Genomic DNA, 57033 nt, shown 5'->3' with positions numbered 1-57033 from the left:
TTGCAGGATTTGCTCATTTTCTTCAGGGTGAAGGTTTTGCCGCAATGGTACCCGATTGGGTTCCGTTCAAACTCGGCCTCATTTATTTAACTGGAATCATAGAGATCGTATTAGCGATTCTTCTGCTTGTTCCTTCCACACGTAAACAGGCTAGATTGTGGACGGTCATATATTTAATCGCTATTTTTCCAGCAAATATTTATGCAGCAATTGCTGGCGTACCTGCTCCAGGGCAAGATGAAGCAAATCAAGTATTATTATGGGTGAGATTACTTTTTCAACCATTATTGATCTGGTGGGTATTCTGGGCCGCAGCTCAAAAAGACAGTTAGGGAATTTCCCCTGCTGTCTTTTGCTATAATTGAAAGTTCTAGCTTTAAATTCTATGACATAGTACTTTAACAAGAATAGGGGAAGAATAGAGTCAACTTAACAACTGGAGGGGTGAACAAGAAGTGGAAAAAACAACTTTGAAGATTAAAGGAATGACTGGAGAAAATTGTATGGTGATCGTTCGGACTGCTTTACTAGAATTGAATGGAGTTTTAGCTGTAGAAGTTCATCTCAAGGAAGGAAGTGCTAAAGTAACTTATGATAAAAATGAAGTGTCTTCCTCAGATATACAGAAAGTAGTGGAAAAGCAGGGGTATGATGTGAAGGTATAAAAAACCAGCTGAAATTAGTTCTTCAGCTGGTTTTCGTAAATAAATATCGAGATTAGAATGTATGGGCAGTGTCTTTTGCACGAGCAATAGCATCCTGTTTAATTTCTTCTGCTTTATCTGGCATAGCATTATGACCTTCTACAAAGAGTCCTTCGTATTCTGGAACACCGTAGAATTGCATCATCGTTGTGAAGTAACGATGGCCCATTTCCATTTCAGCAGCGGGACCATCAGAATACACGCCACCACGTGCCTGGATATGAATGGCTTTTTTATCTGTTAAAAGACCTACAGGGCCATTTTCAGTATATTTAAAGGCTTTACCAGCCACAGATACAGAGTCAAAATAGGCTTTCATTACTGGAGGGAAAGAGAAATTCCAGAGTGGAGTAACGAATACATATTTATCTGCTTCAATAAATTCTTCACTTAATTCATTAAGACGCTTTACTTTTTCTTGCTCACTTGCTGATAGTTCTTCAAATCCTTTTCCTGACTGCAATTTCCCCCAGCCGCTGAACACATCAGCATCGATTTGAGGAATATGCTCACTATAAAGATCTATATGAACAACCTCATCGGTTTCATTTTCTTGCTTATACGTCTCTATAAATGCTTTACCTACTGCCATACTATAAGATTGAGTATCATCGTGTGGATGAGCAGTGATGTATAAAACTTTTGCCATTACAGATTCATTCCTTTCCTATTCGTTCCAAGTATCTTGAATTGAGTTATTTTTAATTCAAGACAAATTATAAAGCAGTCGTAAGATTGATTCAAGGAATTTGCCTCATAGTAATTAAATCAAGTCAAAGTCCTAAAAGCCTTGCTAGATGAGCAAGGCTTTTAGCAAGAATTATTTAGTTGGTGGCAGTTGAAATGGATTGCAGCTGATACATTTTCGAACGTCATCAGTGATTTTAAGAGGTTGATTCTTAGCTGAAGTTACAGAGGGAACAGAGCTTCCATCGAAATGAATTGGTTTACCATTCATTTAAACTCCTCCTTGTATGTGTTGCTTCTATTTTACTTTGAAAAAAGATGAAGTGGAATAGCTTTCATGTAATATAATTCAATATTTCTTGTTTCAACTAACAAGAGAAAATGGGTAAAATCATTTAATAACGAGATAAAATATGGAAAGGATTCACTTGTTTCACAATTAATCTTAATAACAGTTTAGAAATAAGGTAAACTTAAGGGATTAGAGAGTAAAATTTGTCATTGTGGTTAATAAAGGAGTTATGATTTATGCCCATTATATCAATTTTATTAGGAATATTATTCGTTCTAAATCTTGGTTTTGCTGCGCTCGTTATTTTCCTAGAACGAAAGGATGCTGGGGCCACGTGGGCCTGGCTAATGGTCCTTCTTTTTATTCCTCTGCTTGGTTTTGTGATGTATTTAGTTTTTGGACAAAACCTTAGTCGAAGAAGATTATTTGATTGGGATAATATTAAAAAAGTAGGAATTGAGGATTTAATTGAGGAACAAGTTAGTGAGATCAAAAGCGGGATTTATCCATTTAGACATGAAGAAATTGCCAGACATAAAGATCTTATTTATATGCATCTTGTAAATGATGACGCAGTACTTACTCAGGATAATGCAATAAGCGTTTTTACAGATGGAGAAGAAAAATTTAACGCACTAATTGAGGATATTGGCCGTGCGAGTGATCATATTCACTTTCAATACTATATTTTTCAAAAAGATGATCTTGGTAGGAAGCTGGTAGAAAAGTTGACTCAAAAGGCACAAGAAGGTGTGAAGGTACGTGTTCTTTATGATGAAATGGGTTCAAGAAAAACAAGGAAGCGATTCTTTCGAGATTTAATTGCAGCGGGAGGAGAAGTGGAGGTGTTTTTCCCTTCTCGAATTCCATATGTTAATACTCGCTTGAATTACCGAAATCATCGCAAGCTCGTTATTATTGATGGGAAACTTGGCTATGTTGGTGGGTTTAATGTTGGTGATGAGTACTTAGGTTTAAATCCGAAGTTTGGGTATTGGCGTGATACACATCTACGAATAGAAGGAAGTGCAACGCTCGCTATGCAAACAAGGTTCCTCTTAGATTGGAATCATGCTGCTCGGAACAAAGTAGGTTATGAATCTTGTTACTTTCCTATTATCGAATCGATTGGAAAAGCAGGTGTGCAGGTCGTCAGTAGTGGACCAGATTCAGAATGGGAACAAATTAAAAATGGTTACATTAAGCTTATTACATCAGCAAAACGCACCATATTCATACAAACCCCTTACTTTATACCAGATGCAAGTCTGTTAGATGCTTTACGTATAGCGGCTCTTAGCGGGGTTGATGTGAGGTTAATGATTCCCAACAAACCTGACCATTTGTTTGTATACTGGGCAACCTATTCTTATGTAGGAGAATTACTGAAAGCGGGAGCTAGAATTTACATTTACCAGAACGGTTTTATTCACGCTAAAACCATTGCGGTTGATAGCGAAATATCTTCAGTAGGAACAGCAAATATTGATGTTCGTAGCTTTCGACTTAATTTCGAAGTAAATGCCTTTATCTATGATGAGGAAATCTCAAAGAAACTGGAGAATATTTTCATAAACGATATGAAGAAGAGTCAGGAACTAACAGAAGTGGGATATCTTGACCGCTCGCTTTGGATACGATTTAAAGAATCAATTTCACGCTTGCTTTCTCCAATACTATAAATTAGACATTAATAGAAATACGTAAAGGAGTGTGTTAACTAAACACGCTCCTTTTGTTATGTCTTTATGGGGTAAAAAACGAAAAAAGGACTGAATTGATTACATATAGCTACTTTTACCATTTGAATTGAACCATTCAAACGAATTGAATCGTCTAACTTATAGATAAAGTAAGCGTATATTTATGTGTTATGAAATTGTATTTATTTTCTAATAAGGAAAAAAGTCCTAATAAACCTATGTTATGATAGTTGGGAAGATAAGGAAATGTCGTGGGGGGCCTTTATGATTAAAGAAAAAATGAAGAAAACACATGTGCCATTTCGGCTGAATATCTTATTTCTTTTTGTTTTTTTATTGTTTTCTGTTTTAATCTTACGACTTGGTGTGATCCAAATTGTGCAAGGAGAAGATTTTGAGCGAATTTCAGAGCAAACAGAAAATGTGACAGCGAAATCATCAGCACCAAGAGGGAAGATGTATGATCGATATGGAAGAGTACTTGTTGATAACGAACCAACGTTTACATTAACGTATATCCGAAATCAGAACACGAAACAGCAGGAAAGAATTGATGTAGCTCGTAAGTTAGCAGCATACATAGAAATGGATACAGATAAAGTGACTGAACGAGATTTAAAGGATTTTTGGATTATCACGAGACCAGAAAAGGCAAAGGAGAAGTTATCGGAAGGAGAACGGAATGATCTTGATTCTAAAAAAGCATATCAATTGCAACTTGATCGGATTAAAGAAGAAGATCTTAAAGAAATAACGAGTGATCATGAGGAACTAAAAATAGCCGCGATTAAAAGACAAATGGATACTGGGTATGCGCTTTCTTCTCAGGCTATTAAAAAAGGATTAACGAGAGAAGAAATCGCAAAAGTGAGCGAGAACCTAGAAGAGCTTCCTGGAGTTGATATCTCACCAGATGCCGAACGTGTCTATCCATACGATGAAACGATGGAGACGATGTTTGGTAATCTAGGACAAATCCCTAAAGAATCTTTAGATGCCTATACAATGAAAGGCTACGACAATAATGATCTTGTGGGCATCAGCTATCTTGAGAAGCAGTATGAGGATTTATTAAGAGGGCAGAAAGCGATGAAGAAGTACGTAACGGATAAATCGGGCAAACCAATAGGTGAACCTGAGGTGACTCCAGGAAAAAGAGGGAATGATCTCGTTCTTACAGTAGATATAGATCTTCAGCAGAAGCTTGAATCGATTCTTGAAGAGGAATTAAGAAAAGCTAGAGCTCGTGGGAACCCATACGCTGATCGTGCGTATGCGATTGGAATGGATCCAGAAACGGGTGAGGTATTAGCATTTGGTGGAACAAAATATAGCTCGAAAGAAAATGAGTATATCGAGTATTCCTATGGGACCCTTTCAGAATCATATGAAATGGGATCAGCGGTGAAAGGTGCGTCCGTCCTAACGGGTTATGAAACGGGTGTGATTAGCCATGGAACAACTCTGTTCGATACTCCAATATCTATTCCTTCTACTCCAAAGAAAGCTTCATATGCAAACTTAGGGTGGGTAAATGATGTGGAAGCATTAGAAAGATCCTCCAACGTGTATATGTACCGAATCGCTATGATGATAGCAGGGTTTGATTATGTTCCAGACACAAGCGGGATTCCCTGGAATCGAGATGGCTATAATGCTGTTCGTTATCACTTTAATCAATTTGGATTAGGTAATAAGACGGGAATTGATATGCCAATTGAAACAACAGGAATCAATGGAGGCATTCAGCAAATTGGTAACTTAATGGATTTAATGATTGGGCAGTTTGATACGTATACCCCCTTGCAGATGGCTCAGTATATTTCAACGATTGCGAACGACGGGAAAAGAATTCAACCACACTTTTTAAAAGAAGTTCATGAAGCTTCAAATGTCGATGGATTATCGAATATTATCGTGGATCAGTTCGATACAAACGTAATGAATCGTATTCAAATGAGTCAAAGTGATATAAATCGAGTGCAAAATGGTTTATGGCGAGTAACAAATGCTACCAATGGTACAGCGACAAAGTATTTTAAGGGAGTAGATTTCACTCATGCGGGTAAAACAGGGACTGCTCAGGTGTCATTTGGTAGTGATAATCAGGTTAAGGGTTTTAATTTAACCTTTGTTGGCTATGCTCCTTATGAGGACCCTGAAATTGCCTTAGCTGTTGTAGTCCCTAGCTTAAGTAGTGATCGAAATGAATCAGTAAATAAAGACATAGCTAGACGATTATTTGAAGCTTATTTTGATCTTAAAGACGAACCAAAACCCGCTTCTCCTGGTGAAGAGGAAGATGCTGAATAACAGATTATGATATAACAAGAAAGCCTCACCAGATTGGTGAGGCTTTTACTCATACTACCAGATACCAAGGACATCTAACATGACGAACAAAATAAGAAGAGGTGCAACGAAGCGAATAAGAAAATACCACGTTTCAAACAATCCTTTTTTCAAGCCACTTCCACGTTTTAATTCCTCATAGAGTGCAGACTTCTTCATTTTTAATGGAACAAATAGTGAAATTAATAATGCTCCAATTGGTAACAAAACGTTACTTACTGCATAATCAGCTAAATCAAAAATCGTTTTATTAAATAATGTCGCGTCGCTTAAAACGCCGTATGATAGGGCAGATGGAATTCCAATAACAAAAATCGCAAGTCCGATAATCCATGCCCATTTTTTTCGTTTCTTAAGATCGCCTTTTGATATCACCGATACAATGATTTCAAGCATAGAGAAGGCGGAAGTTAATGCCGCAAATAAGAAAAGAACTAAGAATGCAATGAAAAAGAGCATGCCGAACGGTAATTGTCCAAAGACTGTCGGAAGGACATTGAACAATAGAACGGGACCAGCGCCTGCTTCAAGATCGAAAGCAAATACAGCAGGAAAGATCGCAAGACCAGCAAGCAATACAATGAAAATGTTCATGGCGACAATCGAGATCGCTGAGCGTGGTAAGCTCTGCGTCTTTGGTAAGTAAGAACTGTAAGTAACCATAACGGATACACCAACACTTAATGTAAAGAAAGATTGACCCATTGCTTCAAGTATGGTTTGTGATGTGACTTTTGAGAAATCGGGTTGAAGCAAGAATAAGATCCCGTCCATCGAACCTTCTAATGTTACCGCACGAATGACAAGAATAATAAAGAGAAGAAATAATGCAGGCATCATAATTTTACTTGCTTGTTCAATTCCTTTTTCAACACCTCTTGCTACAACAAGGATCGTTAAAATAATGAAAATAAATTGTGCGAATATGCTAATAAATGAATTCGAAATGGTCGTTCCAAAAACCTGAGCGTATTCGTCTGAAGATAGTCCATTTAACTCTCCTGACACAGCTTTATACAGGTAGGCAATAATCCAGCCCCCAATAACACTGTAAAAGGATAACAAGATGAATGAAGTAATCATGCCCATAATCCCTACGCGATACCATTTTGATTCAGGAGAAATGGTTTTATAAGAATCTACCGCATTACTTTGAGCTGTTCGTCCAATAGAGAACTCTGCAAGCAAAAGAGGGAGACCGAGAATTAAGGTGAATAGGATGAAGATCAGAAAGAAAGCCCCGCCTCCGTTCTGTCCTGCTGTATAAGGGAATTTCCAAATTGCGCCAAGACCGATGGCAGAACCTGCTGCAGCTAGGATAAATCCAAGTCTTGATGACCATTGTTCGTTTTGACTCATGCTGTTTTCTCCTTTCAATTTGTATTGAATGCTGATGACGCTATGCCACAAAAAAATCGTCCCTACGTTATCCGTAGGGACGATTGTTATCGCGGTACCACCCTGGTTGTGAGATGAACTCACCACTTCATAGTATAACGATCTTCACCGTCTTTTGCGATTGCAAAAGAAGCTCCAGAAATGAATTTCACGTCCTTTTATATACCGATTCTCACCAACCATCGGCTCTCTTCAATAGGGAAAAGGTAGCTACTTAGTTTCCTTCAAAGCAGTTCAATTATTTTAGAGTTATTCAATTTTTATCATGACCAACTGAAAGTGTCAACAAGAATTTAAATATGGAAAAATAATCAATATCATGTTTTGTGTTTGAATCGGGTGCCGAAAAGTTAGTCGTCTTTTTTATCGTCTTCAAAATGCGCGTCAATCGGCCCTTTTTGCGGCTTATTTTTCTTGCGGCGAATTGTTTGTAAAATCTTTTTGTAGTTTAATGAAAAAGTCTTGGGCTCATAGTGTTCAGAAGCTTTAATATCGGCTGTTGAAGCACGCATAAACGACCAACCTAGCATAATCATGATAAATAGAAGAGGAAACCCACCGACAATACTTGCGGTTTGGAGAGTTCCAAGTCCCCCAACAAACATCAGCACTAGTGGCATTAAGCAAAGAGCAAATGCCCAGAAGAGCCGATTCCAACGGAGGGGTTCATCTTTAACCTCTTTTTGGACAACGGAAGCGAGAATATAGGAGCTAGAATCAAACGTAGTCGCAAGAAAGATGATCGCTAACACAACAAAAACGAGAATCATAAACCATGATAGGGGAAGCTGAGCAATCGTTTCAATTATCGCTCTTGGTGCACCCTGGTCATTGAGTACGTTAATGACGTCGAATTCACCTGTTAACTGCATATGAAGTCCATAATTTCCAAGGATACCAAAGAATAATAAGCTGCCCAGGGTTCCGTAACTAATGGTTCCAAGGATCATTTGTTTAATAGAACGACCTCTTGAAATCTTGGCAACGAATAGCCCGACAAAAGGTGCGTAAACAAGCCACCATGCCCAGTAGAAGACGGTCCAACTCTCGGGGAATCCAGTTTTATCATATGGACCAAGAGCATTGAATGGCTCTGTCCATGTACTCATATGAAAGAAGTTATCTAACAATAAGCCGACACTGTTCGTTGCCGTTTCAACGAGAAACCGCGTCGGACCTACTATTAAAACAAAGAGAAGCAGAAAAATCGAGAGAACTAAGTTGATATCTGATAGCATCTTAATTCCTTTCTTTAATCCTGAGTAGGCACTAATAGCAAAAATAGCTGTGACCAGAATAAGAATCATCGTCTTTAAGCCCATTGTTACTCCAATACCTGTCAGAGCATCGATTCCTTCAGCGATCATAGGAGTTCCAAGGGCAAGCGTGGTACCTGCTCCCCCAAGGAGTCCAAACATGAATAGAACATCAATAATAGTCCCTAAAGGTCCATCAACAAGGTTTCCGATTAAGGGTCTTGTCGCTTCACTTATTTTGAGAACGGGTTTTTTACGAACATAGTAGAAATAAGCCATAGGAAGAGCGGGAAGGGTGTAGATCGCCCATGCGATTGGTCCCCAGTGGAAGATTCCGTATGTACTTGCCCATAGGATAGCTTCTTCTGTTCCAGGCTCCAATCCAAACGGTGGTCCTTGATAATAATAGGCCCATTCGATCGTTCCCCAATATAAAATACTTGATCCTATTCCTGCACAGAATAGCATTCCTGCCCAAGAAAAATTATTGAATTCAGGACGTTCTCCTTCTTCACCTAATCGCACGCGTCCATTATCACTGAACGCGACATAGATCAAAAAGAAAAAAATACCGAGACCGACAATTAAATAAAGGACACCAAATTGGGTTGTAACAAACTCATTTGCTTTATCGACAAATTCCTTTCCACTCTCGGGAAAAAGCGTAAGTGGGACGGTAACGAGCAGTAATAAACTTAAAGCACCTAGAAAGGTAGGCCAATCAATTATTCGCTTATCCATTACATTTAAACTCCTTTGCAATAGCGGACTAAACTTAGTTTCTAGCACGAACATTTTTTTATACAACGCTTTTTATTTTTTGGAATTACGTCGGTTTTGTTATAATAAGTGGATAGAAAGTTACATTAGAGGGTGAAGTATTTGGAGCCATTTACTGAGAAAGTCGTTTCGATTATTAGTAAAATCCCATCTGGTAAAGTGATGACATATGGACAAATCGCAAAGTGTGCGGGAAGTCGAAGAGGAGCAAGACAAGTGGTTAGAATTCTCCATTCAATGAGTCAGAAGTATAAACTCCCATGGCATCGTGTGATCAACGCAAAAGGGGAAATTGGTATCAAAACGGAAGAAGGCTCTATTGATCAGAAAATGTTGCTCGAAGGAGAAGGGATTGTCTTTCTTCCTAATTCAAAAGTTGATTTAACTGTCTATCGCTATGAGCCAGCTCTGCGAGACAATGGTTAATAAAACAAGAAGGTGTATCTCGTTAGAGATACACCTTCTTGTTCAGTAATTCTATTTGCTTTTATCAATACATGAAACAAGGCGCTTTTCAATGTCAGAGCCAATATCGCTTAAGTTGTCATCACCCGTTAAATTTAATAATGTTGTTGGGTTGGGCATCCCGATTTTAGTTTGACCACCTTCTTCATATACAACAATTTTACATGGGAGAAAGTATCCAACTAATTTGTCTTCATTTAGAACGCGCTCAGCCTCTTTAGGATTGCAAACTTCTAGAACACGATAAGGTGTATGAAAGTCCATTCCTTTTTCTTGTAACTTAGCAGATAGATCGAAATCCCATAATACACCGAATTTTTCTGTCTGAAGTTCCGTACTTAAATCAGAGACTGCCTGGTCGACTGTTTTGGATGTTTCAACTGTGTAATGAAAACTCATTTAGAACAACCCCTTATAATAAATATCGTTATGCTTTATTGGTATACCCGGCATCGTATATTTTAAACGAGTCCATATGAAAAAACAGGCGTTTGTCGCCTGTTTTGTTTATTTCGTCATTTTGAAAGCGGCATTTAGTTGACCACGAATCATTTCGTCTCTGATTTTATCTTTGTCTTTCTGCTTTTCTTTCTTATATAGCTTTTTGATTTCAAATGTTTGCATACCATCTTCAATTTGATTGGCGATATCCATTAATTTCTCTACATCCGTAAATGAAAATTTTCGAGTTCCGCCACCAGATCGTTCTGGCAAGATTAGTCCTCTTTCTTCGTAGTAGCGGATTTTTCGTAAAGATAGTCCCGTTAGTTCACTAACTGAACCGATTGGCAGAACTTTTTTATCTTTGTATGACATCTCCAGTCACTCCCTGTGGATATATTCATAATGCAGCTACCGCTACATATACTATTGAAGTCTTCTAAACTGGCAATCTACTATGATTATAGCATAGGCTCTAAAAGAAAATGCATCATATGTTAGAATACCTAACGTATGATATGTGTTATTCGCAAAGAGTGTGTGAGGAAAGGTGCCATAAGACTTGCGGTTAGCCAAAGAGGGTGTCAATATAGAAATGTGCAAACGGTTGTATATATTACTAAGGAGGATGTTGCAATGGTATATAAAGAAACCGTTTTGATCACAGGTAAAGTGACAATGACCTTTTTAATGGATTTTGTCAAAAGTGCGAACGAGTTTAGTAGTTATATTATTGTTGAAGTTGAAGGAAGACGATTAAATGCTAAAAGTATATTAAGTATGGGACGGTTAACAACTCATTTTGGGCCAATGAAAATTATTGCAAATGGACTCGACGGTGAAGAGGCTTTATATCACTTGAAAAAGAGGTGTGAAGTTGTTCAGAAGAAGAGTGTTTAAATAGATAAAGAGGGCTTTTAAAGTAATTAAAATGGCGCTCTATTTTTGTTTGCCCGGACATTGTACGAATGTCCGGGTTAGTTTAGCTAGTTATTTTTGTTTCTCAAACGCTTTTCCTAACTCTTCTGCTTTTTTAGTTGCGTCTGTAATACAAGACAATATTGCTCTTTCGAATTGATATTCCTTTAAAGAAGTTATGCCAGCTTGAGTTGTTCCTCCTGAACTTGTAATTTTTTCTCTTAATAAAGTTGGAGATTGATTAGTGCGACGGAGCATGTTTGCGGCTCCATTCATTGTTTGAAGCAGCAGCTCGCGTGCTGTATCCTTGTCTAGGCCATTTTGAATCGCAGCTTTTTCCATGCATTCAACCATATAGTAAAAATAAGCTGGCCCACTACCAGATAACCCCGTTACAGCGTTCATTTTATCTTCTGTAATCTGTACAACACTCCCGATTGTAAGGAATAAGTTTTCTGCAAATAACAGGTCCTCTTTCTTAGCGAAATGACCTGGAGAAATCGCTGTTGCGGATAATCCAATCATAGCTGATGTGTTAGGCATAGCTCGAACGATAGGTGTGCACGTTCCAATAGCCTCCTCAACATAAGAGGTTGTGATTCCGGCAAGTACAGAGATAATAAGATGGCGCTCATTAATATATGGTTGAATATTTTTTAAGGCAGTTTCTGCGTCAGCAGGCTTCATGGCGAGGATAATTACTTTATTGTTCTTTAATAACTGCTCTATGTTCTGTGTAGTTTGCACATTGTATTTGTCTTTAAGTTCTTCAAGGCGATCCAAGTTTGAGCGGTTCATCACAACAATTTGATTTGCATGAATAAATTTTTCTTTGATCATACCTTCGATGATGGCTTCTGTGATCGATCCGGCACCTATGAATGCGATGGTGTGTTTCTTCATCTTGCTCATCCTTCCATATAAAAACGCCCATTCGTCTTTATTTAAAGGACGAATGGGCGTTATCCGTGGTACCACCTTCATTTGATATCATAGCGATATCCTCAAGTACCCTGTAACGTGGGAAGCGGCTGTGTTTTCACAGCAGGCTCCGGGGCAGGTTCAAAGTAGGTGAAGTGAAGGAATTTTTCAGCCGGTGAATTCCTCTCTCTGACGCTTACCTAGTCTTTTACTAGTCCCGTTCAAAGCCAATACGTTCAATCTAATTTTACATAGTATGCAACGAACAGGGAGAATTGTCAATACCCATTGTCGGAAAATTCAAATTTAATTATCTTGCTATAATGACAAATAGAGGGAAGAGCGGTAGAATAGAATTAGTTCATGCAACGAAAGAAAAGTAGAGGTGGCGGGTAATTTGAATATAACGAAAGCTGACGTTCTTTCAATGACGGTACCAACACCATTTGCAGTTGGCCCTGTTAATTGTTTTTTAATAAAAGGAGATGTGCTGACGCTTGTAGATACAGGTCCGCGAACACCTGAGGCACAGCGAGAACTTAATGAGCAGTTGAAAAATTATGGTTATACGTTGGAGGATATTGAACAAGTAGTACTAACTCATCATCATCCAGATCACATTGGACTGGTGGGGGGTATGATGGAAAGAGGAGTACGTGTGCTTGGACATTGGAAAAATGATCGCTGGCTTCAAATGAGCGATTCTTTTTTGAAAGAAAATGATACATTTATGACAAGTATCTATCGAGAAGCGGGGGTGGCTGATCAGTATTTTGATCATGCTCGCGACACGCGTGATTATCTTGCTTTTACAGATCGAGCGAAGTGCGATATCCATCTATCTGAAGGGGATGCCGTGCCTGGATGTTCAGAATGGACGGTCATGGAAACTCCTGGTCATGCACAAAGTCATATTTCTCTATGGCATAAAGAAACAGGAACGATGATCGCTGGCGATCATCTTATTAAGAAAATCTCATCTAATCCGCTTCTCGAACCGCCCTATGTAAAAGGAACAGAGCGTCCAAAACCACTCATTCAGCAGCGTGATTCTTATCGGAAAACGTTAGATGCTCATTTGCAATATGTATATACGGGACATGGAGAGCCTATTTTAAATCCGGATGATTTAATAAAGGAGCGCCTAAGGAAGCAAGAAGAACGCTCTAATAAAGTAGCGTTGCTCTTGCAAAAACAGCCGCTAACTGCTTTCGAAGTATGTAGGGAATTATTTCCAGGTGTTTATAAGAAGCAAGTGGGCCTTACACTCTCAGAGACAATTGGTCACTTAGATTATTTAGAATCGGAAAATGTCATCGTGAAAATAAAGGATAAAGAACAAACTTATTATCGGTATAAGCTGTAAGAGGAGGAACTAATGAAAAAATTAAAAAACAAAGTAATCCTGATCACCGGAGCGTCAAGCGGTATAGGACGACAGCTAGCTGTTGACTTAGCTAGAAAAGGCGCTAAACTCATCCTCGTTGCTCGTTCCGAAGATAAATTAATGGACGTTAAGAAGCAAATCGAAGAAAGTGGAGCATACCCTCCAGCTGTATGGAGCCTGGATGTAGGTGACCGTAAGCGGGTTGATCAACTATTGCCTTCTTTGCTGAAGGAAATGCCACCTATAGACGTATTAATTAATAATGCGGGATTTGGGAAATTCGATGCTTTTGTAGATGCAGATATGAAAGATATTGAAGCAATGTTTGATGTGAACGTATTGGGACTGATGCGCTTTACATCTCATGTGCTGCCTCGGATGATTGCAAAAAGACAGGGACACATTGTTAACGTAGCATCACAGGCAGGAAAACTTGCTACTCCAAAATCCTCCGGTTATTCTGCTTCCAAGCACGCTGTGCTTGGCTTTTCGAATAGTTTAAGAATGGAAATGAAGGAACATAACATCTTTGTTACTACAGTTAACCCAGGTCCAATTAATACAAGCTTTTTTGAGACAGCAGATAGTAGTGGGACTTATATTAAGAATGTTAAAAAAATGATGTTATCTTCAGAGAAGGTATCAAAGGAAATCATAGCAGCTATTGAAAAGGGTCGACGAGAAGTCAATCTCCCAGGCTGGATGAACGTAGGGACAAAACTTTATCATACTGCCCCAGGCGTGGTTGAAAAAGTGGCGGGGAAGTTTTTTGATCAAAAATAATGAGTTGTTTGAAGAGCGCTTTTAAAGTGCTCTTCTTTTTTAGGTTTCCTTTTCTAGGAGCCGTTCGTTCATTTGCCCCTGCCTAAGGTTAAGTGGATCGAGGATGATGGGAATATAGGCACTAGTGGTGTTTTCATTAGAAAGAGCCACTCTTTCTTTCGTAGAGAGAAACAATATGCCCGCTACAGTGATGATTATTTGGATTATAGCTGACTATCGTGATTTCCCTTTCTTTACTTCCTATTGGCTAAGTAGCTGCTCCGGCTGCACTAATATTTTTTTGAAAGGCGTTCACGCCTATAATAATTGAAATCAACTCTTCTGCTAAAAGGTTACTTGACATATTCTTAAGTTCATAATTCGCTGATTCAAAATAGCTATTCGTTCTTTGAAAAGTAGCTACCTCACGATTTGAGTCATCGGTTATGCTGTATGCTTTTGAAAATGCAGGTGATGTTATAGTGAATTTCTTACCGTCTTTGAAATAATGGAATTTCTTTGATAGAAAAGTAAATGACATTTTCACGTAACCGAGTTCATCGCCGTTTTTTCTTCTAACTATCCATTTGTTAGCGAAAAACGTAAAGGCTCCCTCCATAGTAACGTCTCCATTGACGTCTTCTATTTCGACTTTAGAAGAGAACGCGCTTCTAAGGTTAAGTGCCCCTACCGTCTCGCGATCGCTATTGTAGATGTCTGTTCTTCCTGCCGAAAAAAAGTTATCCGAAAAAAATAATTGATTCATACTAATCATCACTCCCTCCTCCATTTATACGATTAATACAGTAGAGAAGTTTCGGAATAATCTAGCTTATTAGATATGTGAATGGAAACGTTGATGAAAAAATAATTGTAGTCAATAGTAAGAATGCTAAAATAAGGAAGAGGATTTTGCTGAAATAGAAGTTTATCTATCCAGCTAAAGATAAGTCTCTTTTTTCAGAGATTGTTGTTTTTGAAAGAATTTTTGTATAAAGAAGCACACTTAGCTGATTGGAGCGGAAATCCCTCTCAGCAACAATGTTTACAAAAACAGCTAAAGATAAAAAGCGAGGGTGTAAAATGGAAAGTGAACAAGTAAGGATATTTAATGAGAATAGAGAAGCGATCGGCATCGCATCTCGAGAAGAGGTACATAGAGAAGGTTACTGGCATGAGGTTTTTCAATGCTGGTTTGTGCGGATCGAAAATGGTGTTAGAAAGATTTACTTTCAGCTTCGAAGTGATCGGAAAAAGGATTTTCCAGGGCTGTATGACATCACAGCGGCTGGTCACTTAATGGCTGATGAGTCTGTTGAAGACGGAGTGAGGGAAGTCGAGGAAGAGCTCGGAATTGGTGTTTCCTATAATGAATTGACCCCGCTAAAGGTCATAAAAGCTTCGATTAAAAAAGACCACTTTTTTGATAATGAAATCGCCAATATCTTCCTCTATGAGTGTAATCAGCCATTGGAGAAGTTTAAACTTCAAAAAGAAGAAGTTTCTGGAATCGTACAAGCTGATTTTGATCAATTTTATGACCTTTGGTTGGGAGGGCGGGATGAAGTGGATGTAAAAGGATTTTGCTTGAATGACGATGAAGAGAGAATAAACGTGAATGAAAAAATCAATAAACTTCATTTTGTGCCACATGAAGTCTCTTATTATCAATCGGTTGTGAAGGAGATAGAAAAAAACTTCACACAGAGTGAAGATCATCTGAGGAGGTAAAAGGGGTCTCTAAAAAGAATCGGGTAATGCTGTCTTATTACTTCATTCTTTGGTTCTTCATAAAGTATGGTCCAGCCGAGCCAATGGTAACTTGTTTTCCCTACCTTCAGGCTTGTTATTGGGAGTAAAGATTAAAGTTTCTGCAACGGGAGAAATGCACCACTAAAATCGATCAAGTAGGAGAGCAGAATATGAAAACAAAAACCTTACCTTTTGTTACGATTAGAGAACTATCTCTATTAGATGTTGAAGATCGCTATCAATGGTGCCTGGATCGAGACGTAACGAAGCATCTGAATATGCCGGCGAAATATCCTCCTTTTACACGAGAAGAAACAATGAACTGGATTCAAATGTGCATCACTCGAAAGAACGGGTATGAGCAAAGAGCTATTGTAACTGGTGAAGGTCAACATATTGGCTGGGTAGACTTAAAGAATATTGATCAGTTAAACGGTCATGCAGAGCTAGGTATTGCCATAGGTGATAAACGCTATTGGGGGAAAGGCTATGGGATGAGTGCCATAAAAGCTATGCTTCATTTAGGGTTTACGGAACTTAGTTTAAATAAGATCTGGCTAAGAGTAGAAGTAGATAATGGTAAGGCAATCAAGTCTTACAAGCAGTGTGGCTTTGTTGAAGAAGGGATATTGCGCGAGGATCGGTATAGAGAAGGAAAGTATGTGGACCGGGTTAGAATGAGTATTTTGAGAAGAGAAGTGAATTAGCAGATTTTATATCCAATTATTGATTTGTTTACCTAATATTGTTAGCCTTTATGTTATACTGTTTTGTATGAAAAAGGTACTAATCTACTAAACTTATTCGCTAAAGGAGAAGCAGTATGAACTGGTATTTGAAAGTATTAAAGAATTATGTGAATTTCCAAGGAAGAGCAAGGCGTAAAGAATATTGGATGTTTACTCTTTTTAATGTTATTTTTTCTATTGTCTTAACGATAGTAGAGTCTCTAGCTGATATTTCCCCATTTTTGACAAGTATTTATTCATTGTTCATTATTTTACCATCGCTTGCTGTAACTGTGCGTAGATTGCATGACACTGGAAGAAGCGGTTGGTGGGTGCTCATTGGACTTATTCCTCTAATTGGTAGTATTGTCATTCTGGTCTTCACTTGCTTAGATAGCGATGTAGAAGAAAACCGTTTTGGGATAAATCCTAAAGTAGTATAGTTAGCTCAATTTCAATTATTCTGATCTCATTTGAACCGCTAATCTCCTTGATTGGCGGTTCAAATTCTAGTTGAAGGTGAAAAGTTAATCGCTTGTTCCATCTTATTTGTAAATCTCCTTCTTTTTGAGGGAATGTCTTTACTTACGTCGGAGGGATAGAAATGAATCCAATCTTAATGGAAATTGAAACAGTACTTGAAACAGAACGATTAATGTTAAGAATGCCTGAATACGGGGATGGTAAAATAGTTAATCAAGCCATTCAATCTTCTATAAGTGAACTGAGGCCCTGGCTTGGCTTTGCTAGAGAAACGCCGACTCCGGAGGATACAGAGATTAATACACGAGAGGCACATATTAAATTCCTAAAGCGTGAAAGTTTAAGATTCCTGGTGTTTTTGAAAGAGACAAATGAATTTGTTGGATCCACTGGGTTTCATAACATTGAATGGGATGTTCCAAAGCTTGAAATTGGGTATTGGGTGGCTACGAAGCAAAGTGGTCATGGCTATATGACTGAGGCCGTTCAGAAACTTACTGAATATGCACATCAGGACTTGAAGTGCAGAAGGGTCGAGATTAGATGCGATCGAGAAAATGAGCGAAGTCGTGCAATTCCAGAACGATTGGACTATGATTTCGAAGGAACTCTCAAAAACGAAGATATGTCGATCGACGGAACACAGATAACAGATACTTGTATCTACGCTAGTATTATTTAATGGCTTCGTGAAGGCTCAAATAAAAGATGACTCATGCTTTCTTCAAGCATGAGTCATCTTTTATTTGTAGATAATTTCTCCAAAGCACCTAGCGCATAACGCTTCCACCTGAAATTTTGAGCGATTCGCCAATAATGTTTTCTGACGCATTTGAAAGAAGGTAAATGATGCTATTGGCGACTTCTTCAGGCTGCGTAATTCTTCCAGATGGCATTGCTGCTTCTACAGCTTTTAATTCTTCCTCAAAGCTTTTATTCTCTCTCGCCCCTTTTGAAGCAATACTGTTTCGCCCCATTTCTGTATCAACGAAGCCGGGACATACTGCGTTAACTCTAATTCCATCACGGATAGCCTCGTGAGCAAACGACTGCGTGAACCCAGTTATAGCAAACTTTGAAGCGCTATAGGCCGTGTTACCAAAAGTTCCTCTAAGACCTGAGAGAGAAGAGAGGTTTACAATCGCCCCTTTCTTCTTATCCGCACGCATTCGCTTATACACAAGTTGAGTCAGTAAAACAGTCGAGGTATAATTTAGCTCCATTACTTTGCGAAGATCTTCTTCTTGTAATTGATCAAGCGTATTGCCGCCGCCAATTCCTGCTGAGTTAACTAACCCCGTTATGCTTCCGTTATATTTAATCGCACTTTCGATAAGGGTATAACGATCTTTCTCATTGTTTAAATCAGCGGGAAGAACAGCAACCTTTGCTTCCGCGACTAACTCTTCGCACTCCTGTTTCAGCTGAGTTAATTTATCCTTATTTCTTCCAGTTATCGTAATCGTAGCACCGGCTTGTACGGCGGCTTTTGCTGTTTCATATCCAATACCACCCGTGGCTCCGGTAATAAGAATGTGCTCGTATTTTAATGTATTTTCCTTATAAATGCTCATTCTATTCCCTCCTTTAATCTTCTAAGGAACTTTCCCGAATAAGAAGCATTAAAACCTCAGATTAGCCGTTTTCAAGGGAAGAAATATTACAAGGGAAGAGTATAATGAAGCAACTACAATTGAATAAAATTAAGATGTGATAGAGGAATAAACAAAATCGTGAATGATCACATGAAATAAAATGTTCAGTTTTTTTACGTGTGACTAGACATTGATGTCCCGGTATTACTCCTTCTTCATCGGTAAGTGCTTTTATGATTGGAAGAAAGTACTTATTGTGAAGAGAACGTATATTCGGTTAAAATACGGGTATATATAAAGGGAACAAACGTTCTTTCATTTAGGAGAAGGGGGATACAAATGGATTATTCTAAATTTCCAAAGAAAACAATCCTATGTATTGATATGAAAAGTTTTTATGCAAGTTGTTCAGCAGTAGAGATGGGGCTTGATCCACTTACGTGCTATCTCGCGGTTGTTGGTGATACCGAGCGACTGGGAAGTGTTGTGCTGGCGGCGTCTCCGGCATTAAAAAAGGAATTTGGAATACGAACAGGGAGCAGACTATTTGAAATTCCAAATAACAAAAACATTCATATCGTTAATGCGAGAATGTCTTCATATTTAAAACAGTCAATGGAAATAACGAGGCTTTTTCATCGTTATGTACCATCAGAATGTATCCATACGTATAGCGTTGATGAATCGTTTTTGCAGGTTGATGGGACAGAACGACTTTGGGGGAACAAATTTGAAGTAGCTCACAAGATCAAAAATGAAATAAGAGAGACATTCGGATTACCATGCGCCATAGGGATCGGGCCAAATCTTTTAATGGCAAAGCTTTGTCTTGATCTGGAAGCGAAAGAAAAAGGGATTGCAGAATGGACTTATGAAGATATTCCTAAAAAACTCTGGCCGCTTTCCCCGCTAAGCCAAATGTGGGGTATTGGGTCGCGTGTGGAGCGAACGTTAAATCGCATGGGGATTATGAATGTAAAGCAGCTTGCGCATTATCCGCTACATCTACTAGAAGAAAAATTTGGTATTATGGGAAATCAGCTCTATCATCATGCGTGGGGCATCGATCTTTCTGAAATGGGTGCGCCGATTATGCAGGGACAGATTAGCTATGGGAAAAGCCAAATTTTGTTACGAGATTACCATGACGAAAAAGACATTCAACACGTCATTCTTGAGATGAGTGAAGAAGTTGCAAGACGTGCGAGAAAAGCCCGGAAGGCAGGGCGTACGATTAGCCTTGGGATTGGTTATAGCAAAGAAGAAGGCGGGGGTGGCTTTCACCGTTCAAGGAGTATCCACAGCCCGACTGCTATTACGCTCGAAATATACAATGTATGTCTTCAGTTATTTGAGGAGTTTTTTGAAAGAAAAACGGTTCGTAAGATTTCCATTACCCTTTCAAATATTTGCAATGATGAAGAAGTGCAGTTGGACTTATTTAATGCGTCACGCCCAAAGCAGCGGGATCTCGGATATGTGATGGATTCGATCCGGGAGAAATATGGCTCAGATGCGCTGCTTCGTGCCGTTTCATACACAAAGGCCGGTACGGCACTGCATAGAAGTAAACTTGTGGGTGGTCATAAAGCATAGAAGGGGGAAGAAGCGTGATACGTGATCGCGGAAATATAAAATGGACGTCAATGATGTTACCTGAGCATGTGAAAGAGCTAAGAGATTGGAAAACCGAAGAAAAAAGAAGTGGAAAGCCGGTACTTGATGAACAAAAAATGGCGGAAATGAATGAAACGATATGTGAAGCAATGGCCGTTCACAACTCGCTTTGTTTTCAATATTTTAGCGGAGGTGAAACGAAAACTCTCTTTGGATATGTGCACTATGTAGATCCACTTACGAAAGAACTGCGTATTATTGACCATAATGAAAAAAGGACAACGATAAAGCTGCTGGACCTTGTGCACGTAGAGTTAGAATGAAAAAATGGAATATCCTCTCGGTTGTAAAAAAGTTTTTCATTTCAGGATTGGGGTAAAATAAGTATAAAGTCAAACCTGAATAAGTGAGACCATCCTTTCTGGTTAGAAACGAAGAGTAAATCAGATCAGGTGAATTTAAAATCCGGAGTGAGATGAAAGATGCTATTAGCTCAAAATCTTAAACAAAATACGGAAAAGATCAAAGGAATTGATATTCACTATGAATACTATAGAAATGACACAGCCGTCGATCGGCCAGTATTAACGCTTCTTCACGGTTTTCTATCGTCGAGCTTCAGCTTCAGAAGATTGATACCATTATTAACAAAGGCATATACTGTTGTTGCCATTGATCTTCCCCCGTTCGGAAAAAGTGAAAAGTCTAATCGTTTTGTCCACTCTTATCATAATTATGCGGAAGTGGTGGTTGAACTTTTAGAAAGGCTTTCAATTGATCATACTGTTATGATCGGCCATTCTATGGGTGGGCAAGTAGCAATGAGAGCCTCGGCTATGAAAGATGATCTCGTTAGTAAGAATATTTTACTGTGCAGTTCAGGATATCTTGAAAAGGCTAAACAGAGTCTAGTGTATACATCGTATTTACCTTTTTTCTCGGTATACTTGAAAAGGTGGCTTTATCGAAAAGGTGTCAGAGGAAATTTGCTTAATTGTGTTTATGATCCTTCCCTTATCGATGAAGAAATGATGGATGGATATATCCAACCTTTCTTCAATGAGGGTATCTTTCGGTCATTAGTTAGGATGATTCGAGATCGCGAAGGAGATTTGTCAGAAGCTGAACTAAATCAAATTCATACACCTAGCCTACTAATATGGGGAGAGAACGACAGAGTTGTGCCTTTGAAAATTGGGAAGCGTCTCAGTAACGATCTCCCAAATGCTAAACTGATCATCTATGAAAAAACTGGTCACCTTCTACCAGAAGAAAAACCGGCATCGATTATGAAGGATATTGAGTGGTTTTTGGGAAAATAAAGATTGATCTAATGCAAAAATTGGTAGTCATACAAAGCTTGAACCAGACTAGTTAATCAGGTAAACTCCTTTAAGGATGAGGAGTTTATTTTGATGCAGTTAATCAAAGTTGACTCATCAGAATAATGCGTGATAAAGTAAAGCTCGTTATGAAAAAGTAAAATGAAGCATGCGCTCATTGATAATTGTATATTTCTTATTAAGAGAAGTGGAGGGACCTGGCCCAAAGAAGCTTCAGCAACCTCTGATCATCAGAAAGGTGCTGCTTCCAGCAAGAGAAATCTTGAGAGATAAGTGCAAAAGCCTTCTTCTCTTGAAGTGGGCTTTTTTTATTGAGACAGAATAAAAGATGAAGGAGACATGAATAATGGAGAAAGAAATAAAGGGGAACGGCCTGGCTTTACTTCCTCTTGGAATATTTATTGTGCTTTTTATTGGTACAGCTATCATAACAAAGGACTTTTATAGTATGCCTGTTATTCTCGCTTCTCTAATTGCGGCGGGCGTAGCTCTTTCGATGAATCGAAAAGAAAGCTTTATGAAAAAAGTGGAAGTGTTTTGTCGTGGAGCAGGTAATACGAATATCATATTAATGATTTTAGTCTTTTTACTGGCTGGGGCGTTTGCCGGAACAGCTGAAAAAATTGGAGCAGTAGATTCGATTGTTAATTTAGGTATATCGATTCTACCAGCTAATCTTTTAATCGTAGGTTTATTTGTTATTGGCTGTTTTATTTCTATTTCGATGGGTACATCGATGGGAACAATTGTAGCGCTTGCTCCCATTGGAATTGGAATTGCAGAGCAAACCGGAGTTGCCCCGGCGCTGGCTTTATCAGCAGTCATAGGTGGGGCAATGTTTGGTGACAATCTTTCTATGATTTCAGATACTACAATTGCGGCAGTACGCACACAAAATACGCAAATGAAAGATAAATTCAAAGTAAACTTTTTTATAGTCTTGCCAGCTGCTATCGTAACAGCCATTATATATGGTGCTTTAACGATGGGAGAGCAAGCAAAGGTTGGAGGAGAACACGCATTTAATTTCGTTACAATTATTCCTTATTTAGGTGTACTGATCGCAGCGATCGCTGGTGTTAATGTTCTTATTGTACTTGTAAGTGGTACCTTATTTGCTGGGATTGTAGGTTTATATAACGGAACATTTGGAATGAGTGGACTGATCTCCACGGTTACAGAGGGCATAAAAGGGATGGAAGACCTTGCCATGATTGCTCTTGTCATCGGAGGGATGATTGAAGTCATTAAGCATAACGGAGGAATACAATACGTATTGGACAAAATCCTGAGCAAAGTAACTTCTCGTAGAGGAGCAGAGTTTGGTATCGCCGGTCTCGCAAGCGTGCTTGATTTATCAACAGCTAACAACACCATTTCGATCATAATGGGGGGGCCACTTGCGAAAAACATTTCCGAAGAATATGGGGTAGACCCACGAAAGTCTGCTAGTATTCTTGATATTTTCTCAGGTAGTATACAGGGCATGCTCCCATATGGGGCACAGGTGCTTGCAGTAGCAGGTCTTGCGTCGATTTCGCCACTCGCTCTACTACCGTATTCAATTTATCCAATCCTCATTGCTATTGCAGGAATTATTGCGATTTTCATCAACTATCCCTCTTTTTCGAAAAAGGGCTAAAGTGATAGTGAACAGAATCTTGAATTAAAATTTGATATGAGCATTTAAAAAGCAGGTAGCTCAAATTTGGGCTACCTGCTTTTTTTTATTATCCTTCGATTTGTTTTTGAAGATGCACAATTCGTTGAGGAAGAATGTACAAGTATTCAATAAGTGAATCTAGTAAGTCGATAATTAAGTTGGCCGTTTCTTCACTTGTAGCTTTCTCAAGACAAAGGAGGTGATTTAAATTACTACCTTTGCCTAGTAGGTGTCCTAGTTTTACAATTGGTTCTTCTAAATCAATCTGCTTAGCAAGTGTTTCTAGCTGTTTAGAAAGTGGCTGTCCTAGCTCATTTTCAGAAAGAAAACTACCTGTAATGCTCTCAAGAACACGATTAGCCATTACAGCCGTTGCAGTCCAATCCTTCATGTTATGTACATTCACTGCTGAGCGATAAACACGCTCAAGGTCATCGGGTAATCTAGCTGTGCTAGTCAGTCTGCCGAGCGGCTCTCGTGTAAAAGAGGTTTGATGCACGAAAAGCTCAACTTCTTCTCCGCGATCATTATGGGACGTTTTAATGAGTATGAAAAGCACAGCTTCTTTACAAATAGAGCAGCGAGAAAGCGTGGAGAACACAGCCTGATTAATTTGGTAATCGAACTTCAGTTGAAATGAAGCGTCGTTTCCACATTCTGGACATTCTGTATTAGCTGATTTTGGAAGCTTTGTTTGTCCGTATTTCACAACCGAATTAATAGTAGTCTGTTGTATCTTTCTCATCATATACCCCCTGGATCGATTTTGAGCAACTTGTTGTGGATTGTGTATCTATTCTTACATTTAATCATTGAGTTTATTTATTTTGAATTATAAAAACATATCATCAACTTATAATTTTCGCCCCTAATGGAAATTTAAGGGGGTTTGAAATGAATTACTTGTATGGAAATGGAAAAACGAATCAAAAGTCCTTTCTTGAAAGAGAGTAATAAAGTACCAAAATTGTGAATTTATTGACAGATGTGGCGAGCGAATTCTACACTATAGTTTAATGAACGATAGGAGGTATGACTATGGAACAACACCTTTGGAACCAATTATGGAAAGAACATGATCGAGCAAAAGATCTCTTAACATTCGCTTCTTCACACACGCCGGAAATCCCTTCAAAAAGTTCTCAAAAAAATCCAGGTTATGCATCTGGACCAGATCCTGCTTATGATAAAAGGAAACTGACGGGGTTGATCCTCGGACCGGTCCTTTTTCTTAGCATAATGTTGTTTTTTAATCCAAATGGTCTTTCAGAAGCAGGCTTGGCCATCTTAGCAAGTACGGCGTGGATTGCAACGTGGTGGATTACAGAAGCCATTCCGATACCAGCAACGTCTCTTTTACCATTAATTTTATTTCCACTAACGGGCGGACTTAAAGGTGATTTAACAGCATCAGCGTATGGCGATAACACCATTTTTCTCTTTATGGGTGGTTTTTTGATCGCGCTTACAATGCAGAAATGGCATTTACATAAACGGATTGCTCTTTTCATTATATCAGCAATAGGAACAAGTACAGAGAGAATTGTACTTGGCTTTATGATTGCAACAGGCTTTTTATCAATGTGGATCTCAAACACGGCAACGGCTATGATGATGGTGCCAATTGGGCTGGCCGTGATTTATCAAGTATCCGAGCAGCTTGATATGAAACAAGAAGAAGGTGCGCCGCAATTTAATTTTGGGAAAGCCATTATGCTTGGTATCGCGTACAGTGCCTCAATTGGTGGTCTAGCAACATTGATTGGAACACCTCCTAATACCATCTTTGCAGCCGTGGTCAATGAGCTATATGGCATCGAGATTTCATTTGCCCGCTGGATGATGTTTGGCGTACCTCTAACTGTTCTTCTTTTATTCGGCTGCTGGTATTACCTTGTGAAAATGGCATTTCCGATGAATGTTAAAGAGCTGCCAGGCGGGAAAGAGGTGATTAATAAGGAGAAAGCGGATCTTGGGAAAATGTCTATGGAAGAAAAGGTCATTATGGTGGTTTTTTCTTTCACTGCGGTTGCCTGGATTAGCCGTTCCTTTGTTTTAAGTGAGCTTAATCCGAATATAAATGACACTGTCATCGCGATGACTGCAGCGCTATTACTTTTTCTTATACCTGCCCCTTCGAAAAAAGGTGCCTTTCTTTTAGATTGGGATACAGCAAAAGGATTACCATGGGGAATCCTTCTATTATTTGGAGCCGGACTCGCCATAGCTTCTGGCTTTCAGGAGTCAGGACTTGCAAACTGGATTGGGGAGCAATTAACGGTTCTTGAAGGCATTCATCTGTTCGTCATTTTACTACTTGTCACATCGCTTGTTATTTTCTTAACGGAGATTACATCAAATACGGCGACGGCGACAATGATGTTTCCAATCATGGCGTCTCTATCATCCGCGATCGGAGTTCATCCTTATGCTCTAATGATTGGGGCAGGAATTGCGTCAAGCTGTGCTTTTATGCTTCCGGTTGCAACCCCTCCGAACGCCGTTGTATTCGGGTCAGGCTATTTAAAAATCCCAGATATGGCGAGAGCAGGTTTCTGGCTAAATCTAACATCTGTCGTCATCATTACTCTGGCGATTTATTTTTATATGCCAGTGGTGTGGGGGATTGATCTCACTCAAATTCCCAATCAGTTAAAATAAAAGTAAGATAGAAAATTGAAGGTGATGATCAAGTGTCAGTTGTTCTAAATAACAATCAGCCATATACATCAAAAGATGCGGGTTTCTGGCGGGCGACGGTTAGTCTTGGATGTGGAGCATTATTAGTCTTTTCGGCACTTTATGCTTTTCAACCATTGCTTCCAATATTTGCGAGTGAATTTCATTTAACGGCAACAACGTCAAGCTTACTTATGTCTATGCCCGTCATCACGATGATACCGGGGCTTCTTATACTTGGCTTTGTTTCAGACCGCTATGGGCGAACAGTAGTGATGAAAATATCGCTCCTTTTTGTCCTTAGTTCATTACTAATAATGCCCTTTATGAATTCATTCCTTCTTCTGCTCATTATTCGATGTATTGAGGGATTCTTTCTTGCAGGTATACCGGCATCGGCGATGGCTTATCTTGCAGATGAAGTAGCTCCAAGTAACGTAGGACTTGCTACGAGCATTTTTATTGCGAGCAATGCAATGGGGGGGCTTAGTGGACGAGTCGCAACAGGATATTTGACTGACTTATATAGTTGGCAAGTAAGTTTTATCATCCTTGCAGGGTTTGCTATTATAGCAATCATTTGCTTTTATTGGCTCCTGCCACCCTCTCGCTTTTTTAAGGGGGGAAATAGCAGTGTTATAAAGGATATGAAAGGAATGTTTGTACATTTAAGAGATCGTCGACTCTTATCGCTATTTACGCTTGGCTTTCTTATTCAAGTGATCTTTACGGGCGTGTGGACATATTTGCCTTTCTTCCTTAAACAAGATCCATTTTCTCTTTCGTTAAAATGGATCTCCCTTGCTTATTTTGCGTATATTCTCGGAGTAGTTTCACCACCAATTGCAGGACGAATTTCATCTCGCATTGGCTTACGGCGCACGATGGTAACGGGCCTATTATTATTAACGTTAGGAGTTGGCATTACACTATATCAAGAACTAACTGTGGTAATGATTGGGCTTTGCGTTATTTGTGCAGGGTTTTTCATTTCTCATTCGATGGCATCAGCTTCTGTTGCAAAGACGGCAGAGCATCATAAGAGTGGGGCATCTAGTTTTTATTTGATTAGTTACTATGCCGGGGTAGCAGCAGGTAGTTCGGGCGTTGGTATCCTATGGGACGGTTTGGGATGGATAGGGGTAGTGAGCTTACTTATTTTTATTTTGCCGCTTTTATTATTATTTTCACAAAAACAGGTTTCAAAAAGATATCATTATGAAGACTTACGAGGAGAGAAAGCACGATGAACATTAGAAGGGCTAGAAAAGGTGATGAGGAATGGATTACTTATTTGCTTTCAGAAATGGGGTATGAGACGTCTGTATGCGAAGTGACGGAGCGTCTAAAACCAATTTTGTCAGATCCTTTGTACGTCACGCTTGTTAGTGAAAAACAGGAGTCTTTGATTGGACTGCTGGGAATGCATTATGAACGATCTTATGTTGCTAATATTCTTGTTGCAAGAATTATTACAATGGTAACGGCAAAAGATTATCGGCAGCAGGGAGTTGGGAAGACTCTGCTTTTGGAAGCAGAAAATCTGGCTCGTGAAAAGGGTGCCTCAACCATCGTTTTAAATAGTGGGAATCGGGATGAAAGGAAGTCTGCCCACCTTTTTTATGAAGCGTGTGGGTTTACGGGGAAATCCACGGGGTTTTATAAATCGATAGATTGATAATAGGAAAAGCCTGCCATCTTTAAAAGGTGGCAGGCGCTTAAAGTTTACTTTCTAGTAAATCCTTCTTCATCAAGATATTGGATCGCTTCGTTACGAGAAGGGAATGTACCATCAAGGATATCTCCAGCATAAACATTCCATAGTTCGAGCTCAGGCTCATACATTAATTCCAGAGTTTGATCTTCATCGTTTACCCAAACTTGGATCTCAATATCTGAACCAGGAAGAACAGAAAGCGATTGAATGGATTCGCCTATGATTTTACGAAGCTCGTTGCTTGAGAAATCACGGATATTAACCATTCCTCTTTCATCTAATGGATACCCTTCAATAAGGTCACCAAATACATAGCCGTTGCCATTAGGGTGAAGATGATAAACAACATTTTTCTTATCAATAACCGCTTCTTCATAGTGAAAATTCACACGTCCAAGAGAAACGTCTTTTCGTGTCAGTTCAGGAAAGGATGATTCAATAATTTCTAATTTTTCTTCAAAAGTTAGCATAATGCCTCCATGTGCTTCAATAGTCTTTCTATATTCATTTTGAACAGGAAACTTCCAATTCAAACATACTGCACTTTATCTTATCATGGCTTATGACAAAATTGTATGCTTTGAATGAAGTTCATGAAGAAAATTAGCGATATCTGCTTTGTTTTTTAAATGTATTATGGTTTTATCGGGGGAAGTTTGTTCTAACTGTTCGAATCTACTTCTCATTTTTTCTTTACGAGGATAATAGGTCGTCCAAATGAAAGTTAAAAAAGACCAATCCGCTTTCTCTTTACACCCTTTGCCCATATCAGGACGAGTTTGACCGATATGAGTGACCCATCGTTTTAGCACCCTGTAAATGCAAAGCCATCTCGGAACATCTAAGTAAATAATCGTATCAGCTCGTGCAACCCGAATATCGTAAGAATTGCTATAATTCCCTTCCATGATCCATTTTTCAGTCATAGCAATCTTTTGCTGGGTATCACGGAATTCGACAAAACTTGTTTCCACCCAATTGGGCTTCCAGAAAAGGGTATCAAGATGATAAACTTTCAAATCTAGAATTTCACCAAGGCGACGGGCGAAAGTGGATTTACCCGCCCCGCCGGAAGAGCCCATTACCATAATTCGGTTCATATCCTTGCTCCTTCCAGTATTATACACTACTAAAGTTTACCAAAAATTAACGTAAGCAAACAGGCCTAACGAATGATGAAGAGCAGAAGAGGACAGTTGTTTATCGAATGGATCGAAAACCCAAAAAAATGTGAATAAGGCAAAAGATGAGCAGCTTACAAACCATTATTTCTTTAGGAAAACAGCTTGTTTAAAAAAATCTTCCTTGTGACGCAGGTATTACAGACAAGTAGCTTAATGAAGCGAACGTCCGTATTAATCTATATCAGATTGCTATGTTATGATCAAATGACTAGATTAGTAATGTGGGAGGTTTTGTTATGAAACGTCGATCGAAAAATCTTATAACCTTCCTTTTTATAATAGGAGTCGGTATCTTTTGTATCTATATAAGTGATGATCTTGAAAAACAATTCATAAAGAAGGATGTGCCCTTACCAACTGATCTTCACCCAAAGGTTAATAAAGCAAGAAAGGCGTTGATGAATCGAGCTGCCGAAGCTGGAATAGAAATTGTGATAACCGCTGGGCATCGAACGAAAGAAGAACAGGATGTTCTTTATGAAAAGGGACGTTCTACTGGGGGCCAGGTGGTGACGAACGTAGCGGGCGGCGGTTCCTATCATAACTACGGACTAGCAATTGATTTTGCATTAAAGTTAGATGATGGTGACGTCGTTTGGGATATGAAGCGAGACGATAATGGCAACGGGAAGTCAGATTGGATGGAGGTTGTTGACATGGCGAAAGACCTTGGTTTTGAATGGGGAGGCGATTGGAGTAGCTTCAAAGATTATCCTCATCTTCAAATGGATTTTGGTTTCACAATGCGAGAGTTAAAGAATGGTCATAGGCCAGATGAGAGTGAATATGCGACAAACTAGCTTGGAGTGATATGGTTATGAGAACAAGACAGGCTGTGGGGGCTATCGTAACGTATAAGCACCGTTTTTTGATCGTTCATAAAACAAAGATGAATACCAAAGCTGGACAAGAGTCTCAGGGTGAAACGTGGGATTTCGTTAAAGGTGGAGTAGAAGACGAGGATAGAGACGTTGAAGCTTCGATTAGAAGAGAATTGCTAGAGGAAACGGGATCAATAAAATACAAGCTGATGAAGAGGTTTGATGAATCGATCACATTTGAATTTCCAGCTGAGGTTCAATGTAAAATTGGCTATCACAACCAGGTTATCACCATGTTTCACTATGAGTACGAGGGGGATGAACAGGATCTTAGCCCGCTTGATAAGGAAATTGATCAGCTGCGTTTTGTTGGTGAAAAAGAGTTATTGCTCATGCTTAAGCACCCTGAAACACAGGAGTTCATTAAACAGGCTAACTTCGAACGAAAAAATAGTAAGGATTTTAAAAAAGAGGTTTAGGTATTTGGAGAAGGGGTAAATTCAAACTAACATAATTTTCCCCCTTTTGTACCGTCCGTTAAATCGGGCGGTACTTTTTTTTGCTAAGAGTGCTTGAAAGAGAGGGAGTGTAAATCTTTCTAAAATGGAAATGTAAATGATGAGACATAAAACTCTTAGCGGTTGAAACTTTCTAAATTCTTGAAAATTCCAGCTGTTACCGATAGGATAAGAACAGCAACCAAACAACAGGGAAGTAGACGAACTTAACCTTTTGCCGTTCGCTATTGGATAGGAGAATATCATGTGGAACCGTAATTTTACTCAGTATTTGTATGTATTTTATTTATTTGTTTTTCTATTGGATGTGATTTACCTTTTCTGGTCTAATTCTTCCCTTTATACCGTAATTGGCTTGTTTGCAATTATAATGATTGTCATTAATTTTAAGGAAGCCGATCGTGTATTTAAAATACTTGGCATCATCCTTCTATCCGCGGGGGCAGTTTTCTATTTATCTAGCAATGAGTCTATCACAAAAATCCCCTCCTTTTTTGCGGGAAATATAGGATTGCTTTTTCTTATATCGATGCTTCCATGGATGAATACCGTTGTTAAAGCTGGGAGATATAATAAGCTACTACAAACGTTATTGGGTGGCAATGTGAAAGGGATGGGAGAATTATATGTGCGTGGAGAAGCGACTATGGTTTCTCTCGCTGCATTTTTAAATCTATCGTCTGCTACCATTTCTCAAGACCTCTTAAAAAAACAGTTGAAGAATGCTAACACAAACGTTAGAAATAGCTTTATAGCAAGGTCTACTTTGAGAGGATATTCACTTGCTCTGCTATGGAGTCCGTTAGAAATATTGTTAGCTACTTCGATTTTTATTACGAATGCCAATTATTTAGAAGTATTACCATGGATGTTACTTATTGCTTTTCTTGGTTTTGCGATCGATTCGAGTATTGGAAAAATCATCTTTCGAAACGAAGTCGTTGAAGAAACTGGGGCTTCAACGAATTTGAGAAAGGAAAGTCGGAAGAAGTTAATTCAATTTATTCTGGCGCTTGTACTGTTCTTAATCGTGGTTGTATTTTTAACCAATGTAGTTCAGTTTAACTTTTTGTTTGCTGTAACGATCGCTCTGTTCCCGTTTGCTTACATTTGGGCGGTACTCCTGAAACGAAAAAGAAGCTTCCTTAAAATTGGCTGGCCAACTTGGAAAAGACAAACCAATCATTTACATAATTTTATTGTTTTACTACTAACCCTCTCTTTTTTTACAGAAACGTTAAATGGTTCTCCGTACTTACGGTATTTACAGGACCCTCTTGTGGCATTAGAAGGGCATCAAGTTTTTATTATGCTTTTCATTCAGGCAACTTTTCTTATCATGACACTATTAGGCGTCCATCCCATTGCAACAATGGGAATCTTTGGTGGGGTAAGTGAACTATTATTAAACACATTTCCTTCTGTGACGTTAACGCTCCTGCTTGCAAGTAGCGCGATTGCTACCGTTCCTTCGGCTCCTTATGGGCTTATTGTTACACTCACTTCAGTTGGATTAAAAATGAATCCTTATAAAATCGTCTTAAAAAACATCCCATATAGTTTGATGTGTGGCTTTATAGGCGTTTTGATCGCTTATCTCACTTTATTTCTTTACTAGAATCATTGTGAAGATTAGGAGGTGCAAGGTGAAGTTTCAAAAGCAGTTTGTGCAATTGGTTCGTCTTTATTGTAAGGAAGAAGGAGAAGCATGGCTACAGGAGTTACCTGGAATCATCCATTACTGTGAACAAAAATGGTCAATGAAAATGGAAAACCCTTACCGTCTCTCTATTAATTATGTTGCCCCTGCTAAGCTTAGGAACGGAAAAGAAATAGTGGTGAAAATTTGTATACCAGGAGCTGACTTTCTTAATGAGCTAGAATCACTACGTTTATTTAAACATCACGGGATAGTGAAGGTCCTTGACTATGAAATAGAAAAGGGAATTCTCATTTTAGAGAAATTGTCACCTGGATATACGTTAGCTGAAATAGAGGATGACGAAACAGCCTGTTATTTAGCAGCGCAAGTTGTTCAAAGGCTTTCCCTTCCTGCTCCAAGAAACACTCGAATTCAAACGACGAGAGCAAGGGAAGAGGAGCTTCGAGATACGGTCAATCGTAATGAGAAAGGATACGGTCCGCTTTCCCAACATGTGCTCGTAAATGCACTAAGCATTTTTGCTAAGCTGAATCAAACAATCGCTCAGTATAAGTTGCTTCATGGAGACTTTCATCATTATAATGTACTGGCTTCAGAACAGGGAGATTGGGTTGCGATTGATCCAAAGGGATTAATAGGTGAAGTAGAGTATGATTTGATCCAGTTTCTTTTAAATCGTCTTCCTGATAAAGGGGTTTATGAAGTAACGAAAAAGCGGATAGAAATTTTAACAAATGAACTGAACCTGAATCTAGAGCGATTCTTTTTGTGGGGATATTGTCATGCCGTACTAGCGACAGCGTGGACAGTCGAAGGCATGAGCTATAGTAGCTGTTTTTATAGGATGATTTCTATTTTTGAGAGACTATATTTTGAATATTACGGAATTGAAATAGGGTGTTATGTAGATTAAGTAGTGATAAACAATGTTGCTTCTATTTGAAAAGGCTCAGAGCGATACGCTCTGAGCCTTTTTGATCGATGAAAATGTGGATGATTATTTTTTAGATTTAAAAGGCCACCAAATCCCTTTACCGAATGAGACAACAACAGCAGGAATTAGAAGTGGTAGAACGATTAGACCGTAAAGAAGTAAGCCAGTAATGACAATGGTCGCAATTTGCATTAAGCTAAGAACGCCTGAAGGCATCATGGCCCCGAATGTACCGGCTAGGATAATAGCGGCCGTGATGACTACCGTACCCATTTTTGCCATAGAGCGATGCATTGCTTCCCTAATCCCAATGGAAGCTTCTTCGTTAAAACGGTCGAGTAGGAAGATGGAATAGTCGACACCTAGTGCAATTAACATTACAAATCCAAAGAATGGAACTGCCCATGTGATGCCATCATAGCCTAGTAGATTAATAAAAATTAACTCCGATATCGCCATTGACGTAAAGTATGTGAGTAACAGCGAACCAATCATAACAAGTGGCATGATCATGGAGCGGAAAAGGAGTGTTAGAATAATAAACAAACCGACAAGCATGATAATGACTGTTCTAGTAAAATCACTTGTTGAAATGTCAGATAGGTCACTGTTAATACTTGCTACGCCGTTATAAGCGACAGTTGCATCTTCAAGCGGCGTACCGTCAATCGTTCGTGATACCGTTTCTTTAATTTCTCTTACAGTATCAATAGCTTCCGTAGAATAAGGGTCTTTCTTTAAAATAACTTCAAGTGTAACCGCTTTTTGTTCATCGAAGGCATAGCGATCGATGGCAGGCTCAAATTCTTCGTCTTCAAGGGTTCCATCTGGAATAAATACACCTGTATTCCGAAGAGCTTTCGAATTACCCATATCGGTCACGATGTCAGCAGCATCTTGTAAGCCGTTCTTTATTTCATCAAGGCCATCAATGGATGAACCCACACCTTTAGATAGTTCAGTAATGCCACCGCTTAGCTCAGACGTCTGACCAGCCTGACCTTGTAGATCCGAAGAAGCGCCAGCGAGGCCCTGTTGGATTTGTCCGAGCTGTTGTTGCACCTGCCCAAGCTGTTCGGAAGCAGCAGCAACATTTTGCGATTGTTGAAGCCCAGCGGAAATAGAGCCAAGTTGATCGTTAATTTGCCCCAGTCCATTTACGGCTTCTTCAAGTCCACCAGCGTTGCTGCTAGAAGGAATTTGGTTACTAATATTATCCAATCCATTTTGAACTTCGGTTAGGCCGTTTTGAACATCATCGATGCCATTCGTTGCTTCGTTGAGCCCATCCCCAACTTGTGCAAGTTGTGAATCAACATAAAGATCATCAATCACATCTCCTGCTGGTCTTGTAATGGACCTAACGGAATCAACGTTATCATTTTTCTCAATTTCTTTACTAATTGTTTCGATATAAGGAAGATAATCTTCTGTAACAATATCTTGATCCTTCTGAATGATCACTTTTACCGGAAGTGAATCACCTTGGCCGAATCCTTCCTCAATTGCATTTAATCCTTTAACAGATTCATAGTCACTACCAATCTCGTTTACTGTATTAAACGACAGTTGATCGTCGTAAGTGAAAAGTAGTGGAACCATAATAACAGCGACAACGAGCATAGACCAAATGGGCTTGTTAATAGAGAAACGACCAAACGAAGTCCACAGTTTACTATCTTTGTGTGACGCTGATTTCTTTGAAGGCCAGAACAACTTATCTTTTAATAAGGCCATAAAGAATGGCACAAGCGTAAACAGGACGAGCATAAGAATCGCGATTCCTACAGCAACCCCAACAGCTGATTTAAATATCGGGAAGTCTGCAAAGCCAATCGCTGCGAAACCGATGAATACAGCTAATCCACTAATTAATAAGGTACGGCCTGCTGTTTTGTAAGTATTCACAATCGCATCTTCTACAGAATGTCCCTCAGTTAATTCTTCTTTATATCTGCTTAAGAGGAGGATACAATAGTCTGTTCCAATCCCGAACAGGACGGCAACGAGAAAAATCTGAGTATAGTTGGATACAGGAAAGCCGATCCAATCAATTAAAAAAGCTACAATTGATTGACTTAGGAGATACGTAACCCCTACTGCAAGTAAAGGAATGAAAGGGGTTGTAATCGAACGAAAAACGGCCAAAAGTAGAACGAAAATCAACACAACAGTAATGATTTCAGTACGTTCAAGTCCTTTTTGAGCACTTTCATTCACATCGTGATTAATAATGGATTCACCTGTAAGATAAGCGGTCGTATTGTCTGGAATTAGATCCTGACGAATATGATTGGCGAGTTCATTCACTTCATCGTCTGTTCCATCGACTGTAATGGGAAGAAGGATGGTTTGTTCGTCTTCTGAAACAAGTTGATCAGACATCTCTTCACTTTCAAATGGATCGAGTACTTCTTTTATGAGTGAACCTTCTTCAGCAATTTCTTCAGCAATTGAAGAAACTTTTTCTTTAGAGTCCTCATTTACTGGTTCATCGAAGGTGAAGACAAGTGAAATGGTTTCATCGCCCGCACCAGCTTCCTCAAGAATGTCTGCGGCTATTTTTGAATCTGCATTTTCAGGTAATTGAAAGGTTCCAGCATCTTCAGCCTGTTTCGTAAGGTTAGGGGATAAAACAAATAGAACGGCTGTTAGAGCAATAAGTGCAATGGCAATTGGCCATTTGAATTTTAAAATTTGTCTCATTTTGCATCTCCTTCTGCTTTTAAAATTGAACTTAACTTGCGGAAAATACGCAGGAATTCATCGATTTCCTCTTCATGAAAATCGTTTAAAACGATTTTCTCGACATGTTCATAGATCACTTTATCAAATAAGTCGACAACGTCATTTCCTTTTTCAGTAAGCGTAATCGATTTCCCTCTTAGGTCCTCTTCGGAATCAACTGTGACCACGAGTCCTTTCATCTCAAGTTTTTTATAACGGTTTGATATAGCGCTTTTGTGAACACCTTGTAAAGAAGCGAGCTTCCCAGGTGAAATACGACCTGATTTAGAAATAATTTGAAGCATCTGAAGCTGCTCTGAAGAATATTCTTCAAATAGTTGATGCTCAAAAGAACGAATAATTCGTTCTGTTCCATACATGATCACTTCTTCGAAAAGCTCAACGGCTTCACATAACTTCTTATTCATTTACCATTCCTCCACTAGTTTACCCTCTAAACATTATTAGTTTACCCTCTAAACTATGGTTTTTGCAACTATTTAATACGCATGAATTTTGAAGTTTAGTCAAAGGGAGGAGGTCATGATAACGTTTTAAGTTAACGATAAGGTGGAGAGGGTGGAGAGGAAGAATAGGTCTCGTTTTAAATAACTTTCAATAAGAGTAGTAAGGTATCTTGATGAAATTCTGATTCTGTTCATTGAATTTCTTTTTCAATACACGAGAAATCTACCAAAAGATAAAATAAAAAGTAAATTTGCAGAATTTTGGCGCAATATGTATTGCATAATACGATCGACGGTATTATGATTAAAGAAACCATCGCTTGTTCGTTAAAACGAAAGGGAGGAATGAGAATGAAGAGTACTGGTGTGGTTAGAAAAATTGATGAACTAGGCCGAATTGTCATTCCAAAAGAACTCCGACGAACTTTAGATATTAACGTGAAAGATCCAATTGAAATCTTCACAAGTGAAAACAGGGTGGTCTTACAAAAGTATCAGGCAGATATGGCATGTATGGTTACTGGAGAGATATTAGACGAAAATCAAACATTTGGAAATGGAAGCATTGTTCTTAGTCCAGAAGGAATGGCGCTTCTGAGAGAAGAATTGGAAATGAAGCTAGGAAAGAAAAATGAGGAAATACTTAAAGCAAAATAAGTGTTATCTGTAACACCCTTCCAAAGGAGAAGGGTGTTTTTTGTTAACAGTAAGTTAATGAACGTTGTTGGATATCCAATAGAATAGGTGAAATTTTGGGGGTTTATCATATAAGCTAATATACCTTCTAACAATTGAGATTCTTTCTAAAGATCATATAAGATAGCGTGAGAACTTTTCTACTAATGAAAGTTAAAATGATAAAAAGATAAGCTTGGCCTAATAACGTAATTTCAATAATAGCTCTCTTAAATGAGGATCTTCCATCATTGAAGACCCAAATTTTCTAGTAATTTCAGTTAATGCAATATCATGATAGAAGAACTCTGTGAAAAAGGTAACTAATGGTCTTGATTTGGTGTGAATCGCCTGCCAGCTTGTATCTTCGATTCCGGCAAATAAAACGTCCTCATTATCTACTATAACAATACGACTCCGCTCTAACTTTTGGTGAGCGCTGTCGGGAATTAAAGTTGTTACGTTTTTAAGATTAGAATCTATCTCTCCAATTGAATGTAACTCAACGATAACGCCTTCAGCTTCTTTTTCCGCAAGCAAGGAGAGGTGTTGCTCGATATCATCGGCCCAGCCCGAAAAGATAATAGAGCTCGATGATTGTTGAAGTAACTCTGAGACAAGGGAATGAATCGACTGATCTTCTTTAAGTGTCCAAACGCGATCATCTGCTTGCTTCTTACGAGTTTGAATTGATTTCAATTGTGTAATACTTTCGTTGAAATCACTTTTAAGCTTGGTGATCGCTGAATCAATTGGAAGAGCGGTATAAAGTCTTTTTTTCTCAGTGGTTGATTCTAACACCATCCCTTTCTCAATCATACGACGGATAACGTCATAAACCTTGGAACGAGGGACACCAGAACGTTTTACAATAGTCGTGGCATCCAGTGCTTCATCTATTGTAATCAGCGCTTCATAGACTTGACTTTCATATTGAGTAAATCCAAACTCTTGCAGCATGTATCGATTCTCCTTGCTTCATCTAATCTTTTCTATAATGATAGCACATCAACTGACCAGTCAAAAGCGTCCTTCATTTACCTATTGCCTTCCATTCTAAAAAGAGTTACTCTTTTAGTGGTAACTTAGTAAGAGGGGTGCAAGAAGTAATGAATAAACGTGTTTACTTACTTACGATTGTTTCATTTGTAGTAGGAATGGTGGAATTAATTATAGGAGGAATTCTTGATCTGGTAGCAGAAGATCTTCAAATAAGTTTAGGGAAGACAGGTTTATTAATTAGTGTTTTTTCTATCGTATTTGCATTAATGGGTCCAGTTCTACTTTCTGTAACTGCAAAAATAGAACGGAAAAACTTGATGCTATTCTCACTCGTTATTTTTTTAATAGGGAATCTAATCGCAGTCATTAGTACAACGTTTAGTCTGTTAATGACAGCGAGAATTATCTCAGCGGCAAGTGGTTCTCTTCTTGTTGTGCTATGTGTCACCATTGCTTCCAATATAGTAAAACAGGAATATCGCGCAAGAGCTATAGGGGTTGTATTTATGGGGATTAGTGCTTCTCTAGTTTTGGGAGTGCCAATTGGATTAATGCTTGGAAATGCATTTGGATGGAAAGCGCCTTTTGTTTTGATCCTAGTTCTCACACTGTTATCAATGGTGGGAGTTACCTTGTTTATGGAGAAGATTCAGCCTAAACCCGCAGTTCCACTTCGTAAACAGCTACAAACACTGAAAGATAGCCGTGTATTATCAGCACAGTTAACATCCTTAATGTTTTTAACAGGTCACCTAACTCTTTATGGATATCTAACGCCGTTTCTCAAAACAATACTTGGATTATCAGGAAGTTGGGTAAGTATTGTTTATCTGATCTTTGGAGTGGCTGCAGTTGCCGGGGGCGGACTAGGTGGAATGGCTTCAGATCGATTTGGAACAAGACCAACAATACTTATATCGATTATGGTTTTTGCTGTTGCAATGTTTATTATTCCCTTTTCAACTTTCTCCTTTCCGGTCTTTCTTATCATAATGGTAATTTGGAGTATGCTGAGCTGGGGGATCACACCTGCACAACAAAGCTATTTAATTGAACTTGCGCCAGAATCATCTGATATTCAACAAAGCCTGAATAATTCTGCTCTTCACCTCGGAATTGCAATGGGTTCCTCGGTTGGAGCTTTTGTCATTGAAAACAGCTCAGTTGAAATGAATGCCACTGTTGGAAGTGCCTTTATTTTACTTTCACTTGCTGCCGCGGTATTTTCTATGAAGAGAGATAGCGGGAAAGCGTCAACGCAATTGAACAATCAAGCAGGTTAGTTGAGATTAAGAATTTATTTTGAAATAATATGGATAGACAATCCAAAAGGAGAGTTTACTCATGAATGTACTGGTTATTGGAGCAAACGGCCAGGTAGGTCAAAAAGTTGTCAATCTTCTTGATCATAACAAAGACTATTCCTTAAAGGCGATGGTCCGAAAGAAAGAACAGGCGGATGAATTAGCAAACCGCGGAATTGAATCAGTAGTAGCGAGTCTTGAAGACTCAGTCGATACCATTTCTGAGGCTATGAAAGGGAGCGACGCCGTTATTTTTGCTGCTGGTTCTGGTGGAAGTACTGGATCAGATAAAACATTATTAGTAGATCTAGATGGAGCAGTAAAAACGATCGAAGCAGCTGAAAAACTTGGCATTAAGCGTTATGTGATGTTGAGTGCACTTCAAGCACACAACAGAGAAAATTGGAGTGAGGCATTATTGCCATACTACGCTGCAAAACATTACGCTGATAAAGCGTTAGAAGCAAGTTCATTGGACTATACTATTGTGCGCCCAGGTGGTCTTTTAAACGAAGAAGGAACTGGCAAGGTGTCAATCGCTGAGAATCTAGGACGTGGATCGATCCCACGTGATGATGTAGCTGAGGTTATCGTTTCTACACTAATGAAAAAAAATACGATTCGCCGATCTTTCGATTTGATTTCTGGGGATAGCTTGATTACTCAGTCAATAGGATCTCTATAATAATAAGGTGACCGATTCTTTATGCGAAAGAATCGGTTTCCTTACTTTTCTTATTTAAAGAATACAAAATGCTGTTGAGTTTACGGTAAGAGATCTTTACAATATGTATTGAGTACATAAATCTTTTCATCTAAAAGGAGTCTAACTATGGAAAAAGTATTGATTTTCGGACATAAAAATCCTGATACGGATACGATCACTTCTGCTCTCGTTTATGCCGATTTAAAAAAGAAGCTTGGCATGAATGTAGAGGCAGTCCGCCTTGGTGCAGTCAATGGAGAAACACAATACGCGTTAGATCAATTTAATGTGGAAGCTCCACGAATGGTTCAAACCGTTTCGAATGAAACAAATGAGGTTATTCTTGTTGACCACAACGAACGTCAACAGAGTGCAGAGGATATTGAAAATGTTCGGATTCTAGAAGTGATTGATCATCATCGCATTGCGAACTTCGAAACAGCTGACCCTGTTTATTACAGAGCAGAGCCGGTTGGTTGTACAGCAACGATTCTAAATAAGTTATACAAAGAGAAGAATGTTCAGGTTGATAAAAACATAGCTGGTCTTATGCTTTCTGCGATCATTTCTGACTCTCTTCTTTTCAAATCACCAACATGTACGGAGGAAGATATAGCTGCGGCTAGCGAACTTGCTGAAATAGCGGGAGTAAATGCCGAAACATATGGTCTTGAAATGCTTAAGGCTGGGGCGGATATGAGCAGTAAAACGCCTGCTGAACTGATCTCTCTTGATGCGAAAGAATTTGGTATGGGAGCTTCTAAAGTGGAAGTAGCTCAAGTCAACGTTGTTGATACTCTCGATGTTCTTGCTCGTCAGGATGTAGTTGAAGAAGAAATGAGAAAAACGATCGAAGCTAAAGATCTTGATCTTTTCTTACTCGTTGTAACGGACATTCTTACTAATAACTCAACGGCTTTAGCACTAGGAAAACAAGCAAATAAAGTCGAGAAGGCTTTTGATGTCACATTAATTGAAAACCTTGCTGTACTTGAAGGCGTTGTTTCTCGTAAGAAACAAATCGTTCCTGTTCTAACAGAAACGTTTACAGCTTAATGATCGTTCCAAACGTGGACAGATTCTAAGGGGATCTGTCCACGTTTTATTCATTTATTGTGAAAAAACATCATAAAAGTCATACTAAATATACACGTTAAAATTTATGAAGCTGCTTTCTAATAGGTTCATAATCAAAGAGTTTCCCTTCGTAAATTAGTAAAAGCCTTTCGCATTTGCGAAAATCATCTGGAGTAACAAGTGCTGGAAGCTTGTCCCAAAGTTGAATGCCTGAACGATAAAGAACTTCAGCAACAAATTGAGAACAAAAATAAGAATTACTAAACTCAATAGGTTCATTTATTGAAACCCCCAAAACGCCGAGAATATTGTACAAAAACCGCTGTTTGTTTCGAATGAATATCTTTAGCAAGCGCTTCATTTTGTGTACATCACGTTCCGTTACATTGAGTTCATAGATTACGCATGTCGTCATGGGGTATCGGCTGTATGTCCCCGTTAGGACATCTTCTTTCACAAATCCGCCATTTAGAGGATTGCCAGGTTTTTTTCTTCCAAAGCTATACATATCATTTAATTCTTCATCGAAGGCAAGTGATGCATGATTGTAAGGAGCTTTAGTATATTTCTTAATCGATTTTGTAAAGAGTGTACCGGTATCAGAAAGTAAAATATATATTTTTTGACTCATCATGGTATCCTTATACATTTGACGTTTACTCTCATTATACATAAATAGATTGATAAGGAGGTACCTCTTCTGGAAAGCACAATATGGATATTGGCAATTATTTTAATAGGTCTTTTATTTGCACAGGCTGTTTTTCTTGTTGCGAAGAATAAGCAGCCAACCAAGGACTTTACGGGACTATCGTTAAAAGTAAAAACGTGGTGGGGCATGTTTGTTGTTTTTTGTCTTGCCACACTATTTAACCCAATCGTTTCCTTGTTTTCTTTAATGATATTAAGCTTTTTCGCATTAAAAGAATATTTCTCAATGATGAAAACTCGGAAAGCTGATAGAAGGATTTTTCTATGGTCCTATGTCGCTATCCCACTCCAATTCTATTGGATCCTAATCGATTGGTATGGAATGTTCATTGTGTTTATACCAGTTTATGTTTTCTTATTGCTACCGCTTCCACGTATTATAGGAAAAGGGACGCTAGGTTTTCTAAGATCAGTTAGTTCGACTCAATGGGGGTTAATGCTAATGGTTTTTGGTCTAAGCCACCTTGCCTATTTCCAAATAGCTAGCCCAATTTATGGAGCCAATTTAGTGTTATTTCTTGTATTGCTAACTCAGGTAAATGATGCAGTTCATTACATTATTTCTCTTTATCTAGGCAGGCGTAAAGTCGTTCCATCCTCCAACCCTTATCTTACTTTAGAAGGATTTTTAAGCGCAATTATCGTCACAACAGCACTAGCCTATATGTTATTTCCTTATTTAACGCCTTTTGGTACGTTGTTTGGAGTTTTATCAGGAGTTCTAATCAGCGTCGCTGGCTTTCTTGGTAGTCTAACAATTTCCGTTCTGAAAAGGGATCTCTTACTTGGTGACGATCGAAGAATGAAGGCTTTGGAGGGAAATTACTTAAATAGAGTGGATAGTCTTGCATACACATCACCTGTTTATTTCCATGTAATTCGGTACTTTTTTGATTTTATGTAAGTAAAAGAGCATGTTTCATACAGTGAGGAAAGATATTTTAGCTTGTTGTTATCGAGGATGCGACAAAAAAAGCACGACAGCAGAAAATACCGCGGTCGTGCCTTACGTTTATTCACCTAGCAAAGATAATCCACCATCGACAATAATCGTTTGCCCACGAATCATACGTGCTGCTGGAGTTGTTAAGAAATAAGCGGTATCTGCCATATCTGTAGGCTCTACTAGGCGTCCAGCTGGATTTCTTTCCTTAGCAGATTCTAATAATTCTTCTCTGTTTGGAAAATGTTTAAGAGCGTCCGTATCCACAGCGCCACCAGAAACAGCGTTCACGACAATTCCTTTTGGTGATAATTCAACAGCGAGATAGCGAGTAATCGCTTCTACGGATGCTTTAGATACGCCAACAGCAACATAATTTGGAAGTGCCCTGATTGATCCAAGACTTGATAGGGCTACAATCGCTCCTCCACCATTTTTCTCCATGATTTTAGCGGCTTCTTGTGCAGCAAATAGATATGCTTTAGCATTGATGTTCTGTGTCCAATCCCAATGACTTTCTTCTATTTCCATTAGAGGTCTTAAAACACCTGAAGCGGCATTGTTAACAAATACATCAAGTCGACCAAATGTTTCTTCTGTTTCATGAAATAAAGAAGTGATTTGCTTCACTTCACCAACATTTGCTTTAACGATATGTACGGTAATGCCATATTCGCTTTCTAATTCTTGTTTTGTTTGTTCCGCATCTTTCTTCTTTCTCATAAAGTTGAGAACAAGGTTGTAGCCTTCGGAAGCAAATTTTCGTGCTATTGCTTTACCGATACCTCTTGTTCCACCTGTGATTAGCGCTACTTTATTACTCATCATAAGTCACCTCTTCAATATTTACTCCAACCTATCATACAGGAACAAGGAGCATGTGAAAAGTTTCGCGAAATCAAACTGAGGTGAATTGGTAGAAAAAACTTTTAAGTTAGAGGGTGTATTCAATGGAAAAGAATACAATTATGATATACTTTCATCTAGAAACAAATTATGCTAAATAGTTGATTAGAGCATGGAGATGAAAGTGAATATATTAAAATCAGTTTTGGTCAAAGCTGCCAGTAAACTGTTTATTTAGGGAGCTGATTTGAAGAAAACTTTTTTGGTGAATAATGGATGGAATGAGTCTCCTTGGTTTAAGGATCCAATACTTGAGAGAAGTGTTGAAGACAGAAATGATGTATAATTGCAGCTTTTCTTTCAGAGGGGCATTATAAACTAAAAGCGCTTTCGTGGATTGGTAAGATGATTTTTTATGAAAAACACATCCAAAGTAGACTGAGTAACGTTAGCTATACATAAGCTTCCTGCCTCTTCAGGCTAGCGTCAGTTGCGATGAAAAGGAGAATGATATGAGAGAACTTAACGATGCCGAGCTGTATGTTAAGGTGCAGGCAAAGGATAAAGAAGCTCTCTCATCTCTTTACGATCGATATGAAAAGTTGTTATATTCTTTCTCATATCGAATTGTAAAAGATGGAGGACTTGCAGAAGAAGTTATGCAAGAAGTGTTCATAAAGCTATGGAAAGGGAAGGCCGAGTATAGTGCTGACAAAGGGAAATTCTCTTCTTGGCTCCTTACAATGACGCGGCATACAGCAATTGATTTGCTCCGCAAACAATCAAAAGAGCCAGATTTTGAACTGGATGAACGAGACTCTCTTCATAGTGATGAATCTTCAGTGGAAGATCAGGTTGAATGGAAAGAGCGAGGACAAATACTTCGTACAGCTGTATCAAAACTTAAAGATGAGCAACAGAAAATAATTGAAATGTTCTATTTTAAAGGAATGACGCACAAAAAGATCTCTGAAGAGTTCGACCTCCCTCTGGGTACTGTTAAAGGCCGAATTCGGCTAGCGCTCAAACATTTAAATACCAGTCTTAGAGAGAAAGGAGGGGTCTCAGATGAAAGCAAATTGTGAGCAACTACTTGACTATTTTAATGAAACCTTATCAGAAGAAGAAAAAGAACGGTTCGAAACTCACCTTTTATCTTGTGAAGAGTGCAGAGAGGAATTAAAGGAGCTGGATGAATTGACAGGTGACCTTCCTTATCTCTCTATACCAGAAGAACCACCCGCTGGAATGAAAGATCGTGTTCTGACAAGTGTGTTTGAGAGCGAGGCGGAAGAAGTAGATAACAATGAAGTCGAAAACCTAGAAGAGAAACAGAGTAATACAGTAATAGATCTGCAGACAGAAAGAAAATCAAGACAGAGGAAGTGGGTAGCGCCTGCATTAGCAGCAGCACTTTTTCTCTCCCTTGGTGGAAATTTGTATACGTATATAAACGAATCTGATGGCGAGATAGATAATTCAGAACAAATTTCATCTCTTATCAAAGCTGTACAACTACAGCCAACTGAAGCAGAAGCTTCAGCAGGATCTGCAGCGCTTATGAATGAAGATGGAAAAATGAATTTAGTTGTAGAAGTGAACGATGTGTCAGGAGTTGAAGGCGATCAAGTGTATCAAGTTTGGTTACTTGAAGGTGAAAAACCATACCGCGCAGGCTCATTTGTTCCAAATCAGGAAGGAAAAGGTGAGGTAGCTTATCAGGTAGATTATGAAGGTGAGCACGACTGGGATGCTGTCGCGATTACCCTTGAACCGGATAATACAAGTGAAACGCCTAAAGGGAAAATTATATTAAGTTCAGGTTTATAGATCACAGAAAACAGAGACGTAATATACGCCTCTGTTTTTTTTTGAAAATGGAGAAAAGAAAAGCTGATTAATAGAACAAGATACTAAAATAAATACATTGTGAATATGAAGGGGTTTTAGTAAAGCGGTATGGGGTATATTATACTAAATTCTTATAAAAATTTGATAATAAGTTCGGTTTTGCTTATGATTAGTAACGATGTGGTTATTATTTTGAAATATTTTTGAGATCCACATAATAAATGTAGGAGTGGAGAGAATGAACAAAGTTACTAACGTTTTCTGGATAGGAATCGCTATTGCGATTCTCTTCGTTGGTTGGGGCGTGCTGATGCCAGATAACCTTAATCAGGTGATGACGGTATCCCAAAATTTCTTCTTAGATCAGTTTGGCTGGTTTTATCAGCTTGCCGCAACTTTCTTTTTAATATTTGCAATTTATTTGATTTTTAGTCGATTTGGGCATATCAAGTTAGGAAAGGATACAGATAAGCCTGAATATAGCAGGCTCACATGGTTTGCTATGCTCTTTAGCGCCGGGATGGGAATAGGGCTATTGTTCTTTGGTGTATCAGAACCAATGTCCCACTTTTCTACCCCGCCATATGGTGAAGGAGGAACGGTTGAAGCCGCGCACCTTTCCCTTCGATATACATATTTACATTGGGGGTTCCATGCATGGGCCATATACGCAACCATCGCATTAGCGCTAGCTTATTATAAATTTAGAAAAGGGGCGCCGGGATTAATGAGCGCAACGCTTTATCCACTATTAGGAGATAAAGTGAAAGGCCCTATCGGGATTACAGTAGATATTATTGCAGTTTTTGCGACAATATTTGGTGTCGCCGCTTCTCTAGGCCTTGGGGCTCAACAAATTAACGGTGGTTTAAGTTATTTAACAAACATACCTAATAATTTCACAATTCAATTGATTATTATTGCGATTATCACCGTTCTTTTTACTGTTTCAGCAGGAACAGGAATAAAGAGGGGGATAAGGTATTTAAGTAATGCTAATATGGCGCTTGCTGTATTATTGCTTATCATGTTTGTCATTCTCGGACCAACAAAATTTGTGTTAGATTTATTTGTCACTACTTTCGGAGAATATGTTCAAAATATATTTGCTATGGGCATGAGACTTGCTCCAATGAATGCAGAAAGTGAAACGTGGATTCAAGATTGGACAATCTTTTATTGGGCATGGTGGATTGCCTGGTCTCCTTTTGTTGGGACATTTATTGCAAGGGTATCGAAAGGAAGAACGATTAGAGAGTTTATGATAGCCGTAACAGTTGTACCAACAGTCGTTTGTGCATTTTGGTTTGGGGTATTTGGAGGATCTGGTATTTTCTTTGATTTTACTCAAGGAACAGATATAGCAGGTCAAAGTCTTGAGACGGGGTTATTTTTCTTATATGAACAACTTCCGCTCGGTGGTATTTTAACTATCGTTACACTATTATTAATCTCTACATTCTTTATTACATCTGCCGATTCAGCTACATTTGTGCTTGGAATGCAAACAACAAATGGAAGTTTGAATCCCCCGAACTATGTGAAATTTACCTGGGGATTTTTGTTATCAGCATCAGCGATCGTTCTAATGATTACGGGTGGACTTGAAAGTATGCAGACGGCTATAATCGTTAGTGCTTTCCCGCTTACAATTATTCTGTTATTTACGTGCTGGGGAATGATTAAATCATTTAATGAAGAAGTACCAAGAAAGCAACGTAGTACGGATAAGAAAGCCAAGTCCAAAAAAGATCTAAAAACGGTTTAAAATAAAACCTTTGGAGTACATTCTCCAAAGGTTTTTTAAATAGAGCTAGATACCGAGGAAAAGAAAATAAGCAATATGAACGATCTAACATTAACTTCCCAACAAATAAAAGTAGAGTTGGAATACGCAATGTTGGCAGAATGAATCAAAATTCGCTATTATTAATGTATGTGGACTAAAAACGAGAAAACAATCATACAAAGCTGGTGGTCTCGTTTGGCTGCTACAGACCCCGGCAGGACTAGGTTACATCAAGCAGCAAGAATAACGATTAGCGTTTTTTCTTCCGTCATGACAATGCTGTGGTTGACCACAATACTTGGAATATCATTTACCCCAGCTATTCTTGCTGGGGTGGTAAGTCTTTTATCATTATTACTTGTGAATGATGACACAGATAAAAAGAAAAAAATCACTGCCCTTTTGTTAGTAATTTCAAGTATTATTTGGTTAACACTTCGAACATTGCTTAGCTCTATTCCATTTGTTACGGATGGTTTGTTTTTACTTGTGATCTTTTTTGCTTACTACCTACAACATTATGGTTTTCGATATTTTGGACTATTTATGATTGCTTTTTTATCGATCTATTTTTCAACCTTATTGAAACTTCAACCATCCGACTTGCTCGGTTTTATCCTCGGAATTGTTGTCGGAGGAGCATACTCGTATCTTTATCACTTTATTCTGTTTAGAAATCGTCCTAAAAGACAGCTCAGTCGAAGTATGAAGTCGTTTCATATTCAAACAAACCTTACGCTAGATCTCGTACTTGATGCCATATCAGATCCGACTCCGAATCGCTATAGAGCCTTGTTATTAAAGCGAGATGTAAGAAAACTTAATGAGTATGCCCAGGTTATTTCAAGCCAATTAACAACAACTGATCCAGGAGAAGTCTGGAGTGGTATAGACGCTGAGCAACTTAGAATGTACGTCTTTGATGCCGAGATGTTAATTGAAACACTTTATCCCGCAGTTAAAAGGATGAAAGAACTTCATGCACTTGAACATAATGAAGTAAGAAAATTACTATATAAAGTTGTTGAATCCATTAGAGACGCTGAGGTGTTACGAAGTCACGATATCGTTGGAAACTTAAAGCAAACACAGACCGTTATTGAAGAATTGAAAAATCAGCTGATCGAATTACGAATATCTAATCATCAAAATAAAGATTGGTTATGGTTAATTAGGAGAATAGAGTCGATTGCCAATCATCTTATTGAAAGTTCAAACGAACTCGGAGCTAGACGGATGGCGAATATTGAAGAACAAGTTCGATTAGACGATCCAGAAGAAGTAAAGAAAGAAAATGTTCAAGAAAGTGAAAAATCAAATCGACCAAGAGCAGCCACTAGGAAGGCGCTCCAAGCTATCGTAGCAGGCGTAGTGGCTATTTTCTTAGGCTATTTCCTTTCACCTACTCACCAGTACTGGGTTCTCCTCTCTGCATTTGTAGTACTTTTAGGAACGGATACCGTTGGAATGACGTTACAAAAAGCTTTTCAACGGTCACTGGGAACTATTTTCGGCGCGGTTGCAGGTTTTGGCCTGGCGCATCTTCTTGAAGGAAGGCTTGTCTTAGAGTTAATTGCATTATTTTGCTGTATCTTTATGGCATTTTATTTGCTCTCCATTTCGTATGCGATGATGATGTTTTGGATGACAATGCTAATCGCGATTATGTACGATTTTATCCTAGGTGGGATTACAGAACAGATTTTAATAGCTCGTGTGTTTGATACGTTAGCAGGAGCATTCATTGGTTTTCTAGCAGCAGCAGTGATCTACCCTAAAACTACACGTGAAAAGGTTGCAGATACTGCGGAAGATTTTCTTAATAAATTAAATGAGTATGTGTCGGATTATCTTGAATCCTTTTCACATACTGAAAAGAATTTTAATTTTACAAATCAGGCTTTTAGTATTGATGAACAAATGCGAAAAATCCTTGAAGATGCGAGACCGCTTCGTAATCGACCTGCTATTCTTGCCCGATCAGGGATTGAACGCTGGTTAACTGTACTAACAGCGATCAATTATTTTGCTAAACATCTATTGGCTTCTACAAATCGAAATAACCGTTCAACTATCATAGAAGGATCAGAGAACACACTTTTCGAGGTTAATGAAGTGATTAAACATAATGTCCATACTTTACTTAAACTATTAAAAGGTGAAACAGGGTTAACGATGTATAGTTTAAATAAAGAAAGAGAGTATATTGAAGGTCTTTCAGAAAAAGTTGAATATGAAGATTTAAATTTGAAAAAGTTTGTAAATGACCTCTATTATATATGGAGAATTAACCAGTCACTTTTGATATTAGGGAAGGAACTTGGCTCCACAAAGAATAAAGAAGCATCTGATCATTTTAATAAGAATCGTAACCTGGAGCAGTAACGCACCAGGTTATTTTTTTGTTGAGCCAAATGTGGATGGGGCGATTGAAACTAAGCTTTCATTCAAATAAACCAGAAATCAATACATCTAAATATAGGCTAAAAAAACTTTAATGAAGTGACTTAAATTGGGAGCTATGAAAATTAATCAAAAATGATTAGTTTATTAAAAGGGGGAGCGGGAATAGAGAGGTGTGACAGTATAATTTTAATTTAGGATTGACAATAGGAGGAAATATTCATGGTTAACAACAAGACTGTATTTATTACAGGAGCAGCTAGAGGAATTGGTTTTGAAATTGGTGAAACGTTCGCAGAGAATGGAGCAAAAGTTGTTCTATCTGACATAAATGAAGAAGGAACACAAGAAGCTGCCAAGAAACTAAGAGATAAAGGTTATAACGCTATTGGTATTAAAGCAGACGTGACAAATGAAGATGAAATTAAACAAGCAATTGACCGTACTGTAGAAGAATACGGTCGCTTAGACGTGTTAATAAATAATGCGGGACTTCAGCACGTATCTGCATTAGAAAACTTCCCGACTGAGAAGTTTCGTATGATGCAGGATATTATGCTTACAGCTCCTTTCATAGCAACAAAGCATGTATTTCCAATCATGAAGAAACAAGGATTTGGGCGAATTATTAACATGGCATCTATCAATGGTGTCATCGGTTTCGGAGGGAAAGCGGCTTACAATAGTGCCAAGCATGGGGTCATTGGTCTTACAAAGGTTTCTGCACTTGAAGGTGCGGAACACGGTATCACAGTAAATGCCATGGCACCAGGTTATGTTGATACACCACTCGTAAGAGGTCAGATGGAAGATCTAGCGAAAGAACGCGGAGTAGAGCTAGAAAAGGTACTAGAAGAAGTAATCTATCCACTTGTACCACAAAGAAGACTTCTTGAAGTGAAAGAGATAGCTGATTACTCAATGTTTATCGCAAGTGATGCAGCGAAGAGCATTACAGGGCAAGCTCTTCTAATTGATGGTGGTTATACAGCTCAGTAAATTTAGATTTTACTAAAAAAATATTAAAGCAGCGCCTTCTAATGAGAAGCGCTGCTTTTTTTTTATTGATCGCTAAAGGCTATTTGAAGACCAATTAAAGCAAGCAATAATGCTTTTGCAAGATTGAATTTTCTAGCTAGAACATGATTTTCTACGACATAGAATGCGATTTTTCCTGCAAATAAGCTTATTGCACTAAAGATAAGAAAGGCTTGTAGAATGAAAACCCCTCCTAAAATTAACATTTGAAGAGCAGGTGAATTTGCCTGCTGATTTATAAACTGTGGAAGAAGGGCGAGAAAGAATAAAGAGATTTTTGGATTTAAAATATTCATAACAATCCCTTTTCGATATAAAGAAAAATAAGGTCTGCTAGGTTGACTTAGGGGGTTAGTTGCGGATCCGCTATCTTTAAAAGCTTCATATGCCATGAAAAGTAAGTAAGCTGCCCCGCTAAACTTAACAATCGAAAAGGCGAGAGAGGATTGATAAAGGAGGGCAGAAATTCCTAAGGTAGCAGCGGAAATATGAACAAGTAGTCCTGAACAGAGGCCAAGAGAAGTGGCGATACCAGCCTGTTTGTTCTTTGTGATGCTTTGAGCAAGAACAAATAAATTGTCAGGTCCTGGCATAACGGTTAGAAGAACAGCAGCAAGAAGGAATGATAGTATAATTGTAATATCCAATAGATCTCACCTTTCAAAACTATTTTCTCAAGTATATAGGAGGAATGAAAATGTATAAAGACTTGTTCAAAGGGGCGAATGAATATTATGCGGAATATCGAAAACCATATCCTCGTGAGTGACCCTTCAATTCGTCTCTCGATTTCAAATATATGTAGCGGACATTGGGCGGAAACACCAATTACTTGACAGATTTCTCATTAATGATATAATTCTGACATCTTTTAGTGTTGTTGGAGGAATAGTTCCATGAAACCCATTTTATTTGATATACCAAGTAAATTTAGCACTGACCGTTTACATATACGTTTTCCACTACCTGGGGATGGTGTCTCGGTTCATCAATCAATTGCTGCCTCGTTAGAAGAGCTTAAACCTTGGATGCCTTTCGCACATATAGATCAAACGGGAGAAGACGTTGAAGCGAATATCCGCGAATCTCACGTAGCGTTTTTAAAGCGGGAGGATCTTCGACTATTACTCTTCCATAAACAGACGGGTGATTTTATCGGTTCCTCAGGGTTACATCGAATAGATTGGAACGTTCGTAAATTTGAAATCGGTTATTGGATTGATTCTAGATACGCTGGTCAAGGCTATATGTCTGAAGCGGTCCAAGGCATTGTAGATTACGCCTTTTCAAACCTTAACGCTAGAAGACTAGAAATTCGTTGCAATGCGACAAATAGGCGAAGTCGGCGAATTGCCGAGAAACAATTGTTTCAACTTGAGGCTATTTTACGAAACGACCATGTCTCAATTGATGGCAGTAAACTAACTGATACATGCGTCTATGCTTTAACAAAAAAATAAATTTGGTAAGAATATGCACCTTACTTATGGGAGGAATAAGGTTCTTGCATCAAGAATAAACGAGTAATGAATGATTTTGATGATGGAGGGAAACTATGTGATCGAACGAGCGACGATAGAAGAAAGAGATTTTATTTTATCGAATTCCATTCAATCTGTTAATGAAGGAACGACAAATCCTGGTATCGTAAAAGAAGAGAAAGCACTCGAAATTGTATCATCTATTCTGGATCGAGGTGGTTACCACCTCATTTATCGCGACGAAGGGGAAATTGCTGGCTGGGTATTACTTGGAGAAAACACGGATTATTTTACAGAAAGCAAGCATGGGTTCATTTATGATGTATTTGTTTTTCCAAAGTTTCGTGGGAAAGGGTATTCTAAGCAGCTGGTTCAAGCGAGTATTGAAAACTTCAAAGAACAGGGATATGAGGAAATTCGTTTGAATGTGTATTCCTCTAACTTCGCGAAATACATTTATAAAGACATTGGATTTCGAGAACTTCAAACAATCATGGTTTATAAATAGTTGTCCAGCTTCTTTTCATTTATTAAAAGAATGTGAAAAACAACTCATAATTAATCATCATGCCCTTGGAACTTGCTACACTATTTTTGCAGGGACTTCCCCGGTTCCTGCCCCCCTTAAAATATAAAGTGTGAGCCCCATGCATTTCCCAGCATGGGGCTTTTCCTTTTCAATCGCGCAGAAATGAGGGAGAGTATTGTTATATCAATTTAAGTTAATAAGTCATGAAGCAGTCGAGCGAATTATCTCCTGGAACTATGATGGGGTATACTCATTTTATAATATGGACGAGGATCTTGAAGATCTAAAAGAGTTCCGAGAAGATGCAGTCAGCAATGAAAATTATTGGAGCGTTTACCAAAGGGATCATCTTATTGGTTTTTTTAGTTTTCATGAGCATGAAGACAACCATATAGAAATTGGTCTAGGAATGTGTCCCTATAATGTTGGAAAAGGAGAAGGCTTTTCTTTTTTAGAGGCTGGCCTTCAAAAAGCAGTTGAATTGTATCATCCAACTTCCTTCGGAATGGCAGTAGCTGAATTTAATAAACGAGCCATAAAAGTGTATCAAAGGGCTGGGTTTCAAATCACTCATCTGTTTATGCAACAAACCAATGGGGGAGAGTTTCAATTTGTTGAAATGAAAAAAAATCTCGTTTAAAACAATAATTGCAAAATACTAAATAGACCGATAGAATGAATCAAAATTACATTATTTAATTTCCTTATTGAGAGAGGCGGAGGGACTGGCCCTTTGATGCCCGGCAACCTGATAGACAAGGTGCCAAATCCAGCAGAGTCTATGCTCTGAGAGATAAGGAAGAGCTCTGAAGCGAACTCTTCCTTATTAGTTAGGAAGAGTTTTTTAGACGATTCAATAAATGAGAGACGGGTTGTGAAGAATTTGAAAAAAGCTGACCGTATTCGCAAAATGAAAGTTCCAGATGCAAGTGAAAAGTATGGTGATCGTCTGCCACCGGGGCAAGTACTTACAGAAAGGTTCCCTATTCTACATGAAGGTGATGTACCTGTGTATGAGATGTCGACATGGAACCTAAGTGTATTTGGAGAAATTGATAAGGAAGTGATCATTTCCTATAGCGACATACTTGCCTTACCACAGAAGAAAGTAAAGTGTGATATTCACTGTGTCACAAGGTGGTCTAGGTTTGATAATACTTTTGAAGGGGTTTTGATTAAGGATTTTATGAACGCATATGGGATAGTACCGAAAACGAACTATGTTATGCTACATGGAGACTATAACTATTCAACGAATATTCACCTCACTGACTTAATGAGAGATGATGTTATTCTTGCCCACTCAGTCGATGGAGAGAAATTAACGGCAAAACACGGATGGCCTCTTAGGTTAGTTGTACCGCATCTCTACTTCTGGAAAAGTATTAAATGGATCAGAGGGATAGAATTTATCAATGAAGACAAACCTGGTTTTTGGGAACAAAACGGATTTCATAACCATGCCGATCCATTTAAAGAAGAAAGGTTTTCTGGAGAGGATTTGGGACTACCGGAAGATGAATGGGAGAAAAAAGAGTTTGATTAATTTTTCTTAAAAAAGCGGGCGTGATTAACACATATAGAATTGATTGAGGAAAAGGTAGTTTATTATCACATTCTAAATATCATCATATCTATAAAAAAATAGTTAAAATTTGAAAGTCAGCAGAACCTTAGTATGTGTGGGTTTTGCTGACTTTTTATTGTCTCGTAATTAAAAAAAGAGAAGAATTTTAAAAAAGAATGATCCAAATGGATCTTCTCTCCGTTAGCTAAGTGTAAATCAAAATTAAGGGGAGTGGATTTGATAATGAATACGAACAAGAATATGAAAAAGAAAGTGATCGATTGGAAAAAGGGACTATTAATTGTTCCGCTTAGCTTTTCACTTTTAATACCAACTGCTGGAGCATTTGCCTCTGACCACGACGAGCAAATGGACAAGCCTACAGTAGAAACACCAGGTGCTGATCTTCGTGCTGATCTTGGCCATTTACTAAGTGAGCATGCTTATCTTGCAGTAGAAACAATGAGAAAAGGAGCTGAAGGTTCTGAAGATTTTGAAGCTTCTGCTGGTGCCTTAAGTGAAAACACGGAAGACCTTACAGCTGCGATTACATCCGTTTATGGTGAAGAAGCAGGAGCTGAATTTAATGAAATTTGGAGCAATCATATCGGTTTCTTCGTTGACTATGTGAAAGCAACAGGTAATGAAGATGAAGATGCAAAACAAAAAGCTTTAGATAGTTTAGATGGTTATAAAGAAGATTTCTCTAATTTCTTGGAAAATGCAACTGGAGAACGACTTCAAGCTGAAACATTGTCTGAAGGACTTCAAGCTCATATTAATCAGTTGATTGGTTCATTTGATAGCTATGTAGCAGGTGATTATGAGATGGCTTACGAGAAAGAACGTGAAGCGATTGCTCACATGCAAATGGTGGCTAAAGGATTCTCTGGTGCCATTACTGATCAGTTCCCAGACAAGTTCGAAAACACAGAAGCCGTAACACCAGCCTCTGATCTTCGTGCAACATTAGGTCATTTATTATCTGAACATGCTGGTCTTGCAATGATGACAATGCAGAACGGAATCGACGGATCAGAAGACTTTAATGCATCTGCAGATGCACTAAGCAAGAATACGGATGATCTAGCTGCTGCGATAACTTCTGTATATGGTGAAGAAGCAGGCAATCAATTTAAAGAAATGTGGTCTGGACATATCGGTAACTTTGTAGAATATGTTCAAGCGACGGGAGCTGAAGATGAAGCTGCTCAAGAAAAAGCACTAAAAGCGCTTGAAGACTATCGTGCAGACTTCTCGAGTTTTCTTGAAACAGCAACTGAAGGTAGATTAGAAGCGGGACCATTATCTGAAGGGTTACAAATGCATGTGAATCAATTAATATCTGCGTTTGATAGCTACACTACGGAAGACTACGATGCAGCTTATGATTCGGTTCGTGAAGCTTATGCTCATATGTATAAGCCGGCAAAGGGACTTTCTGGTGCTTTCGTAAACCAATTCCCGGATAAATTCGCTATGGAAGCTATGCCAACTGATATGCCTAAAACAGGTATGGGTGGTACAGCTGAACAGCAAATGCCAATCGAATGGATTGTTGCAGCTATTCTTGCAACTATGGCTGCAACTGGCGTAATTGTTCGTAGAAAAATGCAGAAAAGCTAAGGGAATAGATGATAGGGTAGCCTAACATACCCGTTAGAAAAGCAATAGCCAAAGTGGCTATTGCTTTTCTTCGTGAAAAGAACGATGAACTTGCCGTTCTTACGCTATAGGAAATGGTTTTATTATAGTTTGAGATGTAAGGAGCGTTACAGCATCATGTTTATAAAAAAGGTATACTGATAATGGGAAAATAGATGATGTCTGACTATGAAACACAATTAAGTTCGTCAAATATGTCTTTCAGTTGCTAGGATAGTTTATAAGAGGGGGAAACTAGATGAAGCAAAAGTTAACATTTATTATCGCAACGCTACTTTTTATTGTTGCATGTGGGAATAGTGAAACCAATGAAACTGGTAAAACAGAGGTGTTATCAAAGGAGTGGGATGAAATCGTATCCTCTTCTAATGGAACAGAGGTAAATCTCTTTATGTGGGGAGGAGATGAAGGCATTAATCAGTACGTTGATGAATGGGTAGCACCAAGATTAAAAGAGGAGCATGATATTACGCTTAATCGTCAGCCGATGAATACCGAAGAATTTATGCAAAAACTTTTAACAGAGAAAAAAGCAAATAAAAACAAAGGTACAATTGATGTCATATGGATAAATGGCGCAAATTTCAAAAATGCTAAGAATGCTGATTTATTACTAGGTTCTTTCTCAAAGAAGCTGCCTCATTTTCAAGAATACATTGGATCAAAGGATCAGAATGCTGAATATGATCAAGGGACGGAAATTGATGGATTAGAAGCTCCGTGGGGAAATGTTCAATATGTTTTTCATTACGATTCGAGCAAGATCGATACACCTCCAAGTACACTTGAGGAGTTAAAGCAGTGGATTCACGATAATCCTGGGAAGTTTACGTATCCTAACGTTTCGGATTTTACTGGTAATACGTTCGTGAAGCACCTACTCATAAAAGGTGCAGGCGAAGAGTCGGGTCTTCTGGCAGAGGAATTTAACAAAGAGATTATTAAAGATTCCGAAGAATACGTGTGGAATTATCTTGATGATATAAAGTCTGATCTTTGGCGTAATGGTGAAACTTATCCTGAATCATTGACTAAACTTGATACGCTTTATAGTCAGGGGGAAATCCTAATGACTATGGGCTTTAACGAAGCAAGAGCAGAAAGTTTAATTGAAAATGGAACGTTTCCTGAAAGCACGGAGTCGTTTGTTCTAAAAGATCCTGGATCGGTTTCAAATACACACTATCTCAGTATTCCATTTAATAGTCCGAATCCAGAGGGAGCTATGACAGTTATTGATTTTCTTGAATCGCCAGAAGCTCAAATAGCTAAAATGGATCCTACAATGTGGGGGGAAGGTACGGTATTAAATTTTGATAAATTGAGTGAAGAGGATCAGAAGATTATTGGGAACCTTGACCGGGGAAAAAGCGTACTTTCCACAGAGGTTTTAAATGACTATAAGCTACCAGACTTAGATATAGGTTACACGGAGTGGATTAATAATGAATGGGCGAATCGGGTTATTGAGCAATAAGTGGAAATTACG

Annotated in this window: 58 protein-coding genes, 2 riboswitches and 1 other annotated feature (2 of these 61 only partly in view); of the genes, 40 read left to right on the top strand and 18 right to left on the bottom strand. The window is 38.6% G+C overall.

From position 1 onward, the window contains the following. Both ABVF21_RS16945 and ABVF21_RS16940 read left to right on the top strand, forming a co-directional pair. Positions 1–332, top strand: the 3' portion of a protein-coding gene (locus ABVF21_RS16945) for a DoxX family protein (RefSeq protein ID WP_303530762.1). Its footprint begins 55 nt before the window's first position; 332 of the gene's 387 nt are visible here — the last part of the coding sequence; its start codon lies off the left edge, out of view; it ends in the stop codon at positions 330–332. A gap of 123 nt (positions 333–455) precedes the next feature. After that, positions 456–665 (top strand): cation transporter, encoded by a 210-nt coding sequence (locus ABVF21_RS16940; RefSeq protein WP_371018643.1) that lies wholly within the window; start codon positions 456–458, stop codon positions 663–665. A gap of 52 nt (positions 666–717) precedes the next feature. On the opposite strand, the gene ABVF21_RS16935 is transcribed toward ABVF21_RS16940, so the two are convergent. Both ABVF21_RS16935 and ABVF21_RS16930 read right to left on the bottom strand, forming a co-directional pair. Then, entirely contained in the window at positions 718–1353 is a 636-nt protein-coding gene (locus tag ABVF21_RS16935) for an FMN-dependent NADH-azoreductase (RefSeq protein ID WP_303530765.1), read from the bottom strand. A 171-nt stretch (positions 1354–1524) separates the two neighbouring features. After that, on the bottom strand, positions 1525–1662 hold the full coding sequence (locus ABVF21_RS16930; protein WP_194222070.1) for a hypothetical protein: 138 nt from the start codon (positions 1660–1662) through the stop codon (positions 1525–1527). 257 nt (positions 1663–1919) lie between these two features. On the opposite strand from ABVF21_RS16930, the gene cls reads away from it, so the two are divergent. After that, positions 1920–3365, top strand: coding sequence for a cardiolipin synthase (gene cls / locus ABVF21_RS16925; protein WP_371018642.1), 1446 nt, complete (start codon positions 1920–1922; stop codon positions 3363–3365). A 285-nt stretch (positions 3366–3650) separates the two neighbouring features. After that, entirely contained in the window at positions 3651–5699 is a 2049-nt protein-coding gene (locus ABVF21_RS16920) for a peptidoglycan D,D-transpeptidase FtsI family protein (RefSeq protein WP_303530769.1), read from the top strand. A 54-nt stretch (positions 5700–5753) separates the two neighbouring features. Here the strand turns inward: ABVF21_RS16920 and ABVF21_RS16915 are convergent, their stop codons facing one another. Next, positions 5754–7097, bottom strand: coding sequence for a sodium-dependent transporter (locus tag ABVF21_RS16915; RefSeq protein WP_303530770.1), 1344 nt, complete (start codon positions 7095–7097; stop codon positions 5754–5756). A gap of 72 nt (positions 7098–7169) precedes the next feature. Further along, positions 7170–7373, bottom strand: a binding site (T-box leader). Between the two features lie 113 nt (positions 7374–7486). Continuing rightward, on the bottom strand, positions 7487–9133 hold the full coding sequence (locus tag ABVF21_RS16910; protein ID WP_371018641.1) for a BCCT family transporter: 1647 nt from the start codon (positions 9131–9133) through the stop codon (positions 7487–7489). 141 nt (positions 9134–9274) lie between these two features. On the opposite strand from ABVF21_RS16910, the gene ABVF21_RS16905 reads away from it, so the two are divergent. Then, on the top strand, positions 9275–9598 hold the full coding sequence (locus ABVF21_RS16905; RefSeq protein WP_303530772.1) for an MGMT family protein: 324 nt from the start codon (positions 9275–9277) through the stop codon (positions 9596–9598). A gap of 51 nt (positions 9599–9649) precedes the next feature. Here ABVF21_RS16905 and ABVF21_RS16900 read toward each other — a convergent pair whose 3' ends face one another. Both ABVF21_RS16900 and ABVF21_RS16895 read right to left on the bottom strand, forming a co-directional pair. Then, positions 9650–10036, bottom strand: coding sequence for a DUF302 domain-containing protein (locus tag ABVF21_RS16900; protein ID WP_303530774.1), 387 nt, complete (start codon positions 10034–10036; stop codon positions 9650–9652). 108 nt (positions 10037–10144) lie between these two features. Then, on the bottom strand, positions 10145–10453 hold the full coding sequence (locus ABVF21_RS16895; RefSeq protein WP_194222063.1) for a MerR family transcriptional regulator: 309 nt from the start codon (positions 10451–10453) through the stop codon (positions 10145–10147). Between the two features lie 261 nt (positions 10454–10714). Between ABVF21_RS16895 and ABVF21_RS16890 the strand changes: the two genes are divergently transcribed. Beyond that, the gene (locus ABVF21_RS16890) at positions 10715–10978 is read left to right on the top strand and encodes an HPr family phosphocarrier protein (protein ID WP_303530775.1); all 264 of its coding nucleotides are present in this window, start codon (positions 10715–10717) and stop codon (positions 10976–10978) included. Between the two features lie 90 nt (positions 10979–11068). Here the strand turns inward: ABVF21_RS16890 and proC are convergent, their stop codons facing one another. Further along, the gene (gene proC / locus ABVF21_RS16885; RefSeq protein WP_371018640.1) at positions 11069–11899 is read right to left on the bottom strand and encodes a pyrroline-5-carboxylate reductase; all 831 of its coding nucleotides are present in this window, start codon (positions 11897–11899) and stop codon (positions 11069–11071) included. Between the two features lie 415 nt (positions 11900–12314). Here proC and ABVF21_RS16880 point away from each other — a divergent pair, with 415 nt between their 5' ends. Both ABVF21_RS16880 and ABVF21_RS16875 read left to right on the top strand, forming a co-directional pair. Next, positions 12315–13283 carry an MBL fold metallo-hydrolase gene (locus tag ABVF21_RS16880; RefSeq protein ID WP_303530777.1) on the top strand — a complete coding sequence of 323 codons (969 nt, stop codon included), beginning with the start codon at positions 12315–12317 and terminating at the stop codon, positions 13281–13283. Between the two features lie 12 nt (positions 13284–13295). Further along, positions 13296–14087: an SDR family NAD(P)-dependent oxidoreductase gene (locus ABVF21_RS16875; RefSeq protein WP_303530779.1), complete on the top strand. Its 792-nt coding sequence runs from the start codon at positions 13296–13298 to the stop codon at positions 14085–14087. A gap of 247 nt (positions 14088–14334) precedes the next feature. Here the strand turns inward: ABVF21_RS16875 and ABVF21_RS16870 are convergent, their stop codons facing one another. Further along, positions 14335–14841, bottom strand: a complete 507-nt coding sequence (locus tag ABVF21_RS16870; RefSeq protein WP_371018639.1) for a hypothetical protein — start codon at positions 14839–14841, stop codon at positions 14335–14337. Between the two features lie 308 nt (positions 14842–15149). Between ABVF21_RS16870 and ABVF21_RS16865 the strand changes: the two genes are divergently transcribed. From ABVF21_RS16865 to ABVF21_RS16850, 4 genes are all read left to right on the top strand, one after another. Further along, positions 15150–15797, top strand: a complete 648-nt coding sequence (locus tag ABVF21_RS16865; protein WP_371018638.1) for an NUDIX hydrolase — start codon at positions 15150–15152, stop codon at positions 15795–15797. Between the two features lie 191 nt (positions 15798–15988). Further along, positions 15989–16525: a GNAT family N-acetyltransferase gene (locus ABVF21_RS16860; protein WP_371018636.1), complete on the top strand. Its 537-nt coding sequence runs from the start codon at positions 15989–15991 to the stop codon at positions 16523–16525. 116 nt (positions 16526–16641) lie between these two features. Beyond that, on the top strand, positions 16642–16989 hold the full coding sequence (locus tag ABVF21_RS16855) for a DUF805 domain-containing protein (RefSeq protein WP_194222056.1): 348 nt from the start codon (positions 16642–16644) through the stop codon (positions 16987–16989). Positions 16990–17150: 161 nt separating this feature from the next. Next, positions 17151–17711, top strand: coding sequence for a GNAT family N-acetyltransferase (locus ABVF21_RS16850; protein WP_371018635.1), 561 nt, complete (start codon positions 17151–17153; stop codon positions 17709–17711). A gap of 88 nt (positions 17712–17799) precedes the next feature. On the opposite strand, the gene ABVF21_RS16845 is transcribed toward ABVF21_RS16850, so the two are convergent. After that, positions 17800–18603, bottom strand: coding sequence for an SDR family NAD(P)-dependent oxidoreductase (locus tag ABVF21_RS16845; RefSeq protein ID WP_303530789.1), 804 nt, complete (start codon positions 18601–18603; stop codon positions 17800–17802). Positions 18604–18963: 360 nt separating this feature from the next. Between ABVF21_RS16845 and ABVF21_RS16840 the strand changes: the two genes are divergently transcribed. From ABVF21_RS16840 to ABVF21_RS16825, 4 genes are all read left to right on the top strand, one after another. Continuing rightward, positions 18964–20220, top strand: coding sequence for a DNA polymerase thumb domain-containing protein (locus tag ABVF21_RS16840; RefSeq protein WP_303530791.1), 1257 nt, complete (start codon positions 18964–18966; stop codon positions 20218–20220). A gap of 14 nt (positions 20221–20234) precedes the next feature. Further along, positions 20235–20564: a YolD-like family protein gene (locus tag ABVF21_RS16835; protein ID WP_303530792.1), complete on the top strand. Its 330-nt coding sequence runs from the start codon at positions 20235–20237 to the stop codon at positions 20562–20564. A gap of 159 nt (positions 20565–20723) precedes the next feature. Next, positions 20724–21563: an alpha/beta fold hydrolase gene (locus ABVF21_RS16830; protein WP_303530793.1), complete on the top strand. Its 840-nt coding sequence runs from the start codon at positions 20724–20726 to the stop codon at positions 21561–21563. 193 nt (positions 21564–21756) lie between these two features. Beyond that, a riboswitch (SAM riboswitch) is annotated at positions 21757–21860 on the top strand. A gap of 70 nt (positions 21861–21930) precedes the next feature. After that, on the top strand, positions 21931–23226 hold the full coding sequence (locus tag ABVF21_RS16825) for a Na+/H+ antiporter NhaC family protein (protein ID WP_371018634.1): 1296 nt from the start codon (positions 21931–21933) through the stop codon (positions 23224–23226). An 88-nt stretch (positions 23227–23314) separates the two neighbouring features. On the opposite strand, the gene ABVF21_RS16820 is transcribed toward ABVF21_RS16825, so the two are convergent. Further along, positions 23315–23992 carry a hypothetical protein gene (locus tag ABVF21_RS16820; protein ID WP_303530796.1) on the bottom strand — a complete coding sequence of 226 codons (678 nt, stop codon included), beginning with the start codon at positions 23990–23992 and terminating at the stop codon, positions 23315–23317. 293 nt (positions 23993–24285) lie between these two features. Between ABVF21_RS16820 and ABVF21_RS16815 the strand changes: the two genes are divergently transcribed. From ABVF21_RS16815 to ABVF21_RS16805, 3 genes are read left to right on the top strand one after another with little or no spacing between them, the layout of a single operon-like run. Then, positions 24286–25908, top strand: coding sequence for an SLC13 family permease (locus tag ABVF21_RS16815; protein ID WP_303530798.1), 1623 nt, complete (start codon positions 24286–24288; stop codon positions 25906–25908). Positions 25909–25940: 32 nt separating this feature from the next. After that, positions 25941–27176, top strand: a complete 1236-nt coding sequence (locus ABVF21_RS16810; RefSeq protein ID WP_371018633.1) for an MFS transporter — start codon at positions 25941–25943, stop codon at positions 27174–27176. After that, positions 27173–27604, top strand: a complete 432-nt coding sequence (locus ABVF21_RS16805; RefSeq protein WP_194222045.1) for a GNAT family N-acetyltransferase — start codon at positions 27173–27175, stop codon at positions 27602–27604. The genes ABVF21_RS16810 and ABVF21_RS16805 overlap by 4 nt, the downstream gene beginning before the upstream one ends. A 47-nt stretch (positions 27605–27651) precedes the next feature. Here ABVF21_RS16805 and ABVF21_RS16800 read toward each other — a convergent pair whose 3' ends face one another. Both ABVF21_RS16800 and ABVF21_RS16795 read right to left on the bottom strand, forming a co-directional pair. Next, the gene (locus tag ABVF21_RS16800; protein WP_226615440.1) at positions 27652–28113 is read right to left on the bottom strand and encodes a hypothetical protein; all 462 of its coding nucleotides are present in this window, start codon (positions 28111–28113) and stop codon (positions 27652–27654) included. 90 nt (positions 28114–28203) lie between these two features. After that, positions 28204–28743, bottom strand: coding sequence for a topology modulation protein (locus tag ABVF21_RS16795; protein ID WP_371018632.1), 540 nt, complete (start codon positions 28741–28743; stop codon positions 28204–28206). A gap of 320 nt (positions 28744–29063) precedes the next feature. Here ABVF21_RS16795 and ABVF21_RS16790 point away from each other — a divergent pair, with 320 nt between their 5' ends. From ABVF21_RS16790 to ABVF21_RS16775, 4 genes are all read left to right on the top strand, one after another. Further along, positions 29064–29627, top strand: a complete 564-nt coding sequence (locus ABVF21_RS16790; protein ID WP_371018631.1) for a M15 family metallopeptidase — start codon at positions 29064–29066, stop codon at positions 29625–29627. 17 nt (positions 29628–29644) lie between these two features. Then, complete coding sequence (locus ABVF21_RS16785; RefSeq protein WP_371018630.1) at positions 29645–30127, top strand: NUDIX hydrolase; 483 nt, start codon at positions 29645–29647, stop codon at positions 30125–30127. Between the two features lie 283 nt (positions 30128–30410). Further along, positions 30411–31784, top strand: coding sequence for a hypothetical protein (locus ABVF21_RS16780; protein ID WP_371018629.1), 1374 nt, complete (start codon positions 30411–30413; stop codon positions 31782–31784). 28 nt (positions 31785–31812) lie between these two features. Further along, positions 31813–32742 carry an aminoglycoside phosphotransferase family protein gene (locus ABVF21_RS16775; protein WP_303530812.1) on the top strand — a complete coding sequence of 310 codons (930 nt, stop codon included), beginning with the start codon at positions 31813–31815 and terminating at the stop codon, positions 32740–32742. Positions 32743–32826: 84 nt separating this feature from the next. Here ABVF21_RS16775 and ABVF21_RS16770 read toward each other — a convergent pair whose 3' ends face one another. Continuing rightward, complete coding sequence (locus ABVF21_RS16770) at positions 32827–35469, bottom strand: MMPL family transporter (RefSeq protein WP_371018628.1); 2643 nt, start codon at positions 35467–35469, stop codon at positions 32827–32829. Beyond that, complete coding sequence (locus tag ABVF21_RS16765; RefSeq protein WP_194222037.1) at positions 35466–35918, bottom strand: MarR family winged helix-turn-helix transcriptional regulator; 453 nt, start codon at positions 35916–35918, stop codon at positions 35466–35468. The genes ABVF21_RS16770 and ABVF21_RS16765 overlap by 4 nt, the downstream gene beginning before the upstream one ends. A gap of 390 nt (positions 35919–36308) precedes the next feature. Between ABVF21_RS16765 and ABVF21_RS16760 the strand changes: the two genes are divergently transcribed. Further along, positions 36309–36614, top strand: coding sequence for an AbrB/MazE/SpoVT family DNA-binding domain-containing protein (locus tag ABVF21_RS16760; protein ID WP_303530817.1), 306 nt, complete (start codon positions 36309–36311; stop codon positions 36612–36614). A gap of 219 nt (positions 36615–36833) precedes the next feature. Here ABVF21_RS16760 and ABVF21_RS16755 read toward each other — a convergent pair whose 3' ends face one another. After that, entirely contained in the window at positions 36834–37592 is a 759-nt protein-coding gene (locus ABVF21_RS16755; RefSeq protein ID WP_371018627.1) for a TrmB family transcriptional regulator, read from the bottom strand. A gap of 149 nt (positions 37593–37741) precedes the next feature. Here ABVF21_RS16755 and ABVF21_RS16750 point away from each other — a divergent pair, with 149 nt between their 5' ends. The 3 genes from ABVF21_RS16750 to ABVF21_RS16740 all read left to right on the top strand — a co-directional run bounded on the left by ABVF21_RS16750 (position 37742) and on the right by ABVF21_RS16740 (position 40700). Next, complete coding sequence (locus ABVF21_RS16750) at positions 37742–38917, top strand: MFS transporter (protein ID WP_303530821.1); 1176 nt, start codon at positions 37742–37744, stop codon at positions 38915–38917. Positions 38918–38978: 61 nt separating this feature from the next. After that, complete coding sequence (locus ABVF21_RS16745; RefSeq protein ID WP_303530823.1) at positions 38979–39623, top strand: SDR family oxidoreductase; 645 nt, start codon at positions 38979–38981, stop codon at positions 39621–39623. A gap of 147 nt (positions 39624–39770) precedes the next feature. Then, positions 39771–40700, top strand: a complete 930-nt coding sequence (locus tag ABVF21_RS16740; protein WP_303530825.1) for a manganese-dependent inorganic pyrophosphatase — start codon at positions 39771–39773, stop codon at positions 40698–40700. A gap of 97 nt (positions 40701–40797) precedes the next feature. Here ABVF21_RS16740 and ABVF21_RS16735 read toward each other — a convergent pair whose 3' ends face one another. Continuing rightward, on the bottom strand, positions 40798–41352 hold the full coding sequence (locus tag ABVF21_RS16735; protein WP_303530827.1) for a hypothetical protein: 555 nt from the start codon (positions 41350–41352) through the stop codon (positions 40798–40800). A gap of 96 nt (positions 41353–41448) precedes the next feature. On the opposite strand from ABVF21_RS16735, the gene ABVF21_RS16730 reads away from it, so the two are divergent. Beyond that, on the top strand, positions 41449–42336 hold the full coding sequence (locus ABVF21_RS16730) for a phosphatidate cytidylyltransferase (RefSeq protein WP_371018652.1): 888 nt from the start codon (positions 41449–41451) through the stop codon (positions 42334–42336). 108 nt (positions 42337–42444) lie between these two features. Here ABVF21_RS16730 and fabL read toward each other — a convergent pair whose 3' ends face one another. Beyond that, positions 42445–43203, bottom strand: a complete 759-nt coding sequence (fabL, locus tag ABVF21_RS16725; protein ID WP_303530829.1) for an enoyl-[acyl-carrier-protein] reductase FabL — start codon at positions 43201–43203, stop codon at positions 42445–42447. A 530-nt stretch (positions 43204–43733) separates the two neighbouring features. On the opposite strand from fabL, the gene ABVF21_RS16720 reads away from it, so the two are divergent. The 5 genes from ABVF21_RS16720 to ABVF21_RS16700 all read left to right on the top strand — a co-directional run bounded on the left by ABVF21_RS16720 (position 43734) and on the right by ABVF21_RS16700 (position 50263). Next, the gene (locus ABVF21_RS16720; RefSeq protein ID WP_194222029.1) at positions 43734–44306 is read left to right on the top strand and encodes an RNA polymerase sigma factor; all 573 of its coding nucleotides are present in this window, start codon (positions 43734–43736) and stop codon (positions 44304–44306) included. Continuing rightward, the gene (locus tag ABVF21_RS16715) at positions 44290–45051 is read left to right on the top strand and encodes an anti-sigma factor domain-containing protein (RefSeq protein ID WP_303530830.1); all 762 of its coding nucleotides are present in this window, start codon (positions 44290–44292) and stop codon (positions 45049–45051) included. Before ABVF21_RS16720 ends, ABVF21_RS16715 begins: the two co-directional genes overlap by 17 nt. A 259-nt stretch (positions 45052–45310) precedes the next feature. After that, the gene (locus ABVF21_RS16710) at positions 45311–46840 is read left to right on the top strand and encodes a glycine betaine uptake BCCT transporter (RefSeq protein WP_371018626.1); all 1530 of its coding nucleotides are present in this window, start codon (positions 45311–45313) and stop codon (positions 46838–46840) included. Between the two features lie 216 nt (positions 46841–47056). Further along, complete coding sequence (locus ABVF21_RS16705; RefSeq protein ID WP_371018625.1) at positions 47057–49246, top strand: FUSC family protein; 2190 nt, start codon at positions 47057–47059, stop codon at positions 49244–49246. A 240-nt stretch (positions 49247–49486) separates the two neighbouring features. Continuing rightward, complete coding sequence (locus tag ABVF21_RS16700) at positions 49487–50263, top strand: 3-hydroxybutyrate dehydrogenase (protein WP_303530834.1); 777 nt, start codon at positions 49487–49489, stop codon at positions 50261–50263. A 62-nt stretch (positions 50264–50325) separates the two neighbouring features. On the opposite strand, the gene ABVF21_RS16695 is transcribed toward ABVF21_RS16700, so the two are convergent. Beyond that, complete coding sequence (locus ABVF21_RS16695; protein WP_371018624.1) at positions 50326–50949, bottom strand: LysE family translocator; 624 nt, start codon at positions 50947–50949, stop codon at positions 50326–50328. A 249-nt stretch (positions 50950–51198) separates the two neighbouring features. Here ABVF21_RS16695 and ABVF21_RS16690 point away from each other — a divergent pair, with 249 nt between their 5' ends. From ABVF21_RS16690 to ABVF21_RS16660, 7 genes are all read left to right on the top strand, one after another. After that, a complete protein-coding gene (locus ABVF21_RS16690; RefSeq protein ID WP_371018623.1) occupies positions 51199–51762 on the top strand; it encodes a GNAT family N-acetyltransferase in 564 nt (187 codons plus the stop codon). Positions 51763–51859: 97 nt separating this feature from the next. Next, positions 51860–52291, top strand: a complete 432-nt coding sequence (locus ABVF21_RS16685; protein ID WP_194222332.1) for a GNAT family N-acetyltransferase — start codon at positions 51860–51862, stop codon at positions 52289–52291. A gap of 196 nt (positions 52292–52487) precedes the next feature. Next, complete coding sequence (locus tag ABVF21_RS16680) at positions 52488–52952, top strand: GNAT family N-acetyltransferase (protein ID WP_371018622.1); 465 nt, start codon at positions 52488–52490, stop codon at positions 52950–52952. Between the two features lie 61 nt (positions 52953–53013). Next, positions 53014–53112: riboswitch (SAM riboswitch) on the top strand. 83 nt (positions 53113–53195) lie between these two features. Continuing rightward, the gene (locus tag ABVF21_RS16675) at positions 53196–53858 is read left to right on the top strand and encodes a sulfite oxidase-like oxidoreductase (protein WP_303531131.1); all 663 of its coding nucleotides are present in this window, start codon (positions 53196–53198) and stop codon (positions 53856–53858) included. 297 nt (positions 53859–54155) lie between these two features. Continuing rightward, positions 54156–55505, top strand: a complete 1350-nt coding sequence (locus ABVF21_RS16670; protein WP_303531133.1) for a copper amine oxidase — start codon at positions 54156–54158, stop codon at positions 55503–55505. Positions 55506–55782: 277 nt separating this feature from the next. Beyond that, complete coding sequence (locus tag ABVF21_RS16665; RefSeq protein WP_303530842.1) at positions 55783–57021, top strand: ABC transporter substrate-binding protein; 1239 nt, start codon at positions 55783–55785, stop codon at positions 57019–57021. Next, positions 56990–57033, top strand: the beginning of a protein-coding gene (locus ABVF21_RS16660; protein WP_303530843.1) for an ABC transporter permease. Its footprint extends 841 nt past the window's final position; only the first 44 of its 885 coding nucleotides appear in the window; it begins with the start codon at positions 56990–56992; the stop codon falls past the right edge of the window. The genes ABVF21_RS16665 and ABVF21_RS16660 overlap by 32 nt, the downstream gene beginning before the upstream one ends.

The organism is Pseudalkalibacillus sp. JSM 102089 (assembly GCF_041366475.1).
Taxonomy (GTDB): domain Bacteria; phylum Bacillota; class Bacilli; order Bacillales; family Guptibacillaceae; genus Guptibacillus; species Guptibacillus hwajinpoensis_B.
This window is presented reverse-complemented; position numbering and strand designations above follow the sequence as displayed.

What these genes read in the sequence shown, in the direction of transcription:
- ABVF21_RS16935 (WP_303530765.1), bottom strand. Translation starts at nt 1,353, where the DNA reads ATGGCAAAAGTTTTATACATCACTGCTCATCCACACGATGATACTCAA.
- ABVF21_RS16930 (WP_194222070.1), bottom strand. Translation starts at nt 1,662, where the DNA reads ATGAATGGTAAACCAATTCATTTCGATGGAAGCTCTGTTCCCTCTGTA.
- cls (WP_371018642.1), top strand. Translation starts at nt 1,920, where the DNA reads ATGCCCATTATATCAATTTTATTAGGAATATTATTCGTTCTAAATCTT.
- ABVF21_RS16920 (WP_303530769.1), top strand. Translation starts at nt 3,651, where the DNA reads ATGATTAAAGAAAAAATGAAGAAAACACATGTGCCATTTCGGCTGAAT.
- ABVF21_RS16915 (WP_303530770.1), bottom strand. Translation starts at nt 7,097, where the DNA reads ATGAGTCAAAACGAACAATGGTCATCAAGACTTGGATTTATCCTAGCT.
- ABVF21_RS16910 (WP_371018641.1), bottom strand. Translation starts at nt 9,133, where the DNA reads ATGGATAAGCGAATAATTGATTGGCCTACCTTTCTAGGTGCTTTAAGT.
- ABVF21_RS16900 (WP_303530774.1), bottom strand. Translation starts at nt 10,036, where the DNA reads ATGAGTTTTCATTACACAGTTGAAACATCCAAAACAGTCGACCAGGCA.
- ABVF21_RS16895 (WP_194222063.1), bottom strand. Translation starts at nt 10,453, where the DNA reads ATGTCATACAAAGATAAAAAAGTTCTGCCAATCGGTTCAGTTAGTGAA.
- ABVF21_RS16890 (WP_303530775.1), top strand. Translation starts at nt 10,715, where the DNA reads ATGGTATATAAAGAAACCGTTTTGATCACAGGTAAAGTGACAATGACC.
- proC (WP_371018640.1), bottom strand. Translation starts at nt 11,899, where the DNA reads ATGAAGAAACACACCATCGCATTCATAGGTGCCGGATCGATCACAGAA.
- ABVF21_RS16875 (WP_303530779.1), top strand. Translation starts at nt 13,296, where the DNA reads ATGAAAAAATTAAAAAACAAAGTAATCCTGATCACCGGAGCGTCAAGC.
- ABVF21_RS16870 (WP_371018639.1), bottom strand. Translation starts at nt 14,841, where the DNA reads ATGATTAGTATGAATCAATTATTTTTTTCGGATAACTTTTTTTCGGCA.
- ABVF21_RS16865 (WP_371018638.1), top strand. Translation starts at nt 15,150, where the DNA reads ATGGAAAGTGAACAAGTAAGGATATTTAATGAGAATAGAGAAGCGATC.
- ABVF21_RS16860 (WP_371018636.1), top strand. Translation starts at nt 15,989, where the DNA reads ATGAAAACAAAAACCTTACCTTTTGTTACGATTAGAGAACTATCTCTA.
- ABVF21_RS16855 (WP_194222056.1), top strand. Translation starts at nt 16,642, where the DNA reads ATGAACTGGTATTTGAAAGTATTAAAGAATTATGTGAATTTCCAAGGA.
- ABVF21_RS16850 (WP_371018635.1), top strand. Translation starts at nt 17,151, where the DNA reads ATGAATCCAATCTTAATGGAAATTGAAACAGTACTTGAAACAGAACGA.
- ABVF21_RS16845 (WP_303530789.1), bottom strand. Translation starts at nt 18,603, where the DNA reads ATGAGCATTTATAAGGAAAATACATTAAAATACGAGCACATTCTTATT.
- ABVF21_RS16840 (WP_303530791.1), top strand. Translation starts at nt 18,964, where the DNA reads ATGGATTATTCTAAATTTCCAAAGAAAACAATCCTATGTATTGATATG.
- ABVF21_RS16830 (WP_303530793.1), top strand. Translation starts at nt 20,724, where the DNA reads ATGCTATTAGCTCAAAATCTTAAACAAAATACGGAAAAGATCAAAGGA.
- ABVF21_RS16825 (WP_371018634.1), top strand. Translation starts at nt 21,931, where the DNA reads ATGGAGAAAGAAATAAAGGGGAACGGCCTGGCTTTACTTCCTCTTGGA.
- ABVF21_RS16820 (WP_303530796.1), bottom strand. Translation starts at nt 23,992, where the DNA reads ATGAGAAAGATACAACAGACTACTATTAATTCGGTTGTGAAATACGGA.
- ABVF21_RS16815 (WP_303530798.1), top strand. Translation starts at nt 24,286, where the DNA reads ATGGAACAACACCTTTGGAACCAATTATGGAAAGAACATGATCGAGCA.
- ABVF21_RS16805 (WP_194222045.1), top strand. Translation starts at nt 27,173, where the DNA reads ATGAACATTAGAAGGGCTAGAAAAGGTGATGAGGAATGGATTACTTAT.
- ABVF21_RS16800 (WP_226615440.1), bottom strand. Translation starts at nt 28,113, where the DNA reads ATGCTAACTTTTGAAGAAAAATTAGAAATTATTGAATCATCCTTTCCT.
- ABVF21_RS16795 (WP_371018632.1), bottom strand. Translation starts at nt 28,743, where the DNA reads ATGAACCGAATTATGGTAATGGGCTCTTCCGGCGGGGCGGGTAAATCC.
- ABVF21_RS16790 (WP_371018631.1), top strand. Translation starts at nt 29,064, where the DNA reads ATGAAACGTCGATCGAAAAATCTTATAACCTTCCTTTTTATAATAGGA.
- ABVF21_RS16785 (WP_371018630.1), top strand. Translation starts at nt 29,645, where the DNA reads ATGAGAACAAGACAGGCTGTGGGGGCTATCGTAACGTATAAGCACCGT.
- ABVF21_RS16780 (WP_371018629.1), top strand. Translation starts at nt 30,411, where the DNA reads ATGTGGAACCGTAATTTTACTCAGTATTTGTATGTATTTTATTTATTT.
- ABVF21_RS16770 (WP_371018628.1), bottom strand. Translation starts at nt 35,469, where the DNA reads ATGAGACAAATTTTAAAATTCAAATGGCCAATTGCCATTGCACTTATT.
- ABVF21_RS16765 (WP_194222037.1), bottom strand. Translation starts at nt 35,918, where the DNA reads ATGAATAAGAAGTTATGTGAAGCCGTTGAGCTTTTCGAAGAAGTGATC.
- ABVF21_RS16760 (WP_303530817.1), top strand. Translation starts at nt 36,309, where the DNA reads ATGAAGAGTACTGGTGTGGTTAGAAAAATTGATGAACTAGGCCGAATT.
- ABVF21_RS16755 (WP_371018627.1), bottom strand. Translation starts at nt 37,592, where the DNA reads ATGCTGCAAGAGTTTGGATTTACTCAATATGAAAGTCAAGTCTATGAA.
- ABVF21_RS16750 (WP_303530821.1), top strand. Translation starts at nt 37,742, where the DNA reads ATGAATAAACGTGTTTACTTACTTACGATTGTTTCATTTGTAGTAGGA.
- ABVF21_RS16745 (WP_303530823.1), top strand. Translation starts at nt 38,979, where the DNA reads ATGAATGTACTGGTTATTGGAGCAAACGGCCAGGTAGGTCAAAAAGTT.
- ABVF21_RS16740 (WP_303530825.1), top strand. Translation starts at nt 39,771, where the DNA reads ATGGAAAAAGTATTGATTTTCGGACATAAAAATCCTGATACGGATACG.
- ABVF21_RS16735 (WP_303530827.1), bottom strand. Translation starts at nt 41,352, where the DNA reads ATGAGTCAAAAAATATATATTTTACTTTCTGATACCGGTACACTCTTT.
- fabL (WP_303530829.1), bottom strand. Translation starts at nt 43,203, where the DNA reads ATGATGAGTAATAAAGTAGCGCTAATCACAGGTGGAACAAGAGGTATC.
- ABVF21_RS16720 (WP_194222029.1), top strand. Translation starts at nt 43,734, where the DNA reads ATGAGAGAACTTAACGATGCCGAGCTGTATGTTAAGGTGCAGGCAAAG.
- ABVF21_RS16715 (WP_303530830.1), top strand. Translation starts at nt 44,290, where the DNA reads ATGAAAGCAAATTGTGAGCAACTACTTGACTATTTTAATGAAACCTTA.
- ABVF21_RS16710 (WP_371018626.1), top strand. Translation starts at nt 45,311, where the DNA reads ATGAACAAAGTTACTAACGTTTTCTGGATAGGAATCGCTATTGCGATT.
- ABVF21_RS16700 (WP_303530834.1), top strand. Translation starts at nt 49,487, where the DNA reads ATGGTTAACAACAAGACTGTATTTATTACAGGAGCAGCTAGAGGAATT.
- ABVF21_RS16690 (WP_371018623.1), top strand. Translation starts at nt 51,199, where the DNA reads ATGAAACCCATTTTATTTGATATACCAAGTAAATTTAGCACTGACCGT.
- ABVF21_RS16665 (WP_303530842.1), top strand. Translation starts at nt 55,783, where the DNA reads ATGAAGCAAAAGTTAACATTTATTATCGCAACGCTACTTTTTATTGTT.